45 protein-coding genes (2 of these 45 only partly in view) are annotated in these 57,671 nt (G+C 28.9%); 30 read left to right on the forward strand and 15 right to left on the reverse strand.

All coding sequences use genetic code 11. The annotated features are described in order from the left end of the window. The 9 genes from aspA to GOY08_RS14760 all read left to right on the forward strand — a co-directional run. On the forward strand, nucleotides 1-561 hold the 3' end of the coding sequence (gene aspA / locus GOY08_RS14720) for an aspartate ammonia-lyase (protein ID WP_158999685.1). Its footprint begins 1,287 nt before the window's first position; the window shows 561 of its 1,848 coding nt (coding positions 1,288-1,848); its start codon lies off the left edge, out of view; the stop codon is at nucleotides 559-561. Nucleotides 562-623: 62 nt separating this feature from the next. Next, nucleotides 624-2,003: a hypothetical protein gene (locus GOY08_RS14725; protein WP_158999686.1), complete on the forward strand. Its 1,380-nt coding sequence runs from the start codon at nucleotides 624-626 to the stop codon at nucleotides 2,001-2,003. A 17-nt stretch (nucleotides 2,004-2,020) separates the two neighbouring features. After that, on the forward strand, nucleotides 2,021-3,469 hold the full coding sequence (locus GOY08_RS14730) for an MDR family MFS transporter (protein ID WP_158999687.1): 1,449 nt from the start codon (nucleotides 2,021-2,023) through the stop codon (nucleotides 3,467-3,469). 116 nt (nucleotides 3,470-3,585) lie between these two features. Further along, complete coding sequence (locus GOY08_RS14735; protein ID WP_158999688.1) at nucleotides 3,586-4,104, forward strand: GNAT family N-acetyltransferase; 519 nt, start codon at nucleotides 3,586-3,588, stop codon at nucleotides 4,102-4,104. A 492-nt stretch (nucleotides 4,105-4,596) separates the two neighbouring features. After that, complete coding sequence (locus tag GOY08_RS14740) at nucleotides 4,597-5,808, forward strand: branched-chain amino acid transport system II carrier protein (RefSeq protein WP_158999689.1); 1,212 nt, start codon at nucleotides 4,597-4,599, stop codon at nucleotides 5,806-5,808. A 37-nt stretch (nucleotides 5,809-5,845) separates the two neighbouring features. Beyond that, nucleotides 5,846-7,339 carry a hypothetical protein gene (locus GOY08_RS14745; protein WP_158999690.1) on the forward strand — a complete coding sequence of 498 codons (1,494 nt, stop codon included), beginning with the start codon at nucleotides 5,846-5,848 and terminating at the stop codon, nucleotides 7,337-7,339. Beyond that, on the forward strand, nucleotides 7,336-8,442 hold the full coding sequence (gene menC / locus GOY08_RS14750; protein ID WP_158999691.1) for an o-succinylbenzoate synthase: 1,107 nt from the start codon (nucleotides 7,336-7,338) through the stop codon (nucleotides 8,440-8,442). Before GOY08_RS14745 ends, menC begins: the two co-directional genes overlap by 4 nt. Nucleotides 8,443-8,677: 235 nt before the next feature. Continuing rightward, complete coding sequence (locus GOY08_RS14755; protein WP_158999692.1) at nucleotides 8,678-9,874, forward strand: hypothetical protein; 1,197 nt, start codon at nucleotides 8,678-8,680, stop codon at nucleotides 9,872-9,874. 13 nt (nucleotides 9,875-9,887) lie between these two features. After that, nucleotides 9,888-10,364 carry a hypothetical protein gene (locus GOY08_RS14760; protein ID WP_158999693.1) on the forward strand — a complete coding sequence of 159 codons (477 nt, stop codon included), beginning with the start codon at nucleotides 9,888-9,890 and terminating at the stop codon, nucleotides 10,362-10,364. 69 nt (nucleotides 10,365-10,433) lie between these two features. Here the strand turns inward: GOY08_RS14760 and GOY08_RS14765 are convergent, their stop codons facing one another. The 3 genes from GOY08_RS14765 to GOY08_RS14775 all read right to left on the reverse strand — a co-directional run bounded on the left by GOY08_RS14765 (nucleotide 10,434) and on the right by GOY08_RS14775 (nucleotide 12,364). Then, on the reverse strand, nucleotides 10,434-10,625 hold the full coding sequence (locus tag GOY08_RS14765; protein ID WP_158999694.1) for a hypothetical protein: 192 nt from the start codon (nucleotides 10,623-10,625) through the stop codon (nucleotides 10,434-10,436). Nucleotides 10,626-10,630: 5 nt separating this feature from the next. Next, nucleotides 10,631-11,491 carry a lysophospholipid acyltransferase family protein gene (locus GOY08_RS14770; protein ID WP_158999695.1) on the reverse strand — a complete coding sequence of 287 codons (861 nt, stop codon included), beginning with the start codon at nucleotides 11,489-11,491 and terminating at the stop codon, nucleotides 10,631-10,633. A gap of 66 nt (nucleotides 11,492-11,557) precedes the next feature. Continuing rightward, nucleotides 11,558-12,364 (reverse strand): hypothetical protein, encoded by an 807-nt coding sequence (locus GOY08_RS14775; RefSeq protein ID WP_158999696.1) that lies wholly within the window; start codon nucleotides 12,362-12,364, stop codon nucleotides 11,558-11,560. 155 nt (nucleotides 12,365-12,519) lie between these two features. On the opposite strand from GOY08_RS14775, the gene GOY08_RS14780 reads away from it, so the two are divergent. After that, nucleotides 12,520-12,801: a 2Fe-2S iron-sulfur cluster-binding protein gene (locus tag GOY08_RS14780; RefSeq protein ID WP_158999697.1), complete on the forward strand. Its 282-nt coding sequence runs from the start codon at nucleotides 12,520-12,522 to the stop codon at nucleotides 12,799-12,801. Nucleotides 12,802-12,839: 38 nt separating this feature from the next. Beyond that, the gene (locus GOY08_RS14785) at nucleotides 12,840-13,793 is read left to right on the forward strand and encodes a diaminopimelate epimerase (RefSeq protein ID WP_158999698.1); all 954 of its coding nucleotides are present in this window, start codon (nucleotides 12,840-12,842) and stop codon (nucleotides 13,791-13,793) included. 7 nt (nucleotides 13,794-13,800) lie between these two features. On the opposite strand, the gene GOY08_RS14790 is transcribed toward GOY08_RS14785, so the two are convergent. The 3 genes from GOY08_RS14790 to GOY08_RS14800 form a co-directional block, all read right to left on the reverse strand. Further along, nucleotides 13,801-15,432: a peptide ABC transporter substrate-binding protein gene (locus tag GOY08_RS14790; protein WP_158999699.1), complete on the reverse strand. Its 1,632-nt coding sequence runs from the start codon at nucleotides 15,430-15,432 to the stop codon at nucleotides 13,801-13,803. A gap of 82 nt (nucleotides 15,433-15,514) precedes the next feature. After that, nucleotides 15,515-16,111, reverse strand: coding sequence for a GTP cyclohydrolase I FolE (folE, locus tag GOY08_RS14795; protein WP_158999700.1), 597 nt, complete (start codon nucleotides 16,109-16,111; stop codon nucleotides 15,515-15,517). 9 nt (nucleotides 16,112-16,120) lie between these two features. After that, the gene (locus GOY08_RS14800; RefSeq protein ID WP_158999701.1) at nucleotides 16,121-16,465 is read right to left on the reverse strand and encodes a YhbY family RNA-binding protein; all 345 of its coding nucleotides are present in this window, start codon (nucleotides 16,463-16,465) and stop codon (nucleotides 16,121-16,123) included. Between the two features lie 146 nt (nucleotides 16,466-16,611). Here GOY08_RS14800 and GOY08_RS14805 point away from each other — a divergent pair, with 146 nt between their 5' ends. The 8 genes from GOY08_RS14805 to GOY08_RS14840 all read left to right on the forward strand — a co-directional run bounded on the left by GOY08_RS14805 (nucleotide 16,612) and on the right by GOY08_RS14840 (nucleotide 24,013). Beyond that, a complete protein-coding gene (locus tag GOY08_RS14805; RefSeq protein WP_158999702.1) occupies nucleotides 16,612-16,980 on the forward strand; it encodes a response regulator in 369 nt (122 codons plus the stop codon). A gap of 18 nt (nucleotides 16,981-16,998) precedes the next feature. Continuing rightward, the gene (locus GOY08_RS14810; RefSeq protein WP_158999703.1) at nucleotides 16,999-17,562 is read left to right on the forward strand and encodes a chemotaxis protein CheW; all 564 of its coding nucleotides are present in this window, start codon (nucleotides 16,999-17,001) and stop codon (nucleotides 17,560-17,562) included. A gap of 12 nt (nucleotides 17,563-17,574) precedes the next feature. Continuing rightward, entirely contained in the window at nucleotides 17,575-17,883 is a 309-nt protein-coding gene (locus GOY08_RS14815) for an STAS domain-containing protein (RefSeq protein WP_158999704.1), read from the forward strand. A 42-nt stretch (nucleotides 17,884-17,925) separates the two neighbouring features. Then, the gene (locus GOY08_RS14820) at nucleotides 17,926-20,163 is read left to right on the forward strand and encodes a chemotaxis protein CheA (RefSeq protein ID WP_158999705.1); all 2,238 of its coding nucleotides are present in this window, start codon (nucleotides 17,926-17,928) and stop codon (nucleotides 20,161-20,163) included. Nucleotides 20,164-20,197: 34 nt separating this feature from the next. Then, complete coding sequence (locus GOY08_RS14825) at nucleotides 20,198-21,277, forward strand: chemotaxis protein (RefSeq protein WP_158999706.1); 1,080 nt, start codon at nucleotides 20,198-20,200, stop codon at nucleotides 21,275-21,277. A 17-nt stretch (nucleotides 21,278-21,294) separates the two neighbouring features. Then, nucleotides 21,295-22,326, forward strand: coding sequence for a chemotaxis-specific protein-glutamate methyltransferase CheB (gene cheB, locus GOY08_RS14830; protein ID WP_158999707.1), 1,032 nt, complete (start codon nucleotides 21,295-21,297; stop codon nucleotides 22,324-22,326). A 152-nt stretch (nucleotides 22,327-22,478) separates the two neighbouring features. Beyond that, a complete protein-coding gene (locus tag GOY08_RS14835; RefSeq protein WP_158999708.1) occupies nucleotides 22,479-23,111 on the forward strand; it encodes a hypothetical protein in 633 nt (210 codons plus the stop codon). Nucleotides 23,112-23,545: 434 nt separating this feature from the next. Beyond that, nucleotides 23,546-24,013 carry a sugar dehydrogenase complex small subunit gene (locus GOY08_RS14840; protein ID WP_158999709.1) on the forward strand — a complete coding sequence of 156 codons (468 nt, stop codon included), beginning with the start codon at nucleotides 23,546-23,548 and terminating at the stop codon, nucleotides 24,011-24,013. On the opposite strand, the gene GOY08_RS14845 is transcribed toward GOY08_RS14840, so the two are convergent. Together GOY08_RS14845 and GOY08_RS14850 are read right to left on the reverse strand one after the other, a co-directional pair. Further along, complete coding sequence (locus tag GOY08_RS14845; protein WP_158999710.1) at nucleotides 24,006-24,704, reverse strand: Crp/Fnr family transcriptional regulator; 699 nt, start codon at nucleotides 24,702-24,704, stop codon at nucleotides 24,006-24,008. The two genes, GOY08_RS14840 and GOY08_RS14845, sit on opposite strands and share 8 nt — an antisense overlap. Before the next feature lie 27 nt (nucleotides 24,705-24,731). Next, the gene (locus tag GOY08_RS14850; protein ID WP_158999711.1) at nucleotides 24,732-26,807 is read right to left on the reverse strand and encodes a hypothetical protein; all 2,076 of its coding nucleotides are present in this window, start codon (nucleotides 26,805-26,807) and stop codon (nucleotides 24,732-24,734) included. A 152-nt stretch (nucleotides 26,808-26,959) separates the two neighbouring features. On the opposite strand from GOY08_RS14850, the gene lspA reads away from it, so the two are divergent. The 6 genes from lspA (at nucleotide 26,960) to rlmN (ending at nucleotide 34,968) form a co-directional block, all read left to right on the forward strand. After that, nucleotides 26,960-27,586: a signal peptidase II gene (lspA, locus tag GOY08_RS14855; protein WP_158999712.1), complete on the forward strand. Its 627-nt coding sequence runs from the start codon at nucleotides 26,960-26,962 to the stop codon at nucleotides 27,584-27,586. A 70-nt stretch (nucleotides 27,587-27,656) separates the two neighbouring features. Further along, a complete protein-coding gene (locus tag GOY08_RS14860; protein WP_158999713.1) occupies nucleotides 27,657-30,143 on the forward strand; it encodes an ATP-dependent Clp protease ATP-binding subunit in 2,487 nt (828 codons plus the stop codon). A gap of 12 nt (nucleotides 30,144-30,155) precedes the next feature. Further along, the gene (locus GOY08_RS14865) at nucleotides 30,156-31,664 is read left to right on the forward strand and encodes a carboxypeptidase M32 (RefSeq protein ID WP_158999714.1); all 1,509 of its coding nucleotides are present in this window, start codon (nucleotides 30,156-30,158) and stop codon (nucleotides 31,662-31,664) included. Nucleotides 31,665-31,964: 300 nt separating this feature from the next. Then, nucleotides 31,965-32,906: a ribose-phosphate diphosphokinase gene (locus GOY08_RS14870; RefSeq protein ID WP_158999715.1), complete on the forward strand. Its 942-nt coding sequence runs from the start codon at nucleotides 31,965-31,967 to the stop codon at nucleotides 32,904-32,906. 18 nt (nucleotides 32,907-32,924) lie between these two features. Continuing rightward, on the forward strand, nucleotides 32,925-33,836 hold the full coding sequence (locus GOY08_RS14875) for an alpha/beta fold hydrolase (RefSeq protein WP_235899680.1): 912 nt from the start codon (nucleotides 32,925-32,927) through the stop codon (nucleotides 33,834-33,836). Between the two features lie 10 nt (nucleotides 33,837-33,846). Then, the gene (gene rlmN / locus GOY08_RS14880; RefSeq protein ID WP_158999717.1) at nucleotides 33,847-34,968 is read left to right on the forward strand and encodes a 23S rRNA (adenine(2503)-C(2))-methyltransferase RlmN; all 1,122 of its coding nucleotides are present in this window, start codon (nucleotides 33,847-33,849) and stop codon (nucleotides 34,966-34,968) included. A 1-nt stretch (nucleotide 34,969) separates the two neighbouring features. Here the strand turns inward: rlmN and GOY08_RS14885 are convergent, their stop codons facing one another. Next, entirely contained in the window at nucleotides 34,970-35,743 is a 774-nt protein-coding gene (locus GOY08_RS14885; RefSeq protein ID WP_158999718.1) for a substrate-binding periplasmic protein, read from the reverse strand. A gap of 653 nt (nucleotides 35,744-36,396) precedes the next feature. On the opposite strand from GOY08_RS14885, the gene GOY08_RS14890 reads away from it, so the two are divergent. The 5 genes from GOY08_RS14890 to GOY08_RS14910 all read left to right on the forward strand — a co-directional run bounded on the left by GOY08_RS14890 (nucleotide 36,397) and on the right by GOY08_RS14910 (nucleotide 43,720). After that, nucleotides 36,397-38,154, forward strand: coding sequence for a hypothetical protein (locus GOY08_RS14890; protein WP_158999719.1), 1,758 nt, complete (start codon nucleotides 36,397-36,399; stop codon nucleotides 38,152-38,154). 41 nt (nucleotides 38,155-38,195) lie between these two features. Further along, complete coding sequence (locus GOY08_RS14895) at nucleotides 38,196-38,879, forward strand: hypothetical protein (RefSeq protein WP_158999720.1); 684 nt, start codon at nucleotides 38,196-38,198, stop codon at nucleotides 38,877-38,879. A gap of 308 nt (nucleotides 38,880-39,187) precedes the next feature. Further along, a complete protein-coding gene (locus GOY08_RS14900; RefSeq protein ID WP_158999721.1) occupies nucleotides 39,188-40,651 on the forward strand; it encodes a hypothetical protein in 1,464 nt (487 codons plus the stop codon). A gap of 640 nt (nucleotides 40,652-41,291) precedes the next feature. Next, nucleotides 41,292-41,801 carry a DUF3015 family protein gene (locus GOY08_RS14905; protein WP_158999722.1) on the forward strand — a complete coding sequence of 170 codons (510 nt, stop codon included), beginning with the start codon at nucleotides 41,292-41,294 and terminating at the stop codon, nucleotides 41,799-41,801. Between the two features lie 2 nt (nucleotides 41,802-41,803). Beyond that, nucleotides 41,804-43,720, forward strand: a complete 1,917-nt coding sequence (locus GOY08_RS14910) for an Lnb N-terminal periplasmic domain-containing protein (protein WP_158999723.1) — start codon at nucleotides 41,804-41,806, stop codon at nucleotides 43,718-43,720. 359 nt (nucleotides 43,721-44,079) lie between these two features. On the opposite strand, the gene GOY08_RS14915 is transcribed toward GOY08_RS14910, so the two are convergent. The 6 genes from GOY08_RS14915 to GOY08_RS15775 form a co-directional block, all read right to left on the reverse strand. Then, complete coding sequence (locus GOY08_RS14915; RefSeq protein WP_158999724.1) at nucleotides 44,080-44,724, reverse strand: GDSL-type esterase/lipase family protein; 645 nt, start codon at nucleotides 44,722-44,724, stop codon at nucleotides 44,080-44,082. 95 nt (nucleotides 44,725-44,819) lie between these two features. Next, the gene (locus tag GOY08_RS14920; protein ID WP_158999725.1) at nucleotides 44,820-46,730 is read right to left on the reverse strand and encodes a SpoIIE family protein phosphatase; all 1,911 of its coding nucleotides are present in this window, start codon (nucleotides 46,728-46,730) and stop codon (nucleotides 44,820-44,822) included. After that, complete coding sequence (locus GOY08_RS14925; protein ID WP_158999726.1) at nucleotides 46,727-47,119, reverse strand: ATP-binding protein; 393 nt, start codon at nucleotides 47,117-47,119, stop codon at nucleotides 46,727-46,729. Before GOY08_RS14925 ends, GOY08_RS14920 begins: the two co-directional genes overlap by 4 nt. Nucleotides 47,120-47,121: 2 nt before the next feature. Further along, nucleotides 47,122-47,433, reverse strand: a complete 312-nt coding sequence (locus tag GOY08_RS14930) for an STAS domain-containing protein (RefSeq protein ID WP_158999727.1) — start codon at nucleotides 47,431-47,433, stop codon at nucleotides 47,122-47,124. Between the two features lie 8 nt (nucleotides 47,434-47,441). Next, nucleotides 47,442-57,044, reverse strand: a complete 9,603-nt coding sequence (locus GOY08_RS14935; RefSeq protein WP_158999728.1) for a non-ribosomal peptide synthetase — start codon at nucleotides 57,042-57,044, stop codon at nucleotides 47,442-47,444. Nucleotides 57,045-57,268: 224 nt separating this feature from the next. Beyond that, a protein-coding gene (locus tag GOY08_RS15775) for a lysoplasmalogenase (RefSeq protein ID WP_158999729.1) crosses the window boundary here: on the reverse strand, nucleotides 57,269-57,671 show its 3' portion. It continues 248 nt past the right edge of the window; 403 of the gene's 651 nt are visible here — the last part of the coding sequence; its start codon lies beyond the right edge, outside the window; it ends in the stop codon at nucleotides 57,269-57,271.

Genomic DNA, 57,671 nt, shown 5'->3' on the forward strand with positions numbered 1-57,671 from the left:
TCAGGGATCTTAAAGCGCTTAGCTGTTAAGTTAAGTAAAATATCAAATGATTTGCGTTTATTATCAAGTGGTCCGCGCTGTGGATTTGGTGATATCAATTTACCACCTATGCAACCAGGTTCCAGTATTATGCCAGGAAAAGTAAATCCTGTAATTCCAGAGGTTGTGAATCAAATTGCATTTCAAGTAATTGGAAATGACCTAACAGTCACTATGGCATCTGAAGGCGGACAGTTGCAATTAAACGCTTTTGAGCCAGTCATGGTATTCAATATTTTTCAAAGTGTGAATATGTTAAGTCGAGGAATGCGTACTTTAACCAGACTTTGTATCAAAGGAATTACTGCAAATAAGGAAGCTTGCCGCAGAGCTGTAGAACACAGCATAGGGTTGGTCACTGCGTTAAATCCTTTAATTGGCTATGAAAATTCAACTATGATTGCAAAAGAGGCTCTTGAGTCTGGTGAAAGTGTATTTAATTTAGTTCTAAAACATAAATTGTTAACAAGAGAACAGTTAGAAGACGCTTTAAAACCAGAGAATATGTTAAGCTCCCGCTAAAGAAACAGCCCCAGATACCGAAAATCATACTGATATTTTCAAAATTGCAGGGGTGTTTTTACATGGTTGTAGAAAATGATTTCGAAGTAATTTTGGAAGATAATGTAGCAACTCTAAAAGGACATCTGGTAGATTCTACAGAATTTTCTCGATTCGATGAAATATTTTCTAAATCAAATGAAATTGATTTTAGCCAATTAAATTCAATTAGTTGGCTTGGTGTTCAGCGTCTGTATGATATTTTATTAAAAATAGAAAATCCTGTTAAGTTATCAAATATACCTCCCCATGTTTATCGTATTTTACTTTTACTTCCTAATTTTGGAAGAAAGATAGGGATTAAAAGCTTTCAAATAGAATTTTTTGGGTTAGATGATAGAATCCTAAAACAAGATATTACCTTAGAAAAACTCAGTGATTTAGGAAAAAAACAGGGGTGCTTTGCAAAGATACAATCAGGACAAATGATTAGTGGTTCTTTACATCATTTATGTCGACCTTATTTTCAAGATTATTTGTTACCTAAGAAAAATTATGTATCAAAATGGTGTATAGAAAATGAAGAATTTTGTACTTTTTTATATGAATATGTTTGTTTTACAAAATTAGTACTAGAAATTTGTTCATTGGCACAAGATTCAACTTCTATTTTAATTGAAGAAAGTTTACAAAATATTTGTTCAAAAATTTCAAGTCTTGAATTTTCGGTAAAAAATATTTTACCAAATTTTAATGAGTTTAAGTCACGTTATTTAATGTCATTAATGCCCCATATTCATGAAATATCTAAATCAGTGGTTTCAGCTATAAATTTAAGTAGTGGAACATTTGAATCAGTTGTACAAACGTTCGAAGCTTTATTTATGCGAGATACAGCATCAGCTCAAGATATTTATGATCAATTTGAAAATTTTATGAATTTTACAGATCAGCTTGATCCTATTGCAAAGAGTTTGGAAGATGTAGGTGTTGAGTTAGGCACTCATGTTTTAAGATTTGGGGATATTGGTAATTTGCATCAAGCTTTTACAACTTTTAATGGAAATGATTTAGCAGAAAAAGTAATTATTTCATTGCGTAGAAAATTAAAATATGATCAATATATTAACTTAACTTGGTTTGATACCTTTCAAGAAATTAAAAATGATTTTAAATTTATAGATTCAGAATTAAGTAAATGTATTGTTGCTCTCCAAGGATTTGATTTAGTGCGTCAAGTATTTGAACATAGAATTATTGAGATTAAATTATTTCGTGAAAACTTAAATTTAGTAAAAAATAAACAAATGCCTTGGGAAAAACTTAAAGAAAAAATTACTTCCCAGATTGTAGATAGATTAGTAACAGATCAAGAAAAGTATAGTTTTTCTTTTTTCTTTCCTGACTCGACTTTAAGCAAAGATAAATCTAACATTAATAATGGAAGTCCACTGTTTTTTTAATTTAATCTTGGTTTTTAATGGCAATAAAAAAACTGCAATATAAATATTTAGTAGCTGTAATTTATATTTGTGTTCTTTTTTTAGATAGAATGGATGTTACGATTGTTAATATTGCAATGCCGACATTTGCAAAAGTTTTTGATGTAGCAATTACTAAAACGGAATGGATTTCTACTGGATTTTTGATGTCTCTTGCAATTGTGATTCCAATCAGTGGTTGGCTAGGAGATAAGTTTGGTTACAAAAAAATTTTTATTCTAGGAACAATCATTTTTACAATTGGCTCTTTACTTTGTGCTTGTGCATGGAGTCTTTCTTCTTTGGTTATCTTTCGAGTTTTGAAAGGCTTTGGTGGAGGAATATTAGTTCCTGTAGGAATGGCAATGACTTACAGAGTTTTCTCACCAGCTGAATATTCCAAAGCTGCTAGCTATACTTTGATGCCAACATTAGTTGCTCCTGCAATTGCGCCTACATTTGGAGGATTTGTTCTCGAACATTTTAGCTGGAGATGGATTTTTTTGTTCAATATTCCGATTTGTTTACTTGCAATTACTTTATCTACCGTTTACTTAAAAGAAGATAAATTAAAATTTACCCACAATTTAGATTGGTTTGGCTTTTTCCTCTCAGCAATTGGCTTAGCTTCGTTACTGTACACTTTTTCAAGAGTAGGGCACTTTGGGATAGGTGATGAATTGGTTTGGGTATGTTTAGTGATTGCTACCTTTGCAATGGGAATTTTCATATTTTGGGAAAATATTCATCCACATCCTTTGATAGATTTAAAATTTTTTAAAATTCCTCTGTTTGTCCAGGCTAATTTAATTCAATTTTGTTTGCAAATTACTCATTTTGGTTCACTGTTTATCATTGCAATTTATCTTCAAATAGCGGTTGGAATGACACCTTTACATAGTGGACTTGCAATGTGCTTGCAGCCTATTGGTTCTATTATGCTTTTACCCATAGTACCTAAAATTTTTAACCGTTTTGGCCCAAAATATTTAATATTTTGGGGATTAATAGGTCTGTCAATAATGACTTATCTTATTCCAAAAATCAAAGTAGAAAGCGATTATGTGTTCGCTGCAGGGTTATTGTGGGTTCGTGGACTTCTCTTAGGATTGATCAACGCACCCATTCAAGCGTCTGTTTTATTTAATATAAATAAAGAAGATGCAAGTCGAGCGAGCTCAGTATTTAATGCTGGTAGACAAATTGCCATTAGTTTTGGAGTGGCTCTTTCATCACTCGTTTTAGCAAGCGGATTTCGTGAATTTAATATTACTTCTAATGAATTATTGCTGGATAAAACTGTTTTAGTTATATTTGAAAGAGTATTCTTACTATTATCAGGAATATCTTTTTTGGCTGTTTTTATAACCTTCACTATCAATAATAAACAAATTCTTGCTAAGTTAGAAACATCTCAATCTGATGGAAAGAAAAACAAGCAGAAGTAGGTTTTTTAGGAAAAGCCTTTCTCATTTATTAAATATCAATCATTTTTTTGAATCTGGTTTTTTTTAATTTCTTATGTTCTAATAGAACAAACCTCTTTTAGTGTGAGGATCAAACAGTGGAATTCGTTTTACGTGAAATGAATAAATTTGATTCCGTTAAATGCAAAGAATTAACGGTACAATTAGGATATCCAGAACAGTTGATCGATTTTGACAAGAGATTTTCTTTGATTAATAAACTTCCCCATCATCATCTTGTTGTTGGAGAAACACTTGCAGATAAAAATGTAATTGCGTGGATGCATTTGGAAATCCGTTATCTCCTTTTTTCGACTTTTAGAGTAGAAATTTCAGCTTTAATAGTTGATGAAAAATATAGGGGGAATGGAGTAGGCAGGAGACTTTTAAATTATGCTGAAAATTGGACGAAAAATTGTGGATTTAAAGAAGTATTTCTTTATAATCAATCAAATATAGAAGAAGAGAACAATTTTTGTCTGAAAAACGGTTTTCAATATGCAAAAGACTTAAAAATGTTTATTAAATCCTTAGATAAAAATCATGTCATTACTGATGTGAAAATTCCTATAGATACTCCAAAAATTGAGATTAATCTTGAACAAATAAAAAATTGAATATTTTAGTAAGCTAATATTGATTTTTAAATCTCAATTAGGGATAAATTTTTTGGTATTCTTTTAATAAAAATTACTTAATATAACTATTAAGAAATTATTATAAAAATAAATTTATGATTTTTTATTGATTTAAAAGAATAATTGCTATATATGGAAAGTACAGAATTTGTCTGTATTTTGTAAAGGCTATTTTTATGAAAAATATCATTTTTATTACTGGCCAAAAGCAATATGCTTCTAGGTCGGTTATGTTAAATATCAATTTTATTTCTTTTCATTTTCTTTCCAAAATTTCCCAAGTTAATTTATTAGTCTTATTAAGCCTGCTGTTATCTGTCGTATAATAATTACAAATAAACTAAAAAATAAATAAAAAAAAACTTATTTGAGTAATGATTTTTAAAATAAAATTATTACATTTATTTTAAAAATAAATGAATACTTAATAAATATTTCTTTTACCTATTACTTTTAGGAGTGCGATATATTATGGGAAATTTTGTTAATCAGAAAATGGAAAAAATAATTTCTTTCAAGCAATTAATTTCCTCTGGAATTGCTTTTTTTGCAATGCTTTTTGGAAGTGGAAGCATTATTTTAGCATTAGCTTTGGGAAAAGATTCTGGAAATATGGTTTATTGGTCTCTTGTAGGTTTTATTGCAGCTACAGTTATATTGCCAGTTATTGGTCTTATTTCAATTTTACTTTTTGAAGGTGATATAGATTCTTATTTTGCAAAATTAGGAAAAATTCCAGGTAATATTATAATATTTATTTGTATGATATTATTAGGGCCTTTAGGAGTTATTCCAAGATTAATGGGAACTGCATACTCTTCAATAAAATGGCATTTTCCATCAATTTCAATTTTTCAATTTAGTATAATAATAATTCCTTTATTACTTTTATTTACTTTTAAGAAAAACAATATTATTGATTATATTGGAAAATTTCTTGGACCTATAAAAATAATAATTATACTTGCTTTTATAATATATGGATTAATTTTTGGATTAAATTCTAAAATACAAACAGATCTAAATCCAATTGGAGCAATTCAAAAAGGACTTATTGATGGATATAGTACTTTAGATTTAATTGGAGTCTTACTTATTGCGCAATTTATTGCGACTCATCTAAGAGCTCAAACTAAAAACTATTTAGCAGAAAATGATAAAAATTTCCAAAAAGATTCGATTAAAATTGCTACTATAGGAGGTTTTTTACTTTTTCTTGTATACTCAAGTTTATGTCTTTTAGCATCACATCATAGTACTCAACTTATAAATGTAGATCGTTATGATATAATAAATTCATTATCGTATTTAATACTAGGTAATAATAGTGCAATAATTATAAGTGCAATAATTATAATTTCTAGCCTTGTAACTGCTATTGCATTAACTGCTGTGTTTACAAATTATTTGCAGAAAAATATTTTAAAATTATTTAATTTTAATGAAAATAAATCTTATATTTTATGCTTATCTGTTACAATAATATTAACCAGTATTTTAACTAATTTAGGTTTTAGTGGAATAATGAATATAATAATTCCTATAGCTGAAATCTGTTATCCGGCTATAATTATTTTAACTATATGCAATATCTTGCACAAAAAAATAAATTTTAAATATATAAAAATATCAGTATTTACAACTTTTATAATAACCCTTATTTATAAAATTCCATTCATTTAGATAATTTTATAAATTTAATTAGATTAGAGAATTAATTATGCAAAATGAAAAGAAATATTTGGAATCATATTTGAAATTATTAGATATAAACCCTCATTTCCAAAAGATAAAAGAATCTAAAAATTTTAAAAATTATTTTGAACCTTCAAAACATTGGACACCAGACGAAATAAATTTTCCATTCAAAAAAAACTTACTGAGTAAAATTATAAATAATATTAAAAAAATTTATGATCATAAGACAACTTGCTTAGTTCAAAACCAATTAGAATTAAATTTTTGTTCTGAAACAGGATCTCATATATCTCTTCCAAGAAGTCATGATAAAATAGGAAAAATTACTAATATAAATCATAATTTAAATACTTTGATTTTTCAAGGAACCATTTTATCTGCTGCAAAATCATTGACAATAAAAAATAAAATACATTTTAGCATGGGCACTAGCAGAGTTTATTTAAATAATGCAAATAGTGCAGCATATATTCAATTTGATAAAGATGATGGTTATGTCAGGTTAGTTTCAAATCGTTGGAAAGATACTCCACAAATTTTTATTCCACCTTTTCATATTAATGAAATTCAATCATTAAAAAATGAGGCATTTACTTTTGCAACCAAAAAATATACTGGAAATGATCGAGGTTATGCTTTTTGTAAAAAAAATATTACAAAAATATTTTCATTTTTTGAGGAGGTTGCAATTTCTAATTTGCATGATCAAAAAAGTAGTTATACTTTTAGTGAACAAATTTCAAAAATTCATGCAAATATTTTTAATGAAATTTTAAAAGAAACTGGAGTAAAACAAGTAACTATAGATTATGAAAAACTTTCATGGGAATTTTTAATTGAACTTTTAGAAGATAAAACAAGCTTAACATATATAATTTTTTCAAATAAACAATTATTTGATTCATTTTTAGATATTTTTTCAGAGATACAGACTGGTTGGCAGAAAGGGCAATTGCCATTTGATTTAGTGGTAGAAAAAAATGGAATTAAAAAATTGTCGCCCATACTTTTTTCTGAGTTTGATACTTCTGATCGTACCATTTTTCTAGAAAAAATATTGGAAATTTTGAAAGAAAATAAAATTATTCCTAAAGGTGTTTTGCAATTTTTTATTTTTATGGTTGAAGGTGGATTATTACCTATTGGAGGAATGAATCAATCTAATTATTGTACAAAAATAAGAGATTTATCAGTCCAATTTATGTGCAATAATCTTGGAAAATATGAAAGATCTAATGCACTTAAAAAATTACCTTGTGAAATTATGAGTATCAGTCCAGCTTGGGGTTTTATGAATAATTCTAATAATCTTTTTAGTTTTTCTGATTTTTTAGAAAAAGAAATTGCTATAACTAAGGATCAATTGCAATCTATTTTAGATATTCCTGCTGAAGATGCTTTATTTTTAAGTATTCCTATTTTAAGTCAATTTATGTTACATGAAAATATTGCTCCTGAATTTGAAAATAAATTTATCCAAGAAATTAAAGAAAAAGGAAATATATTAATATTATGAAAAATACTATTCAAATTAAAAATATAGAAGTATATAAAGTTTCTATTCCCTTAGTAAGGCCATTTGTGACTAGCTTTGGTTCTTTACTACAGAGAAATATTATTCTAGTTAAATTAATAGATTCTGAAGGTAATTTCGGAATTGGTGAAGCACCAATTTTAGATTATCCTTTCTATAAATCTGAGTTTTTTTCTTCAGTTCATAGTATTTTAATTGAAATTATAATTCCTTATTTAGTTGGAAAGACTTTTTCTTCACCAGTAGAACTTGATCAATCTTTAAATTTTATAAAAGGAAATTTTTTTGCTAAGGCATGTATATCTATCGCAGCATATGATTATTTTGCAAAAATCAATAAAAAAAGTCTGGCAGATTTTATTGGTTCTACTAAAAGTATTTTCCAAATATCTAATACAATTTCTATACATGAAAATATATTAGAAATGTTAAAAGAAAGTAATGATTATAAAGATATTCAAACTTTAAAATTAAAAATAAAACCTGGATATGATATTCAATATGTAGAAGCATTAAGAAAAGCATTTCCGAGTGCTCAAATTATGGTTGATGCGAATGCTTCATATCCTTTTAATAAAGAAACAATTGATATATTTAAGAAAATGGAAGAATATTCAATATTTTGTATTGAACAGCCTTTGGTTCATAATGACATTGTTGATCATGCAAAGTTACAAAAGCAATTAAATATTCCCATTGCTTTAGATGAATCTATAGAAAGTTGTGAGGATCTTCTCAAGGCTCATGAGTTAGGGAGTTGTCAAATGGTGAATATCAAAATTTCAAGAGTAGGAGGGTTAACGGAAAGTATTAAAATTCATGATTATTGCTTGAAACAAAAGATACCAGCTTGGGTAGGAGGAATGGTTGAGTCTCCTGTTGGAATTAGTGCCAATCTTGCATTTTCTGGATTACCTGGCTGTTGTTATCCAATAGATTTTTTGGATTCTTTTTGGTTAATGGATAATTTTAATAAGTTTTTTAAAGAACAACCTATCAAACAAAAACATAATGAAGCTAATTTTCTAAATAAAGGGCACGGTATTAGTGATAATATAAATTTAAATAGTCTTTTATTTTCTTAATTTTCGAGTTTTAAAAGATACTATTTTAAGGAGTAAACTTGGAAAAACTGTCGGTTCATTAGACATCGTGGATGAAAAATCATTAATTTGAAAAAAAAGTCAAATAAATACATAATTTTTTTTCAAAAAATTATGTCATAAAAAGTTACAATTCAAGCCTTTCTTAGATAGATAACCAAAAATAAAGTATAACTATTAATGTTTTTTGGTTGTCTATTTTCTTGAAAGGATGACAATGAAAAAGAGCATAAAAAATTATTTAAAATGTCCGATTCCAATTCTATCAGTATTCATAACAAGTAATATTTTTGCAATTTCTATAAATAATAAAAATTTAGAAAAAAAATATGTTAAATTATTAAATATTAATAATATAATTAAAGATAATAATGATATTATTCCAGCCCCTTTTCCAGACTTAAATGGGTTGAAAGTATTTGCAAAACAACATGATGGGAATCTGCCAAATGTATTTGGTGAAATAAATTTGAATACTGTTTCATTAAATGATGCTTACACTTCCGCAGGATTTAAAAATTTTTCTATCCAGTTAAATTGCATGCAAGAACCTCAATGTAATGCGCGTCTTGAAATAGGAAATTTAGGAAATGGAGTTTTTCATATTGTTGCATCTGATAAATTCACAAATAAAAAAGCTGAACTAAGCATAAAATTTACGAATGAAAACGGTAATCCTATTGATACATCAAATTTAGATTATACATTAGAGCAACCTAATACAAATGAAATAATTACAACAAACAATATTGTTGATGTGAGTCCTTATTTTTCATATCAATATAGTAAACCTATTTCTTATATTCAATTGCCTCTGATTCCAAATTCTTATTATCAAATTTGTGATGGCAATGGCGAAAATTGTTCTGTAAAAAAACAACTTTTTGATGTTATGTTTTCAGGAAATCAAGTAGAATATTTAAGTTTTTGGAAACTTGAGCAAAAAGGATATCTAAGTCCCGATACTTCTCAGTCCTTTCAATTTTCTTACTGTACGGGATTAACTGATACAACTTCAACTACATTATCATGGTCAATTGGCTTAAAAATTCCTGTAAAAGCTGTTGATTTAAGTGGAACAATTGGACAAGCCATTAATAAAACAGTGTCTTTTCAAAATTCTACATCTGTATCAAACACTGTTACTTTTGATAAACCAGAAACTCAATCCACAATAGGTGAATACGTTCTTTATATTGGAGTTAATGATTACTTTCCAGTTGTTGATGAACTAGTGAGTGAATTGAATAAAAAGATTCAAAACAATACTGAATTTACCTTTTCAAAGGCACAAGATTATTTTGATTTTAGATCCAATTCTTCAATTACTTCAGGAACTACTGCATTTGTTAATACTAAAAATAATGATCCAAAAATGTTAATTACATGGCCTGTTAGCGTTCCTTCATTTTAAAGGAAAAGTTATTATGAATTTTAAAGGGTACTCTAAAATAATTTTAAGTTTTTTTCCATTCTGCTATTCTAGCTTTTGTTATGCTGATTATACTGTAAATGTAAGCACATTAGATAATACTGAAATAAATAGAAGTAATATTTACTTTGATGCTAATACAAGTCCTCCCTATGCATGTCCTTCAGCAACAAATTTTCCGCCGGGATGTCAATTGGTTTTTAATACTGGTTCGGCTTCAGATGTATTTTATTTTTTTGATTCATCAGGAAGAAAAAGAGTTAAATTTTATTTAACTGATAGTGGCAACTGGTCTTTAGATGCTTACTATGGCGATCGTTTTAAAGATTTGAATTCATATTTAAAACTTTCAATTGTTGGGCAAATACAAATGCATGGAATGTTTCCCGTTGTGTATTTATATTCAAATTCTAATGGAGTGTATTTAAAAGATCAGGATAACAAAGTGTTTGAATTATTTACTTGGAATTAAATTATACCTAACTTAGATCCAAGTAAATACAGATATAAAAAAGAAAAAATGATATACTTTAAAAATTATTTATTTTAATTTCACTTTATCTTTAAAAAATTCTATACAATCAGTTAATTTTACAAGAATATGTGGATCTTTTATGTCTTCAATTCTATTTGCTAGTTTTATTTCCTCTAACAAATTTTCTAAAAACCTAATATTTGCTTTGTAATCATGTTGCAATTTAGATTTTTCAATTTGTGAATTAGAAAAATTCATAAATACTATCCCCAACGATTGTGCATCCAAAAATATTCTTCAGGATTTAGACGGATCATTTGTTCAACTTGGGCATTTATACGAGTTGTATTTTCTGTTACGTTTTCTTGAAATGATTTACTTTTATCTTCATTCATCTGGAATTCTGGGAAAAATATTATTTCATGTGTATTAACATTAACTCTTTTTATGATAGCTGGAATAACTGGAGCATTTCTGCGTAGCCAGAGTTTTGCTAAACTATTATTAGTAGAAGCATTTTTCCCAAAAAAAGGTAACATTTCACCTCTTGGACGTTTTTGATCTACAATAAAACCAATTATTTCCTTTTTATTTAGGGCATTAAATATTTGGGTAGTTGTAGATAAGTTTCCATTGCGTTCAATTAGGTGAAAGCCAACTTCTGAACGCATGTTTTCAAACCATTTAGCTAAATTTCCTTTGCCTATTGGTTTTACAACAACATGAATAGGGACTAAATTTTTTGCACTTATGTGACAAAGGTATTCCCAATTTCCCATATGAATGCATATTGCGTATACTCCTTGACCTCTTGCCAGAAGTTCATCCATATATTCTTTGTTTTTAAATACATAGTTTGTTTTTTTGAATAACTTGTTAGCAGCCAGCAATTCAATAGCTGTACGAAAGAAATTTATTGTCGATTTACGACCTAATTTTATTTTTTCCTCTAATGTTTTTTCTTCACCAAAAGCAATGGAAAGATTTTTTAAAATCACTTTTCTGCGTATCCGCAAGATATCAAATGAAAGTATGCCAAGAATTGTAGCGAAAACTGAAATTCCTCTATGCCCTAAGGAATAGAAAAAAAAGGAAATTAAATTTAATAAGAACGTTATTAACATTCGATAGGCCCCATCTAAAAATGCCAGCAAAAGCAATCATAGCCTATCTATTATTTGTTTTTAAGTCTAGACATCTTCAACAAGTGGGTGTTCTAAGAAGTGAGCTTCTACTTCCATTTTGGTAAAAAATTTCTCATTGCAGACAGTACATCTGTATTGAGCATTTTCGCGAGAGAAGGGTTTTTGATTGGGTTTTCTATACAAAACTGGTTTTTCAACTTCTTGCGGGGTTTGTTTTATATCAGCTTCATGATCCATAGGATCACCTGTGCTCACAGTTTCCTCTTCAGACGGTGGCGGTTCTACAGCAGGTTCCGCTTGAGCCTGCATAACATCAGACTCTGAAGATTCTATACTTACTTCCTCTGGTGTAGCTTCTACATTTTCAGTTTCTTCTGGGAGGTTTGCAACTGCTCGCATAGGAGCTCTATAAGCTACTGAATTTTTTGGGATTGAAGAACCTAAGGTTCCTTGCCTCGATGTTAACTTATCACGTTTTGTTTTCTCAGCTTTTTCAGCTAGTCCCGAAAACAAATTGTGTAAGTGATCTCCTAAAACTTTTGGAAAGCGGCTAAATTGCAGATCGCGAATCACGCAAAGAGCGGTATCTTCTTGATTAGTATAAGTTTTTCCGCATAAAAGGCATAAATAAGTTTGTGTGTCATTTTTTGTGGCGATAACAGGTAACGATTGAATACTCAAAGCGTTATTAGTCAAACATTTCCATGCGTCATTAGGATTTGTAAATCTTTTCCCGCATAAGCCACAAACATAACACCCTGGGCCTTTCATAACTCTACATAATCTCTGCATAGGTGATAGGAGACCTGCAGACGGTTTCAAAAAAGATTGAATGTTTCTTGGAATTCCCATAGTATCTTTCTAAGAAATAATAGGGTGGTAACTTCAAGCATTCCTTTTATATATATCGGAAAGTTGTTAAAAAACTAAATATTGCTATCACCAGAAAACTCATATAGGAGTATTTGGAACATCCAGTAAAGGGTGGTCTTAGGAAGGAAAAAAAAATGCCAATTCTCTCAATAAAAACAGATAAAAAAAATATAAATGTTGAAATGGGTGCATCTATTATTGATGTTTGTGAAAATGAAGAAACAAGTATTTTATTTGGATGTCGTGATGGTGCTTGTGGTGCCTGTATGATTAAAGTTGTAGAGAATCCTTCCAATTTAAGTAAAATGGAAGATCATGAAAGAGACTTTCTTGAAACTATGGCAGCAAGAGAAGATGAACGGCTTGCGTGTCAATGTAAAGTACTTGGTGATGTTACAATAGAAGTTTCAGAATAAGTTTTTTAATAAAAGTTTTCTTCTTGATAGGATTTCTTATGAATTTTCAAGAAAATATTGCTTTTGAAAAATATCATGGAGCAGGAAACGATTTTATTTTTATTGCACACGATATTCTTTCTTCTTTTACTAAATTACAAGAATTAAAAAACTTTGCTTTTCGCCTATGCAATAGGAATACGGGAATTGGGGCTGATGGTATTGTTTTTTATAAATTTTTATCAAATGCTAAGTCTTTAAACAAAATCGAAATTCTAATTATCAATTCTGATGCTAGTATTCCTGAAACTTGTGGGAATGCATTGCGCTGCCTAGGCTTAAAGTTAATAAAAGATAAATTCTGGAATGGGAATTTATTGTTACCTGTTAATTATATTTATCCATCAAGTCTAGATGATCTTTCTGAGCTAATGTTTTTACAACAAACTCAACCTTTTGCTATTTTACAATCTGCTCAGTTTTCAGTTTCAGATAAAGTAGCAAGTGTGCAAGTAGGAATGGGAATGGAGCAAACTGTTGAAGAAACAAATTTTAAGAAAAACTTTGTTCTCCACATTTCTTTAGATGCAAATCCTATATTTGTCCAGTTAGCTAATCCGCATTGGGTATTTTTATCACAAGATTTCGGTAAATTTAGTAAAAAAGAATTTAATAATTTTGGCGATTTTGCGCAAAATTCTTTGCGTGAGAATATTTCTAATGGTCCAGTTCCAAAGGCTAATATTGGGATGCTCTGGCAAAAACCAAATAAAGAGTTTTGTTTAGTGGTTTATGAACGGGGAGCAGGATTGACTGAATGTTGCGGTTCTGGCGGGGTTGCAGCAAGAATAGCCTTAGAAAAATTAGGAAAAATTGAAAAGAATACTGAGCTTGTTTCTTTTAAAATGCCAGGTGGCATAATTCAAATTTCTTCTCCAAATTCTATACCGCAATTTTCTGATCAAAGACTTTTGATTGGTCCAGCTGAATTTGTTTTTAACGGAACAATTTAATTTTCTATCAACTCTTTTTACCGTGTTCAACAATATAAAATTCTTTACTTCTATAATTATCCTGTGGATTGCGGAAATAAGCACCTTGGACATATTTTTTTATTAATCTACTATTTGTACTTGAGTATATTGGTGATACTGGAAATTCATCCATTGCTAGTTTACTAGCTTCTTCAAGTAATTTCTTTCTTTTGTTTTGATCACTCTCTTTTTCTGCTTGCATCATAAGTGCGTCGAATTTTGCATTTTTATAACCACCGACGTTTTGTACGTTGTTACTTTCAAGCAGACCTAAAAAGTTTTGTGCGTCGTTATAATCTGCACTCCATAATTGCAAGGTAGTTTCAAAGTTTTTGTTTGATAAATTAGCTAAGTGAATTTTCCATTCTTCACTAAACATTTCTGTTTTTACACCAAGTTCTTTATTCCAAATTGAGGTTATTGCTGTCGCATATTTTTTATCTGTTTCGTTAGTGCTATAAGTAAACTTTACAATAGCAGGTTTTTCTTTTGAATACCCAGCTTCTTGATATAGTTTTTTTGCTTTTTCTCTAATTTGTTGCTCAGATAAATTAGCCCATGTAGGTACATAATGGTCATAATTAGCTATACCAAAAGGGGGAAAATCAAAAATTGGCAATTCATTTTTTCCAGATATATATTTGGTAAAATGAGTTCGATTAATTATAATTGAAAGCGCTTCTCTTAATTTTTTATTATCAAAAGGCGGTTTAGTTGTGTTAAAGGTTAAGTAACCTACACTTAAAGATGGAAAACTTCGCAATTCTTCTGGGTATTTCATTTTTAAATTTTGGAACATTCCTGGAGGAACACCATAAGTCCAGTCTAGTTGCCCAGCTTCATACATTCTTAAGGATGCAGTTTTATCTTGTACAACAAAATTATTTACCTGATTTATTATAGTATTTTTGCTATCCCAATAAAAAGGATTTTTCTCTAATGTGGTTTTTTCACCTACGTTCCAAGCTGTTAATTTATATGCTCCATTACTAACCATTTTATTAGGATTAGTCCAGTTACTTTTATGTTTCTCTATAGTTTCTTTTTTTAATGGAACAAAATTTGCGCCGGAAAGTAAACTTAAAAAATATTTAACAGGAGTTTCTAACGTTATCTCTAAAGTATAGGGATTGAGTGCTTTAACACCAAGTGTTTCGGGCTTTTGTTTTCCTTCTGTTATATTTTTGGCATTTTTTATTACTGAAGCTAAATAAGCCATTTCAGCTGCTGTTTTTGGATCAACAAAACGTCTAAAACTATAAACAAAGTCATTGGCGGTAACTGCTGAACCATCAGACCATTTTGCATTTTTTCTGAGAAAAAAAGTATATTTTAAACCATCAGCACTAACTTTCCAATCATGAGCCCCTGCAGGAATAATAACTCCATTGGCATCATCTATAACTAGACCTTCAAATAAATCAAAAATAATATTTGCTCCCAAATTATCCCTACAGTGTGAGGGGTCTAATGAGGAAGGTTCGCTAGAATTGTCCTTGTTTAATACCTGAACTGAAGAAAGTTTTGTACCTGGAGGAACTATTGCTGAATAAGTATTATATTGAATAGCGGAACTAAGTAATGCGAACACAAATATTTTTTTAAATTCATTAAGCATATTTTTTCCTCCAGAATTCTATAAATAAACAAAGCTTGTTCGTAGTTAATTTTGGAAGAGAAAAAAGTCAAGAATATCAATATTATTTTTGAATTAAAGACATAAATTCATTTCGGGAAGCTAGTGAATCACGAAATTGACCATGCATTGCACTTGTGATCATGTGTGAACTTTGTTTTTTCACGCCCCTAACGCACATACAACTGTGTTGCCCTTCAAATACAACAGCAACCCCTTGAGGCTTCAAATATTTATTTATTGCATTGGCTACCTGTTGGGTAAGCCTTTCTTGAACTTGTAAACGTTGGGCATAAACATCAACAATTCGAGCTAATTTTGAAAGGCCAACTATTCTACCATTACTTGGAATATAAGCTATATGAGCCACTCCTGAAAAACTTAATAAATGATGCTCACACATAGAATTAAATTCAATATTTCTTACTAAAACCATTTCATCGGAATCAGTTTCAAAAGTAGTTGATAAGATTTCTTCAGGTTGGATGGAATATCCTTCAGTCATTTCTAAAAGAGCGCGACAAAAACGATCTGGAGTTTCTCTTAGACCTTCTCTATTTGGATCTTCTCCAATGTATTGGAGCAAAATTCGCACAGCTTCAGTGGCTTTTTCAGCGCTAATGTTGTTTGCACTTACTGCTTTTTTAAAATATGGACTCATATTTACTCCTTAAAGTTTTTTTAGGACTATTTTGGCATCTTTCGGGTCCTTTTCCTTATACAGGATGACACTTCTTCCAATTCTTCCTATAACATGAGAGAAATTTTGAAGCACATTTTCAAGTTCTATTTGCTCATTTTTTTTAGTCGAGGCATCGGTGTTGCTAGGTAGTTGTACTTTTATTAATTCATGTTTTTCCAATGCCAAATTTATTTCTTTCAATACATTCTCGGAAAATCCTTGGGAACCTACTTGGACTACGGGTTTGAGATGATGAGCAAGACCCTTCAACTTGGCTTTCTGTTCGCTTGAAAGTTTTTCAGTAAAATTATGGACTTTTTTATCGTTAGGCATAGAGATGAGCTCCTTCGAAGTAAAAAAAATACCTTGCAACAAAATTTGTTGAGATGCCATACTTTTTGCATAGTAATTTTAAGAATAAAAACCCTTAACTCAGAAAAAAAGATGACGATAACGAGTCTGCAACAGGGAGGATGGTAATGGCCAAGAAAATACTCATCGTTGATGACTCTCGCACGATTCGGCAGCAGGTGGGCTTTACCTTGTCTAAGGAAGGTTTCGAAGTTGTAGAGGCTGAAGACGGTCAAGACGGAATAAATAAGCTACAAGGCACACCAGATATAAGCATGATTATTTCTGATGTGAACATGCCAAACATGGGCGGACTTGAAATGATTGAGGCCATCCGGAAAATTGAGCAGTTTAAGTTTATCCCTATCATCATGCTTACTACTGAAAGTAGTGGAGATAAAGTTGAACGGGCAAAAAAAGCAGGAGCTAGTGGTTGGCTAGTAAAGCCGTTTAATCCTGAACAGCTTGTTGGTGCTGTTAAAAAACTCGCACGATAACGTTGAAAGGTTATTTGTATGTCAGATGGTGGAGCTTCTGGAAAAGGTGGTGGTGCTAAGTTAGATGCTTTATATAAATTAAAGCATGATACTTCTGGCGTAAGAAAAAGAATTACTCCTAAAATTGAAACATATAAACTAATTGGTTTTAAATTAAACGAAGAAGAATTTGTAATAGAAATTGAAAGAGTGAAAGAAATTGTTAAGGTACCATTAGTTACTAGAGTTTCTAAAGCACCAAATTTTGTTGAAGGTGTTGCAAATTTACGTGGAGACATTCTTCAAATAGTTAATTTTCACAAAATAATGGGACTTGAAAATTTACCTATATCTGAAAGAAGTAGAATTATAGTTCTCGATGATAAAAATGTTTTAGCAGCTATTATTGTGGACTCAGTTAGTGAAGTTATTGAAGTAGAAAAGGAAGCTGTTCAAGCTACGCCAGATATTGTAGCTGGTGAAAGATCAAAGTTTTTGAAAGGAATTATTAAGCCGCATAAACATAGAAATATTTTATGGCTAGATTGTGGAGCAATTTATTCTGAATTTAGTGCGCAAAATGAGAAATCAAATGCAGCATAATTTGAGGGTTTTATGACAATTCTTACTTTTGAAAATAATACTTTTAAACTATCAGGAAAACTGACAATCTATAAAGTATCAGAATTGAAAAATAAAATACTTGAAGCATATAACAAAGAAACAAAAAAAGATGCAGATTTTTTTCTTGATTTATCTGCTGTAGAAGCTATAGATGCTGCTGTATTACAATTATTAATATCTCTAAAAATACTAATTAAAAATGGTAAAGGAAATTTAAAACTAAAAGTCAGTACGCAAACATTTGATTCATTATTGGATTTATTTGGTATGCCTGCTGATACTTTTCCAAAAGCTGCATAAGGGAGTGTAGCTAACTTTTATCAGGAGATGAGGTGCTAAGCTGTGAGTTATAATGAAGAGCAAATGCAGGAAATATTCTTCCAAGAAATGCGAGAAGTTTTTGAGCATATTGACAGCTGTATTCTCGTTCTAGAAAAAACTCCTGGTGATTTGGAAATAATAAAAAATTTGTTTAGAGAAGTTCATACTTTAAAAGGTTCTAGTGGTGTATTTGGTTTGAGAGAAATAGCAGACTTAACTCACCATGCTGAAGACCTTTTGGATCGTATGCGTGAAGGAAAACTTGATCCAACTGAAGAAGTTTTTTCCGCATTGTTACGTTGTTTTGATAGATTAAAAGAAATGATGGATGCAGCCCAAAAGAAACAAAATTTAGCATCCTTTGATAACTCTGATATAGTAAGACAATTATGTGACTTTAAAGAAATTACTGGTGAACAATTACAAGAAAAAGTTGCTGCAGGAGAAGTTGCGCCTCCTCCAACTCAAGAAAATATAAAACCAGGCGAATGCCCTTTTCACATTTCTATTACTGGTGCAGATCAATTTTTCTTAACAGGAATAGATCCAATTACTCTAGTGTTAAATTGTCGTGATATTTCATCCGGAACATTCTCCCTTTTTACAAATACCGCGAGAATTCCTGCGTTAACAGATATTGAGCCAGAACGTTGTTACTTTGAATTTACTTTTAATTTCGTTTCTATGGCTGAATTTAAAACAGTTCAAGATATTTTTGAGTTTGCAATTGGTTCCAGTAACGTAAAAATAGAAATGGATGGTATGGCCGGCGGAAATAAAGGAGGAGGTGCAGCGCCTGCACCTGCAGCAGCAGCTAAACCTGCACCAGCAGCGGCACCAGCAGCCGCAGCAGCAAAGCCTGCAGCAGCGGCGACTCCAGCTGCAGCAAAACCTGCAACCCCAGCAGCTGGAAAACCGGGAGCACCAGCAGCAGCAAAACAAGATGCTGCGCATGGTAGTAATGATGCCAATGACTTTGTTCGTTTAAAGAAAGAAAAACTAGATCAATTAATGAATTTGGTTGGTGAATTAATTACAGTCAAAAACTTATTTGTTCACTTGGCAAATAGATTAGAAGAAGTTCTTCCAGAGAATGAAATTACTAAAGGATTTAAAGAAGGAACAGGCCACGTAACACGCCTATCTGCACGCTTACAAGAAAGTGTAATGAATGCTCGAATGGTTCCTGTAGGTAGTGTATTTACAAAATATACTCGTCTAGTGCGTGATGTAGCTAAAAAACTAAATAAAAAAGTAAATTTAGTAATTGAAGGTGAAGAAACTGAGCTAGATAAAACAGTTAGTGAAGCAATTTCTGACCCTATTATGCATTTAATTCGTAACTCTATAGATCATGGTATTGAAAATTCTGAGACACGAAAAGAACGTGGCAAACCAGATACTGGTACTTTATTGCTCAAAGCTGGCTATGAAGGTAATAACGTTAAAATTGTCGTCAGGGATGATGGTAATGGAATTGATCTTGATAGGGTTAAAAATAAAGCTGTTAACTTAGGAATTGTTACTCAAGAACAAGCAGATATGCTTAGTAAGAAAGATATAATTGAATTTATTTTCCATAGTGGATTTTCAACTGCTGCAGAAATTACTGACGTTAGTGGACGTGGAGTGGGAATGGATGTTGTGCGTAACAACATAAGAAAATCTAGTGGTTCCATTTTTGTTGATACTAATCCTGGACAAGGAACTGAGTTTAAAATTATTTTGCCACTAAGTTTAGCCGTAATTGAAGCTCTTTTAATAGGAGTTGATGGTGAAACTTATGCTTTACCACAAGAAGTAATTACAGAAACTGTTAGGGCAGAAAAGAAAGATGTTGTTAATTTAAATAATCAACCAAGTATAAATTTACGTGGTGAAGTGATTCCACTCTTAAGATTAAATGAAGTTGTTAATTTAAGAGCTTCTATATTAGATAAATTTATTCAACAAGAAAAGAAACGGCTTAATCAAAATGAAGATGATAATTCTGATTCACAATCTAATCAAAAAGAAAAAGATGATGGATTAACAAACCCTGTGGTGATTGTACAAATTGATGGTTTGAAAGTTGGTATTTTAGTAGATGTTTTATACTGGCAAGAACAAATTATGATTAAACCTTTAGGAGGGTTCCTGGCAAATATCCCTGTATTTACTGGGGCTTGTATAATGGGTAATGGTTCTGTGGTCTTAGTTTTAGAGCCGAAAGAACTTTATTATGCAGCTTGTCATACCGAAGATAAAGCAGCGGCTTGAGATAAGCTGTGAATGGGCTAGATAGGAGAGTCTAATGGCAATTTATATCGCCAAAAGCAAAAAAGAAGAAAGAATGCTTCAAATAGGAAGTAACAAGTTTGAGCTTGTTGACTTTAGATTGAAGGACTACCCTGTCGGTGCTGACATGTCACACCCTAATGCATATGAAGGTATTTATGGTATAAATATTGCTAAAGTAAGAGAAATAAATAAAATCAGTCAATTTACTAAAATGCCAAATTCTCATGAATGTATCGAAGGTCTTCTTGAACTAAGAGAAGAAGCTATTCCTATTGTAAATCTTGCTAAATATTTAGGTTATCAAAATCACGCATTAAGACCAACTGATAATATTATAATTTGTGAATTTAATAGTCTTGTAACAGGATTTGTTGTGCACCAAGCAATGCGCATTCGGCGTATCTCTTGGGAAGCAATTCTTCCACCTACCCGTTTAATAGGACGGGAAGGTGGTTGTGTCACAGGAATGCATAAATTAGCAAAAGGTCCTGATAATGAGCGAGATTTGATGTTACTTATTTTGGACTTTGAAAAAATAGTTGCAGAGATTAACGGTGAAACATATGCATTGAATAAATTCTCTGAAGACAAACAAAATAACAGAATTCCAGGTAACACAGACGAAACAAGAACTGTATTGGTTGTGGATGATAGTTTAACTGCAAGAACTCAAGTCGAACTTTTCTTAACTCAACATGGTTATAGAGTCATTACTGCAACTGATGGTGAGGAAGGATTGTTTACTTTGCAAGCTCTTTTAGATCAAGCAAAAAAAGATGGAAGAGATGTTACAGATTTAGTCCAAGTAGTTGTTTCAGACGTAGAAATGCCACGTATGGATGGACATGCATTTACTCAAGAAATTAAAAAAGATCCAAAATTAAGCTCCATACCTGTAATAATGCATACATCTCTTTCTGGTAGAGCAAATCAAGATGCTGTGAAATCACTCGCAGATGAATATGTCGTGAAATTTAATGGTGATGCTCTTATTGCAACTGTAAATCGTGTTTGGCGCAAATTAATGGATAGAAAAGAAACAGATAGAACAAATGGTATGAACGAATCTGATGATTTAGATGCAGCCTCATAATAAATTGGAGTCCTTTTATGGCTATTAATGTTCTTATTGTTGATGATTCACCTACAGTTTGTGCAATGCTTTCGCAAATGTTAACAAGCGCTGGGTTTCATGTCGCTGGAATAGGAAAGTCAGCAGAAGAAGGATTAGAATTGGCTGGGAAATTAAAACCTGATGTTATTACTCTTGATATAGAAATGCCAGGTAAGTCAGGTTTGCAGGCGTTACCTTTATTTCAAAAGACATGTGATGCTGCCATTATCATGTGTTCTACATTAACAAATCAAGCTGCATCAGCAACTCTTCAATCTTTAGAAAAAGGTGCTTTTGACTATATTCCTAAAACTGAAATTGGAAAATCTTTTACACCAGATATGCTAAAAGAAAGAGTAAATAATGCTTATGCGTATGTTACTCAAAAACGCAAAGGCGAAAATACATATAAACAAAGTGTTCCAATTGCCTCTTTGCCACATCAAAATGTAAAAGCTATAGTTTTAGGGGTATCAACAGGGGGTCCAGCAGCTCTGCATAAATTATTTAGTGCTTTACCTGTTATGCCAGTGCCAATAGTTGTTGTGCAACATATGCCAGCTGCCTTTGTCGCTTCTTTAGCTGAACGAATCGCTCAACAAACAAAACATAAGACTTCTGTTGCAAAAGAAGATTATACCTTAAGCCCAGGAGAAATTTGTTTTGCTCCTGGAGACAAACATGTTCTTGTAAAGAAGATGGGAACAAGAATTTTTTGTGGCCTTAGTGAAGAACCAAAAAATTTATTACACAAACCTTCTGCTGATGTTCTGTTTCAATCAGCAGCTGAAGTTATTGGAAAAGAGCTTCTTGCTGTGATTTTAACTGGTATGGGAAGAGATGGCGCTGATGGTGGTAAAACTGTGCGCACTCGGGGCGGAATGGTTTTAGCTGAAAGTAAAAGTTCATGCGTTGTTTATGGTATGCCAAAAGCAGCTATCGAAGCTAGAACTGCAAACTTTGAATTTGACTTACAAGATATGGCCGCAGCAATAAATAAAATAGTTACTGGGAAGTTAATTAGTTAATTCTTATGACAAAAGATAGGAAAACAAGTAAGTTTAGCTTACTTGTTTTCCTAGTTGTCAGACAAATATAAGCATAAAATAAAATTTGCTAAAAAATATTGCATAGTTTAAATTAGAATTAATTCAAATATTTTAGGAGATGTAAAGAATTAATGCTCTTACGAATTATTCTTTTCTTAACTTACGGAACTTTTTTTTCTAATTATTGTTTTGCATTACTAAAATCAAATGATCTATTCGTTGAAGGTGGTTTTTCTGGTTACTATTTGCTGGAAGATTTTTATACTGGTGGAAATGGAAAAGTTACTTTTACTTTACCTGTGTATAGCGTTGATAAACAATTTGATCTTATAGCTGGTGGCAGTGGTAAAATTGAAAGAACCTCTTATCTTACTCAATCAAATATTTATGGAGTAACTTCTGATATAACTTCATATCAATTGGGTCTTGTCAGTGGTATAAAATATCGAGTGATATCTCCCTTCTATATTTACTTGCTAGGAAATGCATATTATTCACCATACACACATTTTGAAAATCATTTTTATCTTTATTATTTCGATTCTTATCAATCAGTAAAAGTCGACTACAACATGAATGCTGGGTTAGAATTGAAATTTATTTATAAATTGTTTCGTGATTTTGGTGTGGGTCTTTCAGTGTATGGTTCATATGGTTATATTAAATTTAATGATAGTTCATTTTTAAGTATAGTATATCAGGGTAAACAAGGTGGCTATTTAATATTTAATTCTAATATTAATTTTGTTTATTTTATTAGATAATATTTTTGGTATTCTATTTTAAAAAAAATTCGCAAATAGATTTATTTTTAAAATTCAATATTATTAAATTTCTTTAATTTTGAAAAAATTCTAAACTAAAAAAAATAAAAAAAAGAAAGTAAAAAAAATAATATTATCTTTTACTTTTTTGAATTTTTCTGATATACGCAAGACAAGCTAGACACTAAGCAAAATATAATTAGTTTAGCAGAACACTTGTTTGATTAATGAAAATTTAATAAATTTTTATTAAATTTTCATTAAATATATTGAATAATAATCAATAAATAATTAAATTTTTAAATTTTAACTTTTGTTTTATTGCTTTATATTTTTAGAGAAAGTTTGAAAAGGAGGATTCAATAAATTCTTATCAATAATCGCTTTTTTGCATTTAGTAGGATAATTAACGGCTAAATTTTAGGGTGTTTACTATGAAAGAATTGAAAAAAAAGAAATTTATGAAAAATTTTGTGAAGAATTTTCCAATCTCTCTAGACGAAATTGATAATAGATTAATCATGGAGTCAGAAAGTGATATTGAATTATTTAAAAAATTTATGAAAATATCTGAAAAATTAACTGCAGATTTACAATTAGATGCAGAACTGGGAAAAAAATATTTAGAGCATTTTATTTTAGCAAATAAACAAAATAGAAGAAAAATACTTGAATTACACACTTATCTACAAAATCAAATTCCTGAAACAAGAAAAGATTTGAAAAAACTTTCTAAAGAAATATTAATTAGTTGGTATACAGGAATTGTAAAAGTGAATGGAATAAGTAGATTAGTCACATATTCTGGTTCACATACTTGGACAAAATTAAAAGGTATCAAACCACATGGTATTTGTGGTGGACGTTTTGGGTATTGGTCAAGAAGGCAAAAAATTAGTTAGGTTTTTCCTCTGAAATTTCTTTTAATAAATTTATATCTAAAATTTCAAAATCTGTAATACTACCTGCTACAGCGCCTAGTTTTTTAATTTCAGAAAAAACCCGACTTACTGTTTCAGGTGTCATATCAGAAAGATCAGAAAAATCACTCCGCGTTAAATAAACTTTATTGGAAGGATCTCTTTTAGTAAAATAAGGATAAATTTCTAAGAAACAAGAAGCTAATCTTTGGCGTGCTGTTTTGTAACGAACACCTTCAATTCTATTATAAAGCATACCGGTGTGGCTGCAAACTTTCCTTAAAAAATCAAGATAAACTGAGCAATTTTTTTCACCAATACCTGTAATAGCTACATGTGGAGTGGATATAAGTTCACAATTTGTTATTGCTGTGCAAGTTCTTTCATAATAAGGTGATTTGGAAAACATCTCTAAAATTCCAAAACAGTCTCCATCTTTGGATAAAGAGCTAATAATAGATTTATTTTTCTCACACTCATTTGTGAATTTAACACATCCTGAAACAATAAAATAAATTGAGTAAGCTTTTTCACCTGCTACAAAAATATTTTGTTCTCGTTTTACTTTTAATTCAGTGGAACTTTGTAATAATAAATCAAGTTCCTCTGAATTTAAGGATGGAAAAAAAGTTGCTAGTTTTTTAGTTGAAATTATAAACTCAGATTTTTTCACAAACAAGTCCTTTGCCATTATAAATCATTACGAATTAAACCATTCCTCCCAAGTTTTTCCTCCATGTTTATCACATAAAGATGGAGTAATTTTTTCATGGGAAAGTTGAGGAAATGTATTACTTAATGAAGAATTTAAAACATAAACAAAACCACAGCCTCCAAAAGAAAAATCTAAGCGACTATGCATGATTTCTTCTTTTGAAACTGATGATAAATTAAATACATGCGTATAATTTCCTGAATAAATAGATTTCTCAATTTCAAGACCTAGATTTTTAATTATAGCCTTGGTATAAAGTAATTGATTATCATGCAAATATTTTGGTGTTATTCCCTCTTCTTTAAAACGTTCAAAAAAATTATTTTCTAAAATTGAATGGAATTCATTAATCCATGCTTCAATTTGTACATCACTTCTATCAGTCATAAACAAACAGATAGGAGTCAGACACCCCCTACCATGCCATAAGCTACATAATTTTGCTACATCTAATGGAGAGTAGTGTAAATCAACAATCAAACTATTTTTTACATCACCTTGTGGAATTAATTTTGTTTTTGAATTATTTAAAAGTTTACTAAATGTTGAAATAGTTGAATCAGAGCCAAAAACGATAACATAATCAAAGTCACTATAATCTTTAGAAATAGATTTATTTTTTTCTAAATAAATTTCTGTAGGATAAAAATATGGTGAGAGTTTATTAACTAAATCTTCTATCTTATTTCTAACACTATTTGCAAAAATATCTTCGTTTCGAATTGAAGGTAATTTAATATGAATAGATTTAGCTCCGAGCATAGATGCAATTTTTGCTGGATATATCCATGTTATAGGTATATTAGCAGAGCAAATTATTAATATTTTTTTATCGTTTAATTTAGTTGGTTGATTGCAAATAAATTCATTCCAACTTAATAAAGTTTCTGCTAAATCAGACCATCCATGAGGTGTCCAAATATTGGGATTTAAATTTTGAATAAATTTATGGATGTCTTGTGGAGATGTAAAATTTTTTGCTGAAGATATTTTTTCAACATTATTTTCTATATTTTGATCTTCAGTTTGAATATTAAGAAAAAAGAAAGACTCCTTTACATTCAAACTACAACCTTTCAGTGTTGCATCTGGTGCCCTGCTTTGCAGATGAAATATTCCTTCACTAGTATTAACTACACAAGCAATATCTTCAGTAATTATAGTAGGCCATGAATCCATATTAACTAAATCAAAAAAGGCTAAAAATCCATATTCTCCTTCTCTTAAAGCAACTTGTTTTTTTAAATCAACTGCTATTGGTGTTAATGTGTGATTACATTTGAAAGTACCATCATGAATTTTTTTAATTGACCAAGCTTGCGAACCAAGTTCACACATTCCATATTCAGATAAAAAGAGAAAGTCTTTTGGATTGCCATAACTATTTTGAAATAATTTAATAGTTTCCTCTAAAGTAAAACTTTGAGTGCGTCCTTTCGTGCCTCCTGTGTCAATAATGCCAAGGCGATTTCCTTTAAAAATATTATCTATTTTATTTTTTTTTACATATTCAGTGACAATTAAATGGTGAAATGTTGTACCAAAAATTAATATATTATCAAGAAATTTTTCCTGCATTAATAAATTTACTAATTGTTGGCAATCAGATTCAACATCACAGTAAGTTATTGAAAATGCATTTAGTCTAAACATATCAATCATTGCTGCAAGTGAACTCTTTGGCCAAATATTTGTTGGAGGAATTAAACTTATAATTTGAGTTGCTATGTTAAAATTGTGAGTAGTTAAAAATTCAGAAAAATTACTGCATGAATTTTTAGCATATAATTCTAATCTTTCTGGAGTAAATACGTGTCTTGCTTGAATATTATTTGTACTTCCGCTGGAATAAAAAGTAGTATTTGAATCAGAGTTTATTCCAGTATGAATGTTAAAATCCCGAAAACAGCGGATAGGTAAAAAAGGGATCGAAGTGTTAACATCTATTGAAGGTATAAAAATGTCAGTAAAAAAATTAGGTAATTTTGGATTTATAGAAATTAGATTTTGCTTTTGTCTCATCATTTTTTGTAAAATATCTGTCAATAAAAATTCTTTCATATTAAACCTACTGTTGGCAGAGCAAATGGAGAAAATAGATGCTAAGTCTGTTTTTCATATCAGCTCCTTCTGGGTTTCACAATCAGAGCTTGCTAACATAACTAATATGCTTTAATTGTATGCGTGTTTGGTTTTTTATTAAAGGGTCTTAAATGCAAAAGTCTAATTCAAATTCAGAAGATAAACAGCTCACCTCTCGGCAAACTATTTTTTCAATGTGCGGGTATCTCTTTTTGTTTCTTGGAATGGTTTTATTAGATCAGGTAACTAAATTGTGGTCTGAAAAAGCTTACTTAATTGAGTCATCGCTAACTAATATAAGGGAGTATACTCAAACTTCTAATGCAATATTTCACTTAGAAAGTGGTCTAAATTGGCTGCACTTTGACACCACATATGTAAGAAATACAGGAGCAGCTTGGGGATTTATGGGAAATTTACCTGAAAACATCCGTCCTTACTTCTTTTATGTTCTGACTAGTGCAGCTATGATAGTTATATTAATTTTCTTTTTTAAAACAAAATCTAAATTAATTTTAACTCGTTTGGGAATTGCTCTTATTTTTTCAGGTGCTGCTGGTAATTTTATTGATAGAGTTTGGTTGCATTACGTTATAGATTGGATTCATTTTAGTTGGAATTTATTTGGTTGGAATTACGATTATCCTGTATTTAATGTTGCAGATTGTGCGGTTACTTTAGGTGTTACTATTTTAATCATAGAAACAATTATTGATGAAATTCGTAATCGCAAAGCGAAAAAACTGGCAAAAGGTTGACAAAAGCCAAGATCCGTAAATGTTTCAATATAGTATTCTGATCTTTCAGAACCTTATGGAGATATCGGATATGGCTCAACAATTTTTGAAAAATTCTACCCATAGAGTAAATGAAATATTCCAAGCAGGTATCACTGAAGCATTAAATGCACAAGTAAAAATGCTCATTCCTGAATTCCTCTTATTTGCTGTTCTTGAACAAAAAGATTCCATTGCTTTGAAAATTGCAGATGAATGTAAATTGGATGAAGTTATAGTAAAAACAACAATAATAAATGGCATCTACGATAGTATAAATCAGTTGCAAAAAAAACAAGACACACATTTTTCTCAATCAAGAGATCCTACTGGAATGTATGGATCTCCTGAAGTTGCTTTTTTGTTAGAAAGAGCAGATATGGAGAGAAAAAATTTTGGTGATGCCTACATCAGCACTGGTACCTTATTTCTTGCTTTTTTTGATTCGCGAATTAGTAGTAGGGAAATTTTATTAAAAGCAGGATTGTCTTATGAAGAAGCCAAAAAAGCATTATTAAATGTCCGGGGTAATCATAGAGTCACCAATAGGGACGATGAAGCTAAACAAAGTGCTTTAACACAATATACAAGAGATATCACTGCAATGGCTAGAAGAGGAGAATTAGATCCAGTTACTTCTAGAGAAGATGAAATTGAACGTGTTATTCAAGTCTTATCGCGGAGGAAAAAGAATAATCCTGTGTTAATTGGTGAGCCAGGAGTAGGTAAAACAGTTATCATAGAAGGTCTTGCACAAAAAATAGTGGATCTTGAAGTTCCAGACCATCTTGTTGGAAAAAGAGTTCTCAGTTTAGAGATGGCAGATTTGGTAGCTGGAAGTAAAATGCATGGTGAATTTGAGGAAAGATTAAAAGCTGTAAAAGAAGAAATTATTGCTCTTGAAGGCCAAATTATATTATTTATTGATGAAATTCATACTGTAGTTGGTGCTGGAAGAACAGCTGGTTCACTTGATGCTTCAAACATTTTAAAAAGTTCACTCGCAACAGGACAGCTTCAATGTGTTGGTGCAACTACATTTAAAGAATATAAGCAATACATTGAAAGTGATAGAGCTTTAGAGAGACGTTTTCAACCTATAAGAGTTGAAGAGCCATCAATAGAAGCCGCAAAAGAAATATTAAAATCTATTGCTGTAAAATATGAAAAACATCATCAAATAAAATATAGTCCAGAAAGTTTAAATGCTGCTGTTGAATTAAGTACAAAATATATTTTTAGTAGAAGTTTACCTGATAAAGCAATTGACTTGATCGATGAAGCAGGAGCATTAAAACGGATTAAAGTAGTGAGTATTCCACCAGATATTCAAAAACTAGAACAAGAAAAAGCAAAAAAAGATATTGAAAGAAACGATTATTTTAATCGCCAAGATTTTGCAATGGTTGCTAGTACTCAAATGGAATTGTTAAATTTAGAAAATAAAATTTCTGAGCGCCGGAAACAATGGGAATCAGAAATGAAACAAGAAGATCGAGTTGTTACTGCGGACGATATTGCTGAGCTGGTTTCTAAAGTAACAGGAATACCTGCAAAAAAACTCCAAGCTGAAGAACTTGAAAAATTAGCACATATTGAAGATGAATTAGCAAAACGGTTAATTGGACAAAAACAAGCTATTCAAGCAGTCGCTAATGCCTTGCGGAGAAATAGAATTGGTCTGCGAGAAAGAAAAGCTCCTATTGGAAGTTTTTTCTTTTTAGGTCCAACTGGGGTAGGTAAAACTGAATTAGCAAAAGCTCTTGCAGAATATGTTTTAAATGATGAACAACGTTTGATTCGTTTTGATATGACCGAATTTATGGAAAGACATGAGACTTCAAAATTAATTGGTTCTCCGCCCGGATTTGTTGGCTACGGAGAAGGAGGGCAGCTAACTGAAAAAGTTAAAAGACAACCATATAGTGTTCTCCTATTTGATGAAGTAGAAAAAGCTCATCCAGATGTATTTAATTTATTTTTACAAATTTTAGATGATGGGCGCTTAACCGATGCTGAAGGTCAAAAAGTAAGTTTTGAGAATACTTTGATTGTCTTTACAAGTAATTTAGGAAGTGAATATATCAGTTCTAATAAACGTTCGGTTGGTTTGGGAGGCCAAGATAAAGATTTAACAAATAAAGAAGTCACAGATTTAGTAATGGGAGAAGTGAAAAAAACCTTTAAACCTGAATTGATTAATCGTTTAGACGAAATCATTGTATTTGAAAAGCTAAGTCAAGAAGATATAGAAAAAATATTAAAATTACACATTGATAAATTAGCAGTAAAAGTAAGTAAACAAGGTTTAAAGTTAGATATTTCTCCTGAGGCTCAAAAATTTCTTGCTGAACGTGGATTTAGTCCAACAAATGGGGCTCGACCTTTACGAAGATTATTGGAAGCAGAAGTTGAAAACAGAATTGCGCAAGAAATTATTGCCAAAGGAAAAAATAAAGAAACTGGACAAGTTAATGGGACTAAATTATTAATCACATTAGCAAAGGGTAACAATGAAATTAGTGTTAAAATTCAGTAACAGGAAAATGCAATGAACTTTGATCAAGCTTTTCAAAAACTAACAAATATCATCGAAGAAATTGAACATTTAAATTCAATTTCTAAATTATTACATTGGGATCAAAGTACATATTTACCGGATGATGGTTTTTCTGCTAGAGGCAAACAAATGGCTACTATTGGAAAAATTATTCACGATAAATTTACAAATCCATATATTGGTGATTTATTACAACAATTAAAAGATAACTCAACAATATTGAATAATAATTCTTATATGTCAAGATATGTTTCTGTCATTGAAAGAAATTATAATAAGGCAATAAAAATTCCAGCTAGTTTTGTTGCAACTTTGGCAGAACATCAATCGGTTTCATATGAAAATTGGATGAAAGCAAAAGAGACAAATAATTTTAAATTAATTCAACCTTACCTCGAGAAAACTTTAGAATTATCAAAAGAATATTCTAGTTTTTTTAGTTATGACCATATAGCAGATCCTCTAATTTCTGAAAGTGATTATGGTTTTAATACTGAAAATATAAAACAAGTATTTAATGAGTTAAAAAAAGAATTAGTACCTTTTGTGAAATCAGTTTTAGATAATCCACAAAACAATAATGATATTTTAACTAAACAGTTCCCTATTTCACGACAAGAAGAATTTAATCATTTTGTTTTGAAAAAATTAAATTTTGATTTCAATAGAGGTCGGTTAGATAAAACTGCGCATCCTTTTATGATTAATTTAAGTTACGGTGATATAAGAATTACCACCAGATATGATGAATATAATTTTACTGATAGTTTATTCTCTACTATTCATGAAATGGGGCATGCTTTTTATGAAATGGGAATTGCAAAGAAACTAGAGGGGTCCCTTTTATATGAAGGTACCTCTAGTTCAGTTCATGAAAGCCAATCGAGGCTTTGGGAAAATATAGTAGGAAGAAGTTATGAATTTTGGGAATTCTTTTATCCAACTTTAGTAGAATATTTTCCTGAACAATTAAAGACTGTTTCTTTAGAATCTTTTTATGCGCAAATAAATAAAGTAGAACGTTCTTTTATTAGAACAGAAGCCGATGAATTAACTTATAATTTACATGTCTTAATAAGATTTCAACTTGAGATTGATATGTTGGAAAATAAGTTAAAAGTGGCAGATTTACCGGAAGCTTGGAATGCTTTGTATAAAGAAAATTTAAGTGTTACTGTTCCAAATAATACTTTAGGTTGTCTACAAGATGTGCATTGGTATGCAGGAATGATAGGCGGACAATTTCAAGGTTACACGCTTGGTAATATTATGAGTGCACAGTTTTTTGCAGCGGCAAAAAAAGCTCTACCTAATTTAGCACAAGATATTAAGCATGGGCAGTTTTTACCGTTACGTTCTTGGTTAACAGATAACCTTTACCAATATGGTAAAATGTATGACAGCCAAGAGATACTTGAAAAATCTACATCTGAAAAATTAACTACTAAACATTATATGAGTTATTTAAAAAATAAATTTCCTATCAAGACTTTGGCATAAATTCTTAATTTCCTTGTTTATATAATTGCAAATACGACGAAAGAATGCTTAGCGTTGCCCAGTTCATGTGCATATGACTCCTAAGGATGGGAGGAAAAGAAACCGCTTTGGATGCAGAGATAAAAGTCTTCTGTTTGCCTAAGGAAGGGTTTTGATTCTAAGGAATAGGAATCGATGGTTGCTATTTGCACTAGAACTAGGCAGCGCTTTTTTAATTTCAAGTTGCTTTTATGGGTTTTTCTCGATAGAGAAAAGGTGACTTTGAGGACACTTTTTCTCTAATTTAGTGGGTTAAAATTTATGGAAAGCGAACTTCTTATCTTTTCTGGAAACGCCAATCGTGATTTGGCAAATAAAATTTGCCAATACCTGGATGTTCCCTTAGGTACCGCTCTTATTGGTAAATTTAATGACGGGGAAACTCGGATTGAAATTGAAAGCAATGTTAGAGGTCGTGACGTCTTTATTATTCAGCCTACCTGCCGCCCTGCCAACGAAAATATCATGGAACTCCTTATTCTAATTGATGCATTAAGAAGAGCAAGCGCTCAACGCATCACTGCTGTTATTCCATATTATGGGTATAGTAGACAGGAACGGAAAAGCACTCCTCGTACTCCTATTACTGCAAAACTTGTTGCTGATCTTCTCGTAAGTGCTGGTGTGCATAGAATACTTTCTATTGAATTACACACTGGAGCAATTCAAGGTTTTTTCAATCTTCCAGTAGATCATCTTTATAGTAAACCAGTATTTGTAGAACATTTTGCAAAAATGAAAATCGAAAATCCAATTATGGTTTCACCTGATGCTGGTGGAGTAGAAAGAGCAAGAGCTGTTGCCAAGGTTTTAGGTTGTGGTCTAGCTATTGTTGATAAGCGCAGGGATCGTCCTGGAGACTCTCAAGTTATGAATTTGATTGGTGATGTTAAAGATAAAACAGCCATTTTATTTGATGATATTTGTGATACTGCAGGCTCCTTAACTTCAGCTGCAAAAGTACTACGTGATAATGGAGCATTAAAAGTATATGCTGCAGCTACACATGGCGTGCTTTCTGGGCCAGCGATAGGAAGATTAAAGGATAGTTGTATTGAGAAACTTTTTATCACCGATACCATACCTTTAACTGAAGAAGCTGCTAATTGTGGAAAAATAGAAGTACTCAGTGTGTCTGAACTTCTTGGAAAAGCAATTCGTAGAATTCACAATTCTGATTCTATTAGTAATTTGTTTATATAGGTGATTGTTTTGAAAAAAATGGATTTTTCAACCCTTTCAGCACAATTCTTAGAAATACAAAATCCTGTACTTTTACAGGAGGGTATCCAGTTTTTAGAGTTTGAAGGGGCTAAAATAGCATTTGATTATCAGCCTGCAAAAGAAGACGTTCAAAACATCCTTATACTAGTAAATGGTTATCAAAGAACTCGACTTGATTTTCGTGCTTTACGAAAAAAATTGGAAAAAAGTTTACCAAATACAGCTACAATTGCATTAGACAATCGCTTTTGTGGGCAAACAATAGTTTATCCACCTCAAAATGAATTGCTTACGGTAGAGCAAATGGCAAAAGATGTTGCTGTTTTAGCTTATTTCTTTTGCCAAAAATTAGGATTAAATGAGTTTTCAGTGCTTGGAATAAGTATGGGTGGAATGATTGTGCAGACTCTTGCAGCAAATAACTCCTCTGTAAAAAATTTATTTTTAATAAGCACGACTTCTGGTGGTATTGGAAGAACTTGGCCAGAACACATGAACCCCACAAATGGTTTAACTTATGTAAATCATTATGAAAATTTAGAATCCACAAAAAAACATATGCAAAAGTATTTTGGTTCTAAATTCTTAACCACATCACCACTACTTTTTGAAATGATGTGTAAGACTATGGTTAAAGCAAAAGCCGAAGAATCTTTTGAACATAGTAGGGATGGAGAAATTCAATTTTATGCATCAAGTGCATATGATGGAGTAGGGCAACTGTCTAATATTAATGCTAAAACCTTAATCGTAACAGGTGATGAGGATAAAATTATTCCACTTGAAAACTCTACCTTTTTAAGTAACAACATAAGGAATGCTAAACTCATTACTTATTCTGAAGTTGGGCATTTAATATTAATTGAAGAGCCTGAAAAATTTGCACAAGATATCAGCTTGTTTTTTTAATAAGGTCATTATGCTCACAAAAAAATATGCAATACAACAAACTGAAGAAAATTGGATCGATTGGTTTTTAGCTAATGGTGAAAAATCTTTTCGTGGAAAACAAGTTTTAGAATGGTTTTATATTAAACAGACTTTTAATCCAGAACATTTTACAAATTTACCTAAACAAATTCGGGAAAAACTGCAAAATGATTTTGATTGGGGATTACCCATTATTGACACTATTTTACCATCGAGCGATGAGAGCGAAAAAATATTACTAAAGTTACATGATGGATTATTTGCTGAATGTGTTCTTATGCCCTCTGAAAATAGGGTTACATTATGTGTTAGCAGCCAAGTTGGTTGTAGAATGGCCTGTACCTTTTGCCAAACAGGGAAAATGGGTTTGACTCGCAATCTGACTACTGGGGAAATATTAACACAAGTTGTAATTGCAAATAAAAGATTAATAGAGCGAAATATATTAAATCGTTCTGTTACTAATATTGTTTTTATGGGGATGGGTGAGCCTTTAGATAATTATGACAATGTAGTTGGTGCATGCAAAGCATTAATTGATCCAAAGCTTTTTGGTTTATCAAAACATAAAGTAACAGTCTCAACTTCAGGCTTGTTACCGCAAATCGAACAATTAGGTAAAGACCTTCCTGTTGCTTTAGCTATTTCATTGCATACAGCTGATAATGAACAACGTTCGCAGATGATGCCAATAAACAAAAAGTATTCCTTAGAACAAATGAAACAAGTTTTACTAAATTATCCTGTGCAAACACGACATGGGATTACATTTGAATATGTTATGATTCAAGGAGTCAATGATTCCCTGCAGCATGCAAAAAAATTAGTAAAATTTTTGCATGGTTTAAAAGCAAAAGTAAATCTTATACCTATGAACCCACATCCTGGTGCTGCCAATATGGTGGCCACAGATTTTGAGCAAATGCGGATATTTCAAAAATATTTAGCCGATAGATCTATTCCCGCTCCAGTTCGATACAGTCGAGGCCAAGATGTTAGTGCCGCTTGTGGACAATTAGCTGCAAAAAGAAAAGATGAAATTAATTTACCACCTAGGACAGTAGCTCTTGCGCGTAGAAGAGAATATTTGGCAGAAAAAGTAAAACAATAGTTTATTTTTCCATTTTAAGACCGTATTTTTTGACAATCTGCTCAAACTTCCCATTTTTTTTATATTTAACAATACCTTCTTCTAGCATTTTTACATATTTTTTTGATGTAGGTTTATTTTTTGTAAATGCAATATAAATTCCAGTTTTGTTTCCTATTGTTCCTGCCTCTTTAATTTTATTCCCTAGTTCAAGCATTTTTATTGTGTACTTTGCTACAGTTGTTTCTTCTATGACTGAATCTAGCTCATTATGAACAAGTTTTTCTAAATTTTTTTGAAATGCTGTTTCTCCGCCTGTTTCAACTAATTTTTTTACATTCTTTCTAAGTAAGTCAATATTTCCAGCGTAGACATATCCTAGATTCGAGCCTAAAATAATTTCTTTTAAAGACTCTGGTGTTTTATAAAACCAATTACTATTTTTATTGACAAAAAAACCATTCACACTTTTGCCAAAATCTTCCTTAGGAAAAAGAAACTTATCTTCACGCCCTTCTTTGTAAGCTGCACCTAAAGCATCAATTTCTCCTTTTTCCGTTCTGACTAAAATTCTAGCCCAAGGTCCAACAGTGGAGATGAATTTAATATTATTTTCTTTAAAAATTTCTTCGGCTATGTCTATGACATAACCTTTCATCCCAAATATTTTTTCATCACATGTATAAGGACACCAAATATCAGTTTCAAATTGGATTACTTCTTCAGAAAATAAATAGTTTTCATAAATTAATGCTATGCAAAGTATAAAAATCTGAATAAAAAATCGATTTTTCATTAGTAATATCTCCACAATTTTTTTTGCTAATAAAATGATATTTGAATTTAGCTAGTATTGAAAGGATATATTGTGTCAGAAAACTATTTACTTGATAAGGATAGTGATTCTAATTTTTATTGAACCTTTAAAAATTCCATAGTTGCTCAATAGATTTGCTGGATAGAAAGTATAATGCAAAATGTTAGTTTATCTAATGTTCTTTTAAATTTTAACTTTAGCTCATTGTATAATTTGTCTGTTTGAAATTTAGATATCATTCTATTATAAACAGGTATAAAAATAATTAAGTTTACAGTGTTTAAGAAGCAATTTTTTATATAGATAAATTTATAGTAATATTTTAAATATATGAAATTATTATAAATTTTAAAAAAAATTATTTAATTTAAAATTATATATAATATTTAAAAATAATTATTTGAATTAATTAAATAATAAAAATATAATAAAAGATAAGCTTGACTCAAATATTTATAGCAAGTAGTTTTTATATTCTGTTTAGTTAAAAAATATTAAGCAGAAAATAAAAACTACTAATTTAAAATTTATTACTTTAAATATTTTTCTAATCTATTTAATAAAATTAAATGATAATTGAACAATTAATACAAAAATTAATTTATAATTTTTAAAAATAATAGGGATTTATTATGTCTACATACACTACATATTTTTATTTAATATTCATCTCTATTTTTACTTATTCATGTAAAAAGCAAAAAAATGAAAATTTAGTTGAAAACGACAAAAAATTAAATCTCACCAAATTTTATAGTGTTGACACAAAATTGGATGGAGAAGACTCTTACCAAAATATTGGTAATGGCTATAATAAAATGGGAAAATTTTATACACAAGAATGCATTGAAAACTATACAGTTGAATATCCAAAAAATACTCAAGAAACAGTAATTAACTTGATGGATAATTTAAGCAAAGAACAATTAACTTCAAATTTAAATTTAAAATTAAGCTCATCTATTTCGACAAAAGAAGTAACTATTACACCAGAGCTACAATATATTCAGGAAGCTTCATCAAGTCGTTTAAGTAAGACAATGACATACTATTCCTATACAAAACTGGGAGAAATTAGGTTAAAGGAGAATGAAAATGGATTAACGTTTAAAAAAGATATCCTCGAATTTTTTGACAGCAATGGAAAAATAAAAAACCATTATGATTTTAATAGATTATGTGGTGACGAAGTTGCTTTAAGTCAGATTTATGCTTCAAAAATAATGATCACAGTTAAAATAAAATTTAAAAATAAATTTGCGCACAGTGAATTTGATGGAAAAATAGGTGTTGTCCAGAATGCAGTTATAGCTGATAATAAATTTAAATTAAATGCAAATATAAATAAAATTGATAATCAAGCACTTCAAAATTCAATTTTAAGTATTCATGGAATTCAAATGGGTGGAGAATCTATTCAATTAAATAAAATATTAGGGTTACAAAAATCCTCGTGTACTTTAGACCAGTTTGCAGAATGTGAAATATTGCTTGATAAAATAAATAAATATATTTCTGAAGACTATGTAAAAGAAATCCAAAATGTGGAACTTTCTCGTTGGATTATTGAACGAGTAAATACAGTTCAATATGAAAATTTAAACCTAAAAAATTTAAATGGCAGTGAATTAAATTTTTATAATAATGATTCTTCTGATGATAAGTATAAGTTATCACAATTAAAATTACAAATTGAAAATCTTGTCACAAAAGAAACAAAAAATATTAGTATTGCAAAAATGTTGTTAAGCAATAAAGGAATTGCTTTTGATGTTGTTGATAGCTTAAATGAAATTATTGATTCTGCATATAAAAACATTAACATTTATCAAAATTTTGCGAAGGAATGTTATTATAATATTCAGAAATGTATTGAAAAAGGGATATTATCAATAGAAGAAAAATATATAACAAAGTATGATGAAACTGTTTTAAAACAATATATGGGAAAAAAAATTATTGAAATAAATTCAAATAGTAAACCAAATCATGGACAAAAAAATCGTTCTTCAATTAATTTTCCTGTTAGTAATTTTATTTCTGATGGATTAGATTTTACAAATATTTATTTCAAAGTTAAGAACTCTGATAATACTTCTTTAAATAAGCATAATGGAACTTTTAATTTAATGTGTGACAAGTATTCAGACAAAATCAATGGTCCTACAAATACTAATCTAGGAACATCAGAGTTTTGGTTATCTGGATTTGCTTACCAATACTGGCATGATTTAGTATTCTTAAATAAAATTAAAAATAATTATATTATAAATTTAGAAGTTTTATTAACAAACTATAAAGAAATTTGTTTAGAAAGACAATCAGCTTATATTGCTTCACCAGAAGGATTTAGCAATGACTTTATTTTAGAAATTTGGGGCGATAATTAATTATAAGTATATTTTACAATTTTTAAAAGAGGAGATATTTTATGAGATTTAAGAAATTTATTTTATTACTGAACTTATTATCAATGAATTCTTTTGCAATTACAGAAGAACAACTTGCGCGAGGCGTTTTAAGCAGAGAAAATATTATAGATCAAATTTCGCAGTTTAATAATTATTCATACCACCAATTTATAAAAAATATGCCAATTTATGCTTATAAAATAACAAATAACGATATCAACAATATTCCAGAAATAATATTAAAAAATTTAGGTAGAATAGATAATACAACATATTCAACTGATTATTTTAAGAAAAATATAGGTAGTGTTATTGCCCTTCAGTTAAGGGATAATGAATTTGATTTTTATATAATTGATAAAGAAAAATTCAATGAATTATATATTCAAATAAGTATTCATGATGTTATGGAGAAAAATAAAAAATTAACAAATGGACTAATTAATAGTAAAATTGGCTATTTATTTAGCGATAATAATTCTAATTTAGTAGGAATTTTGAAAATAGAACCTGTGAATATGATAAAAATGTCAGAAGTTGGTTTTAATATTAAAGAAGAAATTACTATTGAAAGCCCTTGGAATGAGCAAACAAAGCCAGCTGGAATGGATGCTTATTTAGTATATGAATCAGATAAAAAATCTTATTACATGGTAAATACTGAGGAAAGTGGTTTGCCTATAGGATATATGCCAAAAAATTAAAATTAATAAAACATATGAAAAAATAAGCATTCATTAAATTCAAAATAGCCTCTAAAAATTCCTTTAAAATAAGTTAAAATTAAATTTTAAGATAATAAAATAATAAATAAAATAATATTTATTTATTATTTTATTTATTATTGACAAAAAATAATAAATAAAATAATTTTAAAACAAATGAAGTTGTTTTAACTTCATTTTTTCATTTTTATGTTGCAATTAATAAAATAAATTCAAAAATACAATATAATTTAAAATTATTTTATTAATATAATAATTAATTAATTTTTGCTTTAAAAGGAAATATTATGTTAAAAAAAACTTTTAATCCTGCTATAGTTAGTTGTGTCGTTTTGACAAGTTTAAGTATTAATGTTTATTCAATAACTTTCTCTAGTAGACCAAATCATGTTTTGGAAAATGAAAATACATCAGATAATAGACTAGTAGCATCTGTTGCATTACTAAATTACTTGGGACAAAAAAAAATAGACAACTCTAAAAGTGTTCTAAATTACATAAACCAAAATATAGAAATTGAATTGTCAGATTATAGAGCACAAATGGCAAACTATGAAAAAGTCAAGAATACAGCTGATATAACATATAAAATTCTCAGGTCTGTAATGCGAAATCCTTCTAAAGAGCTTTTAATTTCACTCCAAGAATTGCATAAAAATTTAAGACTTTTTATTCCGAATGATCCTATTACTCTTAATTGGATTTTAGGAGGGTTAAAGTCAAATGAAAAAAATTATACAAATAGTAGAAAAGATTCGAGTTATTTTGTTGCAAGAACTCCTTGGAAAAATATAGACGACATAATAAATTTTTTAGATGCTGATGCAAGCCAAATGCCTTCAAGTCTTTTAATTGTGGGCCTTGAAAATCTTGTTTGTGCTTTAGCTTACCGATCTATTAATGCATCTTGGGTTGAAGATCCTAATCCTTCTCTTGAGACTGTAAATTCTCTGACACAAATTAGAGCAAATTTTATTAAAGAATTAACTCAACTTAATTACCAGTGGCTTGTTCCTACTATTGGTACTTTATTTAATAGAGGTATCGAACAAGTATTTGATACTACAACTTCACTCAATCCTGATTCTTATTTTCCCTCAGACTATAATGAAAATTTATCTGATGTTTCAGATTCTGAGGAATCATCAGATGATAAAAATATAAAAAAGAAAAGATTACCTAAATTTAACTTTTACAAAACAAGTCAAATTGATGGAGTATATGGAAATACATGGACTTATAGTGCACATAATGCAGGTTTAACCGTTAGAGCAAATGTTTCAGGGTCGGCTCCTTTAGCTTTAAGCATTGTAGTTGGATTTGCAAATAGTTATCAGTCACCACATTTGAAATTTTTATTATGGAATCCTACAGACTTTCAAATATTTAAAAAAAATATTCAATTATTAGGAACACTTCTTTTGGTGCCTAATTATGAACGGAGTGATTATCATACAGTAGCTGAAACATTTGTTGGAATTACATATTATATCTACAAATTAAATGAAATTCGAAAAGATGCTGTGCAAAAATTTCCAATTGATCTGGCTAAAATTCACCCTATAGATTCATATAGAGAAGCATTAGAAAACCTCTCAGAAGCTTCTTCTGATGAAAAATACAACGTAAAAATTAAAGGAATAGGATTAGAGATATTAAGTTTGAAAGAAGCTATTAAAATCATATCTGAAGATTACTTAATTTCAAAAGTAGATAGAAATAGAATTGCTTTCCATACAACTGGATCGTAGTTAAACATAATATTAAAAAAAATTAACTCAGAATAAACGCAATAATTATTTTTATATAATATGTGCAGGGAAAAAAATGAGGAGATAGGCTCTATTTATGGAATAACTATCAAAGAGTGTTTGTGCAAAAGGCTACTTAAGTAACTACATTTTGGCTTGAGTGAATAATTTGCATAGAAAAGGAGGAATTTTTATATTCAAGCTTTACCAATTAAGGCAGTTCCTTATATTGGGATTTATAATGTAATTTTATTTCTTTATATTATACCTTAAAAAAAACAAAGGAAGCACGATAATTTGGTAGTAAAAAATGGTAGACATAATTATCGCCAACTTCTTTAAATGATATTACCTTTTCTTCTGACTAATTATACTAATGGATTTTTTATCTATTTCTTTATGATACTTGAGTTTTTTTACCTATTCACTTTTGAACTCATTCTGTCGGTTATTTAAATAGTATTTCCAAAAGGTAGCAAATTAATTTTTTATCTAGTAACAAACCGATTTTAAAAATGAATGAAATTCTCTTTCTAAAAATTTGACAAGACTTGTAAAATCCGCAAAATAGCTTGTATTAGTATGATTTATCATACTTGTTCCAGTAGTTTTAAATAACCTTACTCATATGGAGTTGCAAATGAGAGTTTTTGTTTCGAAGAAGTATTTAGGAATTGTTGCTGTAACTTTATTAAATTCACTTTCTATGTCAGCAAGCGCGGATACTGGTATAGCTGGTTGCGGGCTTGGTTCTGTCATATTTACGGATAATGGTAGAGGAAGCCAAATTTTAGCAGGTACTACAAATGCAACTTCTGGTAATCAAACTTTTGGAATAACTTCTGGTACTTCAAACTGTGGCTCTGGGGTAGCAAAAAGTATAAGTTATCTTCAACAAGTAGATTACGTAACTGCTAATCTTTCTACTTTGCAAAAAGAAGCTGCACAAGGAAACGGTTCCTCAATAAATGGATTAGCAGCAGTAAGCGGCTGTCCTGCAAGTTCATTTTCTGAATTTGGCAGTTCTACTCAAGCAAATTATAGCGCAATTTTTTCTTCTAATAAACCAGAAGAAATTGTAAATAAAATGAATTCCGAGCTTATAAAAAATAATCAACTTGCTCATTCTTGTAAGTTAGGAAATAGCTGATTTTGAGCTTGGGAATAAAAAGTTTATTTACAATTATAAATTTAATTTATTCTTCATGCTTATTTGCTCTGAATCATTCTCAAAGTCAAAGTGCAGAGAAATATTTCATTGAAAAATCAAGATTTCTTTCTCTTGCACAAAAATCAGAATGGCAAAAAATTCTTTTCTATCAAAATAAATTTTTTGGATCTCCAAAAGGGATAGTTGATGGAAAAGAATTTTATCTTGCAGAAGATGGAAAAATTAATTTACAATCTGAACTAGAAGCAACTATAAAAGCATTTTTCTCTGATACTAAAAGTAAAAATTCAGCTCACTGTAAGTTTCCACGCAGATTAACTTGGCTAAAAGCACAGTTAGATGATGAATATTATACTATTCCCGTTTCAAAATGCAATGAGCTGGATAAATGGCTAGAATTTGTTAATCCAGAGGGAGTTGTATTTGTTTTTTCTTCATTTTATATAAACAATCCTTCAAGTATGTTTGGCCACACATTTCTACGAATCAAAAATTCAAAAGATCCCTTAACAGATTCTGGAATAAATTTTGCAGCTAATCCAGATACAAATAATATTTTAAGTTATACCTATAAAGGTTTAACGGGAATGTTTGAAGGTAAATTTAGTTTATTACCATATTCAATTAAAGTACAAGAATATAATAATTCAGAAAGTCGAGATATTTGGGAATATGAATTAAATTTATCAAAAGAGCAAACGAAAAATATGCTCTTAAGCCTTTGGGAGGTTGGTGATAATCGTATTGATTACTACTATATAGATGAAAATTGCTCTTATATTTTATTAGCATTACTTGATACTGCAAATGATGATTTTAATTTTGCAAGTAGATTTTGGCTCTGGGTAAATCCTTCAGATACCCTGCGTGTGGTTTATAGTTATCCAAATTTAATTAAGTCAGTAACTTTTAGACCATCAGCTGAAAAAAGATTTCGCTATCGGTATTCTTTATTAAATAAGCAAGAAAAAAATATATTTGCTGAAATTTTATCTGAGAAAAAAATATTTTCTGCGATAAAAGAAAAAAATTCTAAAACAAGTACAGCAAAAATATTAGACGCAATTACAGAATATATTGACCTTAAAGAAAATTTAGCAGGAACAGAAGAATCAAAAAAATATCCTGTTTTTAGAAAACAATTGTTAACTACAAGAGCTGAGCTTGGTGTGATTTCGGATTCTATAAAAATAGAACCATCCCATTCTGACAGGCCGGAAAAAGGTGTACCAGGTGGTAGAATGGGTGGATCTTATTCGCACTCATATTACTTAGGAAATTTATTTGATTTAGAAATTTATCCCGTTTTGCATAGCATTGAGAGTCCATCTGTAGGCTATTCAAGAGAATCACAAATTGAAATGCTTTCTGGTTCGTTACGTTATGAAGCAGTATCAAAGCAAGCGTATATAAATAAATTAGATTTAGTTAATATCATATCAATACCTTCAATAAATCCTCCTTTATATCCCGTTGCTTGGAATTTAAGGCTTGGTTTGAATCAAGATTATGATTGTGATAAAAATACATATAATTCTTCCTGCGCGACATATTTTTTCTCCGGTGGTGCTGGTTTTGCAGGATTAGTAAATCCATTTCAACTTTATATACTTTCACAAGCCGAATTTTCTTATCAAAATGCAAATGCGTTTGAAGTTTCTTTAGGAACTTTATCTGGATTTACTTTAAAAACTAGTGAATCTTCAATGCTTTCAAGTAAGGTAAACTGGATGAAGAGATATTCGGTGCTTTATAGTACATGGCGTGATCATTTTTTGCTTGAAAACTCTTTTTCAATTCAATATTTTACTAATTTACAAAACAAAATTTTTTACAATTATAACTTTCATAAGCATGAATGGCAGGCTGGGTTGAGTTTTTATTGGCATTTTTATTAACTTAAGCTAAATAATTAATTGTAATTTTAGATTTATTATCAATAAAATTTAATTTTAACAAATTTTTTTAAATAATTTATATTCATTTGATTTCTTATAATTTAGTAAATTTCTTTATAGCTAGTACGACTTGACATTGCAGGAGGGCTTGCTAAAGAAACTAAATGAACAAATTTGGATCTATTTCATATACCAAAAGTCAAGCAGTTTAAATATGAAGAAGTATTTTTAAAAATTTACTGCTCTTTAATGCACTTGAGAATGCTATAGATGAATTTAAAATATATAATTCTTATATTACTTTTTAAAAGGAACAATTGTACGCATAATAATTTATACATTTTCATTCAATATAATATTTAAATTAATTCTATTTTATCTGCAATTTTATTGCCAATAATATAACAAGATTCTGAATCTAAATGAATACCATCCATTGCACTTGTTTGAATATAAATACCTGCATCTAAGAATTCACAATTCATTTCAATAGATAAATCATAGAAAATTTTTGCTAACTTGCCAGATTTTATAACTGATTCATAATTAAATTCTGGATGAGAGTTTTCTTTAATTGGAGGAGGACAAACAATTAAAATCTTAGGTGGAGAGTTATTCTCTCCTAATCTAGATTTTTTTACAAAAGTTACTAATTTTTTTAAACCAATATTAATTTCATTGACAGAACGATTATACTGTTTTTTAGTGTCATTGCTTCCAAGCCAAAAAATAATTAAATGAATTGGATAATGTAGTTCAAGACTATAGCCTAGATAATCAAGACCATTTCTATATGGCCTACCAGGATTAATTTCATCTAAATCAGTAGTCCTTCCATTTATTCCATCCGAAAATATTTCATAAGTATTTCCAAGTCTATTTTGAAGAACTGTTGTCCAAAGATTAGCTCTGGCATGTCTTGTGGCTAACTTGGTATTGCTATTAAAACTCCCAGGGACAAATCCCCAGACATTAGAGTCACCGTAACATAATATTCTTTTCATTTATTTCCTGTCTCAGACTATAAATTTATTAGACTTAATTGCATAATAAAGTTAGTAATTATTTGAAAATATTAATATTATTTAATTTTCTATTTTTACTCCTCCATCCGAATCATCAATAAGGTAAAATCATCATATTGATTTTCATAATTTTCAATGAAAGAAAAAAAATCTTGCCAAATAAATTTAATCATTTCGTCAATACTTTGCAAACTCATGCTAAATCGCAAGGCATCTAGAAAACTATTTTGATAAAATATCCCTGTCTTATTTTTTTGTTCTAAGATACCATCAGTAGTAGAAATTAAAAACTTAATTTTGTTTGTTACTTGTAACCTACTAAATTTATATTCTTCGGTTGAGTTTATTCCAATTGGTGTAAAAGAATCAGTGCTTTTAATTTCATGCACTATACTGTTATAATCTGTATAAAATAAATTAGGAGCACCAGCATTAATAATAGATATTTCATTTCTCTTATTACAAACAGCAATGGCTTTAAAAGAAATAAAGTTGCAATTAATATTTTTTATCACCATATATTTATTAAATTCGTTTAAAATATTTTCAAAACTTTCTAAACTATGAATTGATTTTAAGTTAAAATTAAAAAAAATGTCTATATGATTTACTAAAATCATAGCGCCAACCCCTTTGCCAGAAACATCTGCTACAAAGAAAATTTTTAACTCATTTTCTAAATCAAAAATTCTGACATAGTCGCCACTAAAATTAAATGCAGGATTAATCATATAGCCAAAGTTTTTTTCAATATGTGAACTTTTAATAAAATATTCGATTGTTTCTTTGCTATGTCTTATGTCATTATCAATTTTAATTTTTACAGAAAATTCTGACACTAAATACTTGAATACCCTATAAACTTCCTTAGTAATAGCATTCATTTTAGATTCTTTCGTATCTTTGCGGGAATCTAAATATTCTAATACTCCTATTAAAATTGCATGCTGTGGTTTAATATATCTATAGTAAAAGAAAAAGATAAATAAATAGAATAAGACCAAGACAAAAACAAAGTAAATTAAATTAGGGTCTAGTAAAGAATTTTTTAAAATATCTATAATTGAAAATGTACTGACTAAAACAATTCCATCTACAATTTTTTGTGTATTATAGACATGAAAATTTTTATAATTGTAACCTAATTTTATTTTAGAATGTTCTGAGTAGACAAACCAGTCTGTATTTCTATCTCGATTTTCTAATGAATAGTGCTGATTTTTTCTGTCTACCAAAAAAAGATTGATATGTTTATTATTTACATTTAGTTTAGCAACACTTTGGAAAAGTTTTTCTAGATCTATATCTAAAGCAAAAGTACCTTGAAATATTCTTTCTTTAAAAATAGGGACGGTAAGTGCAAATACTTTTTTCTTTGTAATTAAATCATCATATATTGTAGAAATATAAGGTTTATTAGTGGTTACAGTATTTTCTAGAATATCACCACTATATGATTTTTCAGAAAATTTATAGGTCAATGGATTTTCAATAAAAGGGTGAACATACACAAATTTATTTTTAGAATAATAATAAGTCCAAAGAACATAGTCTATTTTTTGGAAATTTTTAATCATAACAGATAAGTGTTCGAGTGCCGAGAATTCATCTAAAAAACTTGTCATTGGAGAATACAAAGAAATAAAAGTACCAATATTTGGAGAATTATAAACATATCTATTAAAAGCATCTTTATGGCTAAAATGCTGATTATATTTATAATGACTATCTAAATGTTTAAAAGATAAAAAAGAATTTTTTAAAGAAACAACATGTTTAGATATAAAATCAATTTGATAATTTATGATTTGCGAATTTTTTTGAATGTTTTCATTCTGAATCGCAAAATTAAAGCTTAATAATTTAATAAAAAGAATAATGAAGGCAAAAATTACTAAAATTATTGAAACAATAATTGTTTTTATGATAACTTTTTTTGAGTAACTTTCAAAATCAATGTTTATTTTTTTGAAATCAGGTTTCATACGTTAAACTTCATAGTATTTTTAAATTGTTTATAATCATAATGAAATTCATAGTTTTTTATTAAATTAAAAATTAAAAAAATACCTAATCCTCCTTCCTGCATGTCATCTATATCAGTGCACAAATTTTGATTTTCGGAGTAGTGTGAAAATATATCAAATATTTCAGAATAATCATTGTATTCGATAAAAAAATCTTCATTTATAATGTCAATATAAATTTCAAGTGGTAGAGAATTACTCTGCGAATGAATTAGGCTGTTGGTTAGTAGTTCTTCCAAAACAAATCTAAGATTAGCCTTTTTTGTTCTCTCTAATTCAAATTTATTTTCTATACTATTTAAAAAGGCTAATATCTCAGTTCTATTTTTTGGGACTATAAACTTCATAGTTAGTCCTCTAAAAATGGGAGGATTTTGCAAAATCCTGATAAAGTAATTATATTTTTTACCATTTCATTTTCTACTTTTAAAAATATTTTATTTTTATCTGCATAGACTTGCTTTGCGCAGCGTAAAAGACTTCTGAGTCCGACACTGCTAATATAATTTACATTTTTTAAGTTAATTACTGTTTTTTCAATATTTTTGTTGTAATTTCCAAAAAAATATTGGTCAAAATTTTCAAAGGTTTCTAAATCTAAACTTCCACTGCAATTAAAACTTTGAATATCATTATTTAAAGTGTGATCAATTTGTAGCATATATTCTCCTATACAAAATTTGAGATTAGTAAGTTCTTATTGTTAATTGATTCTAGTAAGTATTTAAAAAATGTTTCAAAAATTTCCCTATTATTTTTTAGATATATAAAATCATTTTCAGTAATTTCAAGTAAAATAAGTTCATCAAAGATAGAATCTATGATTAAATTATTTGCAAATCCTGGAAATAAATTTTCTATGCCAATAAAATCACCAGAGGACAAAACACCAATTGAGCTAATCCAACCACCCATTTTAGATTTAATACTCAATTGAGCAAATCCATCTAAGATAATAAATACTGATTTATTTTTTGTATTTGGTGATAATATAATTTCATTTTCTTCAAAAATACGTAACTTGCTAAAGGTATTTATAAAATGAATAGTAGAGCGTTCTAAATTTAGAAATGGTTGCAGTTTGCTTAGTTCTGTAATTCTATTTTTGTATGAATTTTCTAACATATCAATAAAATGTGTTGTTTTTATTTCATCCCACTGAAATTGTAATTTATCAAGGAATAGGTTTGTTTTGTCATTTTTAACGCTTGGTGCAACTCCTGTGTTTGAAAGATTTATCCAGCCCATATGGAGTAAAAAGTTATTTAAAAGTTCTTTCGTATAATTATGTTTATAATATAGAGCAATTTTATCAACAAAATCATCAATACTAATGAGATCTAAGCGTTTGGTATTCTCTTTTAATGAAAAAATGTCTGTTAATTTATAAATTGTTGGATTATAAACATGAAAAATTTCTTTATTTAAATTTTCTTGCTGCGAAAGTAAAACAATTGCAAGGGCTGTATTATTTACAGGTGATAACTCAGCTAAATTTACAGTAGGATGTTCACATAATGAATCAATATTTAGTAAGCATTTTACTTTTTGGTAAAATCCATTACTTTCAATATTAATTTGATGTAAATTTGTTTCTGTATTGAATACTAAATTTCCAACTCGATAAATATTTGCATTTAAATTTTTATTACTTACAATAATTTTTTCTGCTTCTGCTTTTGTTTTTAAATAATAGTTATCTAAATATTTTGGATCTCTGATATCATACTCAGTAAAGATATCAGAGATATTATTATCATTTTCCTCAATATTTTCTGCCATAGAAACTGAGTACGTTGAAATATGATGAATTTTAATTTTATCGCTGCAAAAATCTATAATATTATTTACCGTTTGGACATTATCTTGATAAAATTGACTATACTCTCCATAATGTTTTACATTAGCAGCGCAATTTATTACAAGATGTATTTTATTTTGTAAAAATTTATACTCCCCAATAGTTAGGGAAAAATTATCTATAGCAATATCTCCATGCAGAACATGAATACGCTCTCTTTCAAGTTCGCTTAATTTATTACTTCCTGCATAATGATTTATAGTTTCAAAAAATAATGAATTTGTATTTTCCCCTTTATTTCTGATTATGACGTAAATTACATTTTCTGTTTTTCTTAACTCTTCAAGTAATATATGACAGCCTAGAAAACCACTCGCTCCTAATAAAAGAACATTTTGCTTTATGGTAATACTTTTTGGTTGCCAATTTTTCAACTGATTTACTTTGTCATAATAAAGAGATTCAGAATTTCTTAATGTGCTAATTTTTGTTTCAAATAAATTTTCTCGAAGCATTTCTTTAATTTGTTTAAAGCGAAAATCAATATTAAACCCAGATTCAAATTCCTTTAAATTACCAGCAATATTTTCAACGTCTTTATATTGAAAAATATCACTTATTTTAATGTCGTATTTTTGTTGAATAATAGTGACAAGCTGGACAGCTTTTAGTGAATTTCCTCCATTCTGGAAAAAATTACAGTAAATGCTTGGCTTGGTAATGCTAAGAACTTCACAAAATGCTTGTGCTATAAACTTTTCTTTTGCATTTCGAGGAGCAACATATATAGTTTCATTATTTCTGTTTGGTTTAGGAAAATTTTTTCTATCGACTTTTCCATTAGAATTAATTGGAAATGCACTCATCCAATGAAATATTTCAGGAATCATATAGTCAGGTAATGATTTTGCTAAAAATTGCTGAATTTGCTTATCCGCAATTTTTTCTTTTGCAGTATAATACGCGCAAAGATAATCTTGTTTACTATCATCTTGCAGAGCTAAAACAAGGCACTCCTCAATTTCGGGTATTAAGGATAGCTGTGCTTCTATCTCACCAAGTTCTATTCTAAACCCTCTTATTTTTACTTGAAAATCAATCCGACCATGAAACTCTATATTTCCGTCTGGGAGCCATTTCGCAAGATCTCCCGTTTTATAAAGAATTTGTTGATATGTTTGGCTAGAAAATGGATTCTGAATAAATTTTTGTTGATTTAACTCTGGTAAGCCAATATAACCAGCACCAACTCCATCACCTGCAATACATAGTTCCCCACTTACACCTATTGGACATAAATTCATGTCAGGATCAGCTATATAAATTGCAAAATTTTCAATTGGTTTACCAATTGGAATATTTGTGTAGTTTTTGCCATCAAAGGTAAATGAAGTTGCAGTAACCGTTGTTTCAGAAGGTCCATATTGGTTTATGATATTATAATTCCTCTTTGTAATTTTTTTTAACTTTTCTCCTCCAATAACAAGATTTCTTAATGATTTATTATCCGTTTCATGCATAAAAATTTCAGCAAACTGTGTAGGAAAATCGCAATTAGTTATTTTATGTTTCTCAAAATATTTATTTAATTCAATTGGATCTAATTTTAAATTTTTCTTTATTACATGGATACATGCTCCAGCTAATAAAGGTGGTAAAATTTCTATCATTGAAGCATCGAAACTAAATCCTGCATATTTAGAATAACTATCTTCTGAAGTTAAATCTAAACTATTTATTATATATTCACATAAATTAATTATATTTTTGTGTGTTATACTTACACCTTTAGGTTTTCCTGTCGAGCCTGATGTATAAATATGATAAGAAAAATCGCTGGATGAATTTCTGATTGATATATTTTCTGTGCTATAATTTTTTAAATTAAGTTGGTTAATATCTATCAGTGTTAAATTGTTTGCTGAATTTATTGCCAATTCACTTAAATTCTCTAAGTTTGAGATTAAATATCTAGCACTAGATCCTTCCATAATATCTTTAACTCTAGCAAGAGGAAAAGTATCGGCCACTGGTATAAAGCTAGCTCCGGTTTTTAAAATTGCAACTATGCATGAAATCATTTCAATAGATTCTTTTAAATATAAAACAATTTTATCATTATTAGAAACTCCGTTTTGAATTAAGTAATTTGCTAGACTATTTGCATATTTATTTAATTCTGAATATGTAAGAATTTTATCATTAAATATAACTGCATTGTTTTTTGGATATTTATCAACTATATTATTAAATCTTTCAACATATAATTTGTCATAATTTCTCTTAATATATTTTGGATTAAAACTTTCTAAAATTAAATTTTTATCAGTATTTGGAATAAAATTAATATTTTTAATAAATCCATTTTGATTAATTAAATCTTGTAATATATTTAAATAATAATCAGCATATTTTACTATAGACTCTTTTTTATAGCTAGCTATGCTATATTCAAAAGATATTTCAATATCATGCTTATCTTTAACACAATTTATTGTGAGATCAAAGTGCGCTTTGTTTTTTCCTTTTATTGAAAGAATATTCACACTTAAATCATTGTAAACAGATTTTATATTTTCAAGAAAATTAAAAGCATTGTTAAAAAATTTGTTTCTACCGTCACTTGCATTGCTTTTTGAAAGTAGGGAAAGTTCATCAATAGAAATACTTTGTTGCTTCATTATGTCTGATATGTTGTCTTGAACTTTATGTAAAAATTCAAGGTTTGATAAGTTAGAGTCTATTTCAATGTATATAGGTAGAGTAGAAACAAACATTCCAAGCATATTTTGTAATTCTGGTAAATGTCTCCCATTAAAAAATCCTCCTATTGTAAGATTTTTTCTTCTTGTTACTTTATAAAGTAAAATAAAATATGCTGCTAAAGATAAAGAATAAAGAGTTAATGAATTATTTTGGCAAAACACATTTATATTATTAAATAATGAGTTTTCAATTTTTATTTTATAAATATCCCCACTATCACTAAAATTCTTTTCTGGGAAGTCAAATGGTAAATGACTTTTTTCTATTTTATCAACTGTATTTTTCCAATTAAGAAGAATTTGATTTTTTAAAATGCTATTTTCATTGCTATATAAAGCGTAGTCAAAGTAATCTAATCTATTTTCATCTATACTGCTTACATTTTCAAAGTAATTATGAAAAATTTCATTTAACATTAAATTTTGTGAGAAACCATCATTTATAATGTGGTGCGTATCTATAAAAAGAACAAATTTAGTGCTTTCAATTTGTATTAATTTGATTCTAATTAAAGGTGCACTTGCTAATTCAAAAGGCTTTATGAAATCTTGCAGAAGAAGTTCAAGCTCTTGTTCTTTAGATTTTTGAAAATCTTTTTTCAGTAAAAAACTATCGTCAATTTTTGAAAAAATTTCATTATTTTCAATAAAAAATGCTGAACGTAAAATTCTATTGTTATGAATTAACTTATCAATAGCTTCGCCTAATTTGTCTTTATTCAAACGTCCATTAATTTCTATTGCTAACGGAATATTATATATTGTTGAACTTTGGTCAATAATTGATGCTAAATATATTCCTCTCTGCGAATTAGTAAGTGGATATTTTTGAAGACTAGTTTTTTTAATCTCATATTTTAAATTAGATTTTTTAATATTTTTACATATATTTCTTACTGTTTTGTGATGAAAAATATCACTAACTTCTATATCATAATCTTTTGCAAGACGGGTGACAATTTGTATGGCTTTTAAAGAATTACCTCCAACTCTAAAAAAATTGGTATCAATTCCAATATTTTTAATTTGGAGTACATTTTTAAATTCAGTGAATAATTTTGTCTCTATTTCTGTTTCTGGTAAAGCAATTTCTTCTTCTAATTGAATATTTGGTAATGGTAATTTCTTTTTATCTATTTTTCCACTTTGATTTATAGGAAAAGCTTGCATGTAGAAATAAGTCTCTGGAATCATATAGTCGGGTAAATATTGCTGCAAATATTGCTTAATCTCAATTTCAGGAATTTCATTTACCCCGACATAATAAGCACATAAATATGTATGATCATTTTCCATTTGCAAAGGAATTACAACGCATTCTGAAATTTTTTCTAGTTCAAGAAGTCTTTGCTCAATTTCGCTTAGCTCAATTCTATAGCCCCTTATCTTGACTTGCGAATCAATGCGTCCAATAAATTCAATATTTCCATCATCTTTCCATTTAGCAAGATCTCCGCTTTTATAAACACGTTGATATCGATCGTAATTTTCATCAGTTGAATGAATAAATGGATTCTTAATAAATTTTTCAGCATTTAATTTTGGTAAATTAATATATTCAATTGCGACACCAAGACCAGCTATATACAGTTCACCAGCGACACCTATAGGACATAAATTGTTATCTTCATCAGCAATATAAATTTTATAATTTGAAAGAGGTTTGCCAATTGGAATCTGTTTCATTAATTCATCTGTTACTTCATAAATACTACAAGCTACAGTGGTTTCTGTAGGTCCATAGCCATTTAAAACTTTATAGTTATGAAGTTTTACTTTTTTTAGCCTATCACCGCCAATAAATAAATATTTTAAAGAAGTTTCATTTACTTCTTTCATAAATATTTCAGCAAATTGTGTTGGTAAGAAGGAAAAAGTAATTTTATTTTCAATAAAATACTGATTTAATCTTTCTATATTTGTTTTTATATCCTTTGGAATAATATGAAGACATCCACCAGCAATAAAACAAGGCATTATTTCTAAAATTGAGGCATCAAAACTATATCCTGCAATTTTAGTAAATTCATCAAGGTGAGATAATTCGTAAGTGGTTGTTATATGTTTTGTAAAATTTACGACATTTATATTTGATACGCTAACTCCTTTTGGCTTACCTGTTGAGCCAGAAGTATAGATACTATATAGGCAATCATTTTGTTTAGTTTCTATAAACGGATTTATTGAATTATATACGTTATGATGATCTTGCCAATTAAGTATAATAAAATTATGAGTATTTAATTCATAGGAAAAATTAAGTTGAAATAATTCATTATTAGTCAAAATATATTTTGCATTTGAATCATTATAAATTTCAAAAATTCTCTCTTTAGGAAATGTATCAGCAATAGGAATAAAATTTGCTGAACATTTTAAAACAGCTATTATTGAGACAATCATTTCGACCGATTCATTAAAATATAAACATATGGAATCTTTATAATTTACATTTTTTCCTTTCAGATACTGAGCAATATTATTAGCTAGAGAATTTAATTCTGAATAAGATAAGTAAATATTTTTGTATTTTAATGCATTTCTATTGGGATATTTTTCCACAATATTTTGGAAATGTTCAACATAATTATTTTTAAAATCAAAATTTCTATTTGTAGAATTGAAATCTAAAATAATCTTGTCTTTCTCATATTTGCTAATAAAGTTTATATCTCTAATATTTTCAGAATAAATCATTGAATTTAAAATTTCTAAATATGAAGTCAAATAGCTATGAATACTCTCAATTTTATAACTTTCAACATTGTATTCAAACCTAATTTCATAGTTATTTTCAATTTTGAATAATAAAGCTGTTAAATCAAAATGGCACTGGTTTGGTAAAAATAGATTAAGATTTCTAATTTTAAAATCTTTATTTACAAAATTACTCAATTCAACAAAATTAAATGCGTTTGAGAAAAAAGGATTTCTTCCATTTTCGCTATAGAAATTTGATTCTTCGATAATCTCTCCAAGAGAAATATCTTGATTGTCTAAAATAGAATTAAGATTTTTTTGAACATTTTTTAAAAATTCATTTAATGATAGATTACTATTTATTCTAGTGATAATTGGCAAGGTAGAAACAAACATTCCAAGCATGTTTTGAGTTGATTCCTGATAGCGACCTGAAAAAAATCCCCCAACACTAATTAAATTCTTTCTCGCTATTTTGTAATTTAAAATTATAAATGCTGATAAATAAAAGCAATACTCTGTAATATTATTTTGTTGACAATATTTCTGAATATTTTCAACTATCTCAGGTGACATGTTTTTTGAAAGAGTGTTGCCTGTATGCGTAAATGGAACTTCTGGGTAATCAAATGGAATTGCAGTTTGTTCAATATTTATAACTTGTTTTTGCCAAAATTCTTTTACTCTATTTTTATTTAAATCAATTTGATAAATACTAAAATCTAAGTAGTCATTTGTATGGAGAGTTGACTCCATATCTGAATATCTTGAAAAAATTTCATTAACAAGTAGATTTTGTGAAAATCCATCATTAATAATGTGATGAATATCTATTAGTAAGTAATTTAAATCTTTATCATCAGCCAGCAATTTAAAACGTATTAATCCATCTTTTTCTAAATTAAATGGTTTTATAAAATTTTTAAAATGCATCTCGATAGTATTATTTTGAATTTTTTCATAGTCTAAATTGAAATATTTATATTCATTAATAACTTGATAAACATTATCATTTTTAATGTAAAAATTTGTTCTTAAAATTCTTTGTTCTTGGATAATTTGATTAAGTACTTGTTCAAGCTTTTTTAGGTTAAGAGAAGCTTTAATCTCTAATGATACAGAAGTATTGTAGATAGTTGATAATTTATTTAATTGCCAAGAAAAATAAATACCTTTTTGTGAATTAGTAGCAAGAAATTCATTTGAATATTGTTTAATTATTTCAATTTTGTGTGATTTTTTAATTAATTTATTTGATATTTCTTTTAAATTAATTGAGGTTAAAATATCGTTTATCTTTAATTCGTATTGATTTCTTATTTTTGCAAGAAGAAGTAATGCTTTTAGAGAATTACCTCCTAATGCAAGAAAATTTGCATTTAAACTAACTTGATCTAGTTTAAATATTTCTTTTACAATATTTACTATAGCCGTCTCTTTTTCATTTGCTGGAAGTATTAATAATTCTGAATCTTCTTGTTGTAGGATTGGGAAAGGTAGGGATTTTCTATCAACTTTTCCATTTGCGTTAATTGGAAATTGTTTTAGCCATACATAATACTGAGGAATCATATAATCAGGAAGTGATTTTTTTAAATATTCAATTAAATTGACTTCATTATCAATTTTTTCATCTGCTGTATAATATGCACAAAGAAAATCTTGACCAATATTATCTTTTAAAGACAATACCGTAGTTTCTTTTATTGTTGGATAGTGAATTATTTTTTGTTCTATTTCTCCAAGCTCTATTCTGTAACCTCTAATTTTTACTTGGAAATCGATTCTTCCGACGTATTCAATATTCCCATCGCTAAGCCATTTAGCTATGTCACCTGTTTTGTATACTGTGGTATATTTATTTTTTTTATCAGCAGAAATAAAGGGATTTTTTATAAATTTTTCACTATTGAGTCTGGGTAAATCAATATATCCTAAACCAACACCTTCTCCAGCAATCCATAATTCACCTTCTTCACCTACATCACATAGTTGATTTTCATTATTAACAATATAAACCTTATAGTTATCAATTGGTTTTCCTATTGGTATATTTTCAATATGTTCATCTGTGACTTCATAAAATGTAGCAGCTACCGTTGTTTCAGTTGGACCATAAATATTGAATACTTTATAGTTTTTAATTTTTGCTTTTTTTAGTTTTTCACCGCCAGTATATAAGCAGCGTAAAGATTTATTATCAATTTCATCCATAAATAATTCTGCGAATTGGGTCGGGAGGAAACAAATAGTGATTTTATTTTCTTCAAAATACTGGTTTAATTTATGAACATCATTTTTAGTTTCTTTATCTAAAATATGAAGGCATGCTCCAGAAACGAGGGAGGGCATAATTTCAATAATGGAGGCATCAAAACCATATCCTGCAAATTTTGAAAAATTATCCTCTTTTGTTATTTCATATCTATTTAAAATATAGTACGTAAAATTCAAAATATTTTTATTACTAAGACTGACTCCTTTTGGTTTTCCCGTCGAGCCTGATGTATAAATATTATAGATGCAATCTTCTAATTCTGTTTTTAGAAAAATATTTTCACTATTATAATGCTCAATTTCTATTTCATCTAAATAAATATAAATTATGTTTTCTTTTTCGCTTTTAACTAAATTTCTTTTTGTCAAAAGTACTTTAATCTCGGCATTATCTATTATGTCATACACTCTTTCCATTGGGAAAATATCTGGCATAGGTACAAAACTTGCGGAGCATTTTAAAATACTTAGAATAGATATTATCATTTCAGGACATTCATCTAGATAGATGCCTACTCTTGAATTTTGTGATACAGGTAAATTTAATAAATGATGAGCTAATTTGTTGCTTTTTTCATTTAATTGATAATATGTTATTTTAATATTTTTGAATATAATTGCATTTTTATGCAAATAATTACTGATATTTTGTTCGAAAAATTCGATATAAGAATTATGGTATTTGTTTTCAAGATCTGTGTCATTGTATATTTCATGAATATTTGTCATAATAAACCACACAATATTGATAGAATTGAATAATTAAAATGTAAAAATAAATTCAAATAGAAGACATATCATTCCAACTTATTTCTATTATAAAAAATGAAATAAATAAAGCTACAATTTAAAACGTTTTTTAAAAATAAGTTTTAAATTTCTATAGATCAATGTAATTATAGGATTTTAATAGTGAATTACGTCCGTTTACGTTTATTTAAAATTGCACTTTATTAACTTTGTTTTATGCTAAAAACTATAAGGAATTGTGCGAAGTAATAACTCACCCAAACAATTTGGTTAGCTAATTTAAAATTATATTTAAATTTTTGATAGGCTAATACTGAATCAGATAGTGTAAAAAGAAGAACCCCTATAATTAATTCGTAACAAGAGAACTTAGAAAGGATAGCAGAAATATTAAGTGATAAAAGACCTATTATGTATATTATAACAGATATTTTTAGTTTTCCTAAATAATTAGATAATATTTTATAAAAAATGATTGAAAATAAAAAAAGTAAAGATATAATAATTTTATTTGTCAACATAAAAAATTGATTGTTTGAATAGTAACAAAAGAAAAAGATACTACTACAGACATGTGCAAATAAAAAACTTATGAGACCATGTAAA

This window comes from Pigmentibacter ruber, from assembly GCF_009792895.1.
Taxonomy (GTDB): domain Bacteria; phylum Bdellovibrionota_B; class Oligoflexia; order Silvanigrellales; family Silvanigrellaceae; genus Silvanigrella; species Silvanigrella rubra.

Coding starts and splice junctions, on each gene's coding strand:
- GOY08_RS14725 (WP_158999686.1), top strand. CDS start 624: ATGGTTGTAGAAAATGATTTCGAAGTAATTTTGGAAGATAATGTAGCA.
- GOY08_RS14730 (WP_158999687.1), top strand. CDS start 2,021: ATGGCAATAAAAAAACTGCAATATAAATATTTAGTAGCTGTAATTTAT.
- GOY08_RS14740 (WP_158999689.1), top strand. CDS start 4,597: ATGGGAAATTTTGTTAATCAGAAAATGGAAAAAATAATTTCTTTCAAG.
- GOY08_RS14745 (WP_158999690.1), top strand. CDS start 5,846: ATGCAAAATGAAAAGAAATATTTGGAATCATATTTGAAATTATTAGAT.
- menC (WP_158999691.1), top strand. CDS start 7,336: ATGAAAAATACTATTCAAATTAAAAATATAGAAGTATATAAAGTTTCT.
- GOY08_RS14755 (WP_158999692.1), top strand. CDS start 8,678: ATGAAAAAGAGCATAAAAAATTATTTAAAATGTCCGATTCCAATTCTA.
- GOY08_RS14760 (WP_158999693.1), top strand. CDS start 9,888: ATGAATTTTAAAGGGTACTCTAAAATAATTTTAAGTTTTTTTCCATTC.
- GOY08_RS14765 (WP_158999694.1), bottom strand. CDS start 10,625: ATGAATTTTTCTAATTCACAAATTGAAAAATCTAAATTGCAACATGAT.
- GOY08_RS14770 (WP_158999695.1), bottom strand. CDS start 11,491: ATGTTAATAACGTTCTTATTAAATTTAATTTCCTTTTTTTTCTATTCC.
- GOY08_RS14775 (WP_158999696.1), bottom strand. CDS start 12,364: ATGGGAATTCCAAGAAACATTCAATCTTTTTTGAAACCGTCTGCAGGT.
- GOY08_RS14780 (WP_158999697.1), top strand. CDS start 12,520: ATGCCAATTCTCTCAATAAAAACAGATAAAAAAAATATAAATGTTGAA.
- GOY08_RS14785 (WP_158999698.1), top strand. CDS start 12,840: ATGAATTTTCAAGAAAATATTGCTTTTGAAAAATATCATGGAGCAGGA.
- GOY08_RS14790 (WP_158999699.1), bottom strand. CDS start 15,432: ATGCTTAATGAATTTAAAAAAATATTTGTGTTCGCATTACTTAGTTCC.
- folE (WP_158999700.1), bottom strand. CDS start 16,111: ATGAGTCCATATTTTAAAAAAGCAGTAAGTGCAAACAACATTAGCGCT.
- GOY08_RS14800 (WP_158999701.1), bottom strand. CDS start 16,465: ATGCCTAACGATAAAAAAGTCCATAATTTTACTGAAAAACTTTCAAGC.
- GOY08_RS14805 (WP_158999702.1), top strand. CDS start 16,612: ATGGCCAAGAAAATACTCATCGTTGATGACTCTCGCACGATTCGGCAG.
- GOY08_RS14810 (WP_158999703.1), top strand. CDS start 16,999: ATGTCAGATGGTGGAGCTTCTGGAAAAGGTGGTGGTGCTAAGTTAGAT.
- GOY08_RS14815 (WP_158999704.1), top strand. CDS start 17,575: ATGACAATTCTTACTTTTGAAAATAATACTTTTAAACTATCAGGAAAA.
- GOY08_RS14825 (WP_158999706.1), top strand. CDS start 20,198: ATGGCAATTTATATCGCCAAAAGCAAAAAAGAAGAAAGAATGCTTCAA.
- cheB (WP_158999707.1), top strand. CDS start 21,295: ATGGCTATTAATGTTCTTATTGTTGATGATTCACCTACAGTTTGTGCA.
- GOY08_RS14835 (WP_158999708.1), top strand. CDS start 22,479: ATGCTCTTACGAATTATTCTTTTCTTAACTTACGGAACTTTTTTTTCT.
- GOY08_RS14840 (WP_158999709.1), top strand. CDS start 23,546: ATGAAAGAATTGAAAAAAAAGAAATTTATGAAAAATTTTGTGAAGAAT.
- GOY08_RS14850 (WP_158999711.1), bottom strand. CDS start 26,807: ATGAAAGAATTTTTATTGACAGATATTTTACAAAAAATGATGAGACAA.
- lspA (WP_158999712.1), top strand. CDS start 26,960: ATGCAAAAGTCTAATTCAAATTCAGAAGATAAACAGCTCACCTCTCGG.
- GOY08_RS14860 (WP_158999713.1), top strand. CDS start 27,657: ATGGCTCAACAATTTTTGAAAAATTCTACCCATAGAGTAAATGAAATA.
- GOY08_RS14865 (WP_158999714.1), top strand. CDS start 30,156: ATGAACTTTGATCAAGCTTTTCAAAAACTAACAAATATCATCGAAGAA.
- GOY08_RS14870 (WP_158999715.1), top strand. CDS start 31,965: ATGGAAAGCGAACTTCTTATCTTTTCTGGAAACGCCAATCGTGATTTG.
- GOY08_RS14875 (WP_235899680.1), top strand. CDS start 32,925: ATGGATTTTTCAACCCTTTCAGCACAATTCTTAGAAATACAAAATCCT.
- rlmN (WP_158999717.1), top strand. CDS start 33,847: ATGCTCACAAAAAAATATGCAATACAACAAACTGAAGAAAATTGGATC.
- GOY08_RS14885 (WP_158999718.1), bottom strand. CDS start 35,743: ATGAAAAATCGATTTTTTATTCAGATTTTTATACTTTGCATAGCATTA.
- GOY08_RS14890 (WP_158999719.1), top strand. CDS start 36,397: ATGTCTACATACACTACATATTTTTATTTAATATTCATCTCTATTTTT.
- GOY08_RS14895 (WP_158999720.1), top strand. CDS start 38,196: ATGAGATTTAAGAAATTTATTTTATTACTGAACTTATTATCAATGAAT.
- GOY08_RS14900 (WP_158999721.1), top strand. CDS start 39,188: ATGTTAAAAAAAACTTTTAATCCTGCTATAGTTAGTTGTGTCGTTTTG.
- GOY08_RS14905 (WP_158999722.1), top strand. CDS start 41,292: ATGAGAGTTTTTGTTTCGAAGAAGTATTTAGGAATTGTTGCTGTAACT.
- GOY08_RS14915 (WP_158999724.1), bottom strand. CDS start 44,724: ATGAAAAGAATATTATGTTACGGTGACTCTAATGTCTGGGGATTTGTC.
- GOY08_RS14920 (WP_158999725.1), bottom strand. CDS start 46,730: ATGAAACCTGATTTCAAAAAAATAAACATTGATTTTGAAAGTTACTCA.
- GOY08_RS14925 (WP_158999726.1), bottom strand. CDS start 47,119: ATGAAGTTTATAGTCCCAAAAAATAGAACTGAGATATTAGCCTTTTTA.
- GOY08_RS14930 (WP_158999727.1), bottom strand. CDS start 47,433: ATGCTACAAATTGATCACACTTTAAATAATGATATTCAAAGTTTTAAT.
- GOY08_RS14935 (WP_158999728.1), bottom strand. CDS start 57,044: ATGACAAATATTCATGAAATATACAATGACACAGATCTTGAAAACAAA.